The 53,624-nt window shown below is 41.8% G+C and carries 45 protein-coding genes and 1 pseudogene; 26 read left to right on the plus strand and 20 right to left on the minus strand.

Going from position 1 to position 53,624, the window contains the following annotated elements:
* Positions 1 to 934: 934 nt before the first annotated feature.
* From ACEW80_RS21200 to ACEW80_RS21210, 3 genes are all read right to left on the minus strand, one after another.
* Entirely contained in the window at positions 935 to 1,594 is a 660-nt protein-coding gene (locus tag ACEW80_RS21200) for a class I SAM-dependent methyltransferase (RefSeq protein WP_373528485.1), read from the minus strand.
* Between the two features lie 213 nt (positions 1,595 to 1,807).
* The gene (locus ACEW80_RS21205; protein WP_373528486.1) at positions 1,808 to 2,200 is read right to left on the minus strand and encodes a VanZ family protein; all 393 of its coding nucleotides are present in this window, start codon (positions 2,198 to 2,200) and stop codon (positions 1,808 to 1,810) included.
* A gap of 133 nt (positions 2,201 to 2,333) precedes the next feature.
* Positions 2,334 to 2,594 carry a hypothetical protein gene (locus tag ACEW80_RS21210; RefSeq protein ID WP_373528487.1) on the minus strand — a complete coding sequence of 87 codons (261 nt, stop codon included), beginning with the start codon at positions 2,592 to 2,594 and terminating at the stop codon, positions 2,334 to 2,336.
* Positions 2,595 to 2,908: 314 nt separating this feature from the next.
* On the opposite strand from ACEW80_RS21210, the gene ACEW80_RS21215 reads away from it, so the two are divergent.
* On the plus strand, positions 2,909 to 4,978 hold the full coding sequence (locus ACEW80_RS21215; RefSeq protein WP_373528488.1) for a tetratricopeptide repeat protein: 2,070 nt from the start codon (positions 2,909 to 2,911) through the stop codon (positions 4,976 to 4,978).
* A 24-nt stretch (positions 4,979 to 5,002) separates the two neighbouring features.
* Here the strand turns inward: ACEW80_RS21215 and ACEW80_RS21220 are convergent, their stop codons facing one another.
* Together ACEW80_RS21220 and ACEW80_RS21225 are read right to left on the minus strand one after the other, a co-directional pair.
* A complete protein-coding gene (locus ACEW80_RS21220) occupies positions 5,003 to 5,764 on the minus strand; it encodes a hypothetical protein (RefSeq protein ID WP_373528489.1) in 762 nt (253 codons plus the stop codon).
* Positions 5,765 to 5,899: 135 nt separating this feature from the next.
* The gene (locus ACEW80_RS21225; RefSeq protein ID WP_373528490.1) at positions 5,900 to 7,450 is read right to left on the minus strand and encodes a DUF1565 domain-containing protein; all 1,551 of its coding nucleotides are present in this window, start codon (positions 7,448 to 7,450) and stop codon (positions 5,900 to 5,902) included.
* A gap of 504 nt (positions 7,451 to 7,954) precedes the next feature.
* Here ACEW80_RS21225 and ACEW80_RS21230 point away from each other — a divergent pair.
* Entirely contained in the window at positions 7,955 to 10,900 is a 2,946-nt protein-coding gene (locus tag ACEW80_RS21230; RefSeq protein ID WP_373528491.1) for a GAF domain-containing protein, read from the plus strand.
* A gap of 266 nt (positions 10,901 to 11,166) precedes the next feature.
* Here ACEW80_RS21230 and ACEW80_RS21235 read toward each other — a convergent pair whose 3' ends face one another.
* Positions 11,167 to 13,242, minus strand: coding sequence for an SUMF1/EgtB/PvdO family nonheme iron enzyme (locus tag ACEW80_RS21235; RefSeq protein WP_373528492.1), 2,076 nt, complete (start codon positions 13,240 to 13,242; stop codon positions 11,167 to 11,169).
* A gap of 425 nt (positions 13,243 to 13,667) precedes the next feature.
* On the opposite strand from ACEW80_RS21235, the gene ACEW80_RS21240 reads away from it, so the two are divergent.
* The 6 genes and pseudogenes from ACEW80_RS21240 to ACEW80_RS21265 all read left to right on the plus strand — a co-directional run.
* A complete protein-coding gene (locus ACEW80_RS21240) occupies positions 13,668 to 14,660 on the plus strand; it encodes an ABC transporter ATP-binding protein (RefSeq protein ID WP_373528493.1) in 993 nt (330 codons plus the stop codon).
* Positions 14,661 to 15,473 (plus strand): ABC transporter permease, encoded by an 813-nt coding sequence (locus ACEW80_RS21245; protein ID WP_373528494.1) that lies wholly within the window; start codon positions 14,661 to 14,663, stop codon positions 15,471 to 15,473.
* Between the two features lie 101 nt (positions 15,474 to 15,574).
* Positions 15,575 to 15,949: a four helix bundle protein gene (locus ACEW80_RS21250; protein WP_373528495.1), complete on the plus strand. Its 375-nt coding sequence runs from the start codon at positions 15,575 to 15,577 to the stop codon at positions 15,947 to 15,949.
* Between the two features lie 8 nt (positions 15,950 to 15,957).
* Positions 15,958 to 17,634: a GldG family protein gene (locus tag ACEW80_RS21255; protein WP_373528496.1), complete on the plus strand. Its 1,677-nt coding sequence runs from the start codon at positions 15,958 to 15,960 to the stop codon at positions 17,632 to 17,634.
* Positions 17,635 to 17,685: 51 nt separating this feature from the next.
* The gene (locus ACEW80_RS21260) at positions 17,686 to 18,312 is read left to right on the plus strand and encodes a DUF4340 domain-containing protein (protein WP_373528497.1); all 627 of its coding nucleotides are present in this window, start codon (positions 17,686 to 17,688) and stop codon (positions 18,310 to 18,312) included.
* Positions 18,313 to 18,339: 27 nt separating this feature from the next.
* A pseudogene (locus tag ACEW80_RS21265) lies at positions 18,340 to 18,534 on the plus strand (hypothetical protein); the annotation flags it as partial.
* A gap of 594 nt (positions 18,535 to 19,128) precedes the next feature.
* Here ACEW80_RS21265 and ACEW80_RS21270 read toward each other — a convergent pair.
* Together ACEW80_RS21270 and ACEW80_RS21275 are read right to left on the minus strand one after the other, a co-directional pair.
* The gene (locus tag ACEW80_RS21270; protein WP_373528498.1) at positions 19,129 to 19,779 is read right to left on the minus strand and encodes a hypothetical protein; all 651 of its coding nucleotides are present in this window, start codon (positions 19,777 to 19,779) and stop codon (positions 19,129 to 19,131) included.
* Between the two features lie 203 nt (positions 19,780 to 19,982).
* Entirely contained in the window at positions 19,983 to 21,077 is a 1,095-nt protein-coding gene (locus tag ACEW80_RS21275; protein WP_373528499.1) for a D-alanine--D-alanine ligase family protein, read from the minus strand.
* Between the two features lie 143 nt (positions 21,078 to 21,220).
* On the opposite strand from ACEW80_RS21275, the gene ACEW80_RS21280 reads away from it, so the two are divergent.
* Complete coding sequence (locus tag ACEW80_RS21280) at positions 21,221 to 22,069, plus strand: lysophospholipid acyltransferase family protein (protein WP_373528500.1); 849 nt, start codon at positions 21,221 to 21,223, stop codon at positions 22,067 to 22,069.
* Between the two features lie 176 nt (positions 22,070 to 22,245).
* Here ACEW80_RS21280 and ACEW80_RS21285 read toward each other — a convergent pair whose 3' ends face one another.
* Complete coding sequence (locus ACEW80_RS21285; protein ID WP_373528501.1) at positions 22,246 to 22,506, minus strand: MoaD/ThiS family protein; 261 nt, start codon at positions 22,504 to 22,506, stop codon at positions 22,246 to 22,248.
* Positions 22,507 to 22,959: 453 nt separating this feature from the next.
* Between ACEW80_RS21285 and ACEW80_RS21290 the strand changes: the two genes are divergently transcribed.
* Positions 22,960 to 23,547: a Uma2 family endonuclease gene (locus tag ACEW80_RS21290; protein WP_373528502.1), complete on the plus strand. Its 588-nt coding sequence runs from the start codon at positions 22,960 to 22,962 to the stop codon at positions 23,545 to 23,547.
* A 228-nt stretch (positions 23,548 to 23,775) separates the two neighbouring features.
* On the opposite strand, the gene ebsA is transcribed toward ACEW80_RS21290, so the two are convergent.
* Positions 23,776 to 24,150, minus strand: a complete 375-nt coding sequence (gene ebsA, locus ACEW80_RS21295; protein WP_373528503.1) for a type IV pilus biogenesis protein EbsA — start codon at positions 24,148 to 24,150, stop codon at positions 23,776 to 23,778.
* 498 nt (positions 24,151 to 24,648) lie between these two features.
* Here ebsA and ACEW80_RS21300 point away from each other — a divergent pair, with 498 nt between their 5' ends.
* Complete coding sequence (locus tag ACEW80_RS21300; protein WP_373528504.1) at positions 24,649 to 26,079, plus strand: glycosyltransferase family 2 protein; 1,431 nt, start codon at positions 24,649 to 24,651, stop codon at positions 26,077 to 26,079.
* Between the two features lie 60 nt (positions 26,080 to 26,139).
* Here the strand turns inward: ACEW80_RS21300 and ACEW80_RS21305 are convergent, their stop codons facing one another.
* Positions 26,140 to 28,224, minus strand: a complete 2,085-nt coding sequence (locus ACEW80_RS21305; RefSeq protein ID WP_373528505.1) for a DNA polymerase III subunit gamma/tau — start codon at positions 28,222 to 28,224, stop codon at positions 26,140 to 26,142.
* 382 nt (positions 28,225 to 28,606) lie between these two features.
* Here ACEW80_RS21305 and ACEW80_RS21310 point away from each other — a divergent pair, with 382 nt between their 5' ends.
* A complete protein-coding gene (locus ACEW80_RS21310; RefSeq protein WP_373528529.1) occupies positions 28,607 to 29,293 on the plus strand; it encodes a hypothetical protein in 687 nt (228 codons plus the stop codon).
* 172 nt (positions 29,294 to 29,465) lie between these two features.
* Positions 29,466 to 33,317 carry a tetratricopeptide repeat protein gene (locus tag ACEW80_RS21315; protein WP_373528506.1) on the plus strand — a complete coding sequence of 1,284 codons (3,852 nt, stop codon included), beginning with the start codon at positions 29,466 to 29,468 and terminating at the stop codon, positions 33,315 to 33,317.
* A 252-nt stretch (positions 33,318 to 33,569) separates the two neighbouring features.
* Here the strand turns inward: ACEW80_RS21315 and ACEW80_RS21320 are convergent, their stop codons facing one another.
* Together ACEW80_RS21320 and ACEW80_RS21325 are read right to left on the minus strand one after the other, a co-directional pair.
* Positions 33,570 to 34,469: an Rpn family recombination-promoting nuclease/putative transposase gene (locus ACEW80_RS21320; RefSeq protein WP_373528507.1), complete on the minus strand. Its 900-nt coding sequence runs from the start codon at positions 34,467 to 34,469 to the stop codon at positions 33,570 to 33,572.
* Between the two features lie 58 nt (positions 34,470 to 34,527).
* Positions 34,528 to 34,680, minus strand: a complete 153-nt coding sequence (locus ACEW80_RS21325) for a hypothetical protein (protein WP_373528508.1) — start codon at positions 34,678 to 34,680, stop codon at positions 34,528 to 34,530.
* Between the two features lie 153 nt (positions 34,681 to 34,833).
* Between ACEW80_RS21325 and ACEW80_RS21330 the strand changes: the two genes are divergently transcribed.
* Entirely contained in the window at positions 34,834 to 35,079 is a 246-nt protein-coding gene (locus tag ACEW80_RS21330) for a hypothetical protein (RefSeq protein WP_373528509.1), read from the plus strand.
* 418 nt (positions 35,080 to 35,497) lie between these two features.
* Here the strand turns inward: ACEW80_RS21330 and ACEW80_RS21335 are convergent, their stop codons facing one another.
* The 3 genes from ACEW80_RS21335 to nfi form a co-directional block, all read right to left on the minus strand.
* Complete coding sequence (locus ACEW80_RS21335) at positions 35,498 to 37,456, minus strand: FHA domain-containing protein (RefSeq protein WP_373528510.1); 1,959 nt, start codon at positions 37,454 to 37,456, stop codon at positions 35,498 to 35,500.
* A 32-nt stretch (positions 37,457 to 37,488) separates the two neighbouring features.
* On the minus strand, positions 37,489 to 38,028 hold the full coding sequence (locus ACEW80_RS21340; protein WP_373528511.1) for an FHA domain-containing protein: 540 nt from the start codon (positions 38,026 to 38,028) through the stop codon (positions 37,489 to 37,491).
* A 107-nt stretch (positions 38,029 to 38,135) separates the two neighbouring features.
* A complete protein-coding gene (nfi, locus tag ACEW80_RS21345) occupies positions 38,136 to 38,801 on the minus strand; it encodes a deoxyribonuclease V (RefSeq protein ID WP_373528512.1) in 666 nt (221 codons plus the stop codon).
* 193 nt (positions 38,802 to 38,994) lie between these two features.
* Between nfi and ACEW80_RS21350 the strand changes: the two genes are divergently transcribed.
* From ACEW80_RS21350 to ACEW80_RS21380, 7 genes are all read left to right on the plus strand, one after another.
* Positions 38,995 to 39,516, plus strand: a complete 522-nt coding sequence (locus ACEW80_RS21350; protein WP_373528513.1) for a hypothetical protein — start codon at positions 38,995 to 38,997, stop codon at positions 39,514 to 39,516.
* Between the two features lie 350 nt (positions 39,517 to 39,866).
* Positions 39,867 to 40,934: a hypothetical protein gene (locus ACEW80_RS21355; RefSeq protein WP_373528514.1), complete on the plus strand. Its 1,068-nt coding sequence runs from the start codon at positions 39,867 to 39,869 to the stop codon at positions 40,932 to 40,934.
* A 64-nt stretch (positions 40,935 to 40,998) separates the two neighbouring features.
* Positions 40,999 to 41,193 carry a type II toxin-antitoxin system HicB family antitoxin gene (locus ACEW80_RS21360; RefSeq protein WP_373528515.1) on the plus strand — a complete coding sequence of 65 codons (195 nt, stop codon included), beginning with the start codon at positions 40,999 to 41,001 and terminating at the stop codon, positions 41,191 to 41,193.
* On the plus strand, positions 41,186 to 41,419 hold the full coding sequence (locus ACEW80_RS21365) for a hypothetical protein (protein WP_373528516.1): 234 nt from the start codon (positions 41,186 to 41,188) through the stop codon (positions 41,417 to 41,419). The genes ACEW80_RS21360 and ACEW80_RS21365 overlap by 8 nt, the downstream gene beginning before the upstream one ends.
* Entirely contained in the window at positions 41,407 to 41,853 is a 447-nt protein-coding gene (locus tag ACEW80_RS21370) for a type II toxin-antitoxin system VapC family toxin (RefSeq protein ID WP_373528517.1), read from the plus strand. The genes ACEW80_RS21365 and ACEW80_RS21370 overlap by 13 nt, the downstream gene beginning before the upstream one ends.
* Before the next feature lie 228 nt (positions 41,854 to 42,081).
* The gene (locus ACEW80_RS21375) at positions 42,082 to 42,987 is read left to right on the plus strand and encodes a DUF2382 domain-containing protein (RefSeq protein WP_373528518.1); all 906 of its coding nucleotides are present in this window, start codon (positions 42,082 to 42,084) and stop codon (positions 42,985 to 42,987) included.
* Positions 42,988 to 43,141: 154 nt separating this feature from the next.
* A complete protein-coding gene (locus ACEW80_RS21380) occupies positions 43,142 to 44,032 on the plus strand; it encodes a YsnF/AvaK domain-containing protein (protein ID WP_373528519.1) in 891 nt (296 codons plus the stop codon).
* Positions 44,033 to 44,174: 142 nt separating this feature from the next.
* Here the strand turns inward: ACEW80_RS21380 and ACEW80_RS21385 are convergent, their stop codons facing one another.
* Positions 44,175 to 45,359, minus strand: coding sequence for an MFS transporter (locus ACEW80_RS21385; RefSeq protein WP_373528520.1), 1,185 nt, complete (start codon positions 45,357 to 45,359; stop codon positions 44,175 to 44,177).
* 91 nt (positions 45,360 to 45,450) lie between these two features.
* On the opposite strand from ACEW80_RS21385, the gene ACEW80_RS21390 reads away from it, so the two are divergent.
* A complete protein-coding gene (locus tag ACEW80_RS21390; RefSeq protein ID WP_373528521.1) occupies positions 45,451 to 46,374 on the plus strand; it encodes an ion channel in 924 nt (307 codons plus the stop codon).
* 11 nt (positions 46,375 to 46,385) lie between these two features.
* Here the strand turns inward: ACEW80_RS21390 and ACEW80_RS21395 are convergent, their stop codons facing one another.
* A complete protein-coding gene (locus ACEW80_RS21395) occupies positions 46,386 to 46,580 on the minus strand; it encodes a hypothetical protein (protein WP_373528522.1) in 195 nt (64 codons plus the stop codon).
* A gap of 118 nt (positions 46,581 to 46,698) precedes the next feature.
* Here ACEW80_RS21395 and ACEW80_RS21400 point away from each other — a divergent pair, with 118 nt between their 5' ends.
* Positions 46,699 to 48,396, plus strand: a complete 1,698-nt coding sequence (locus ACEW80_RS21400; protein WP_373528523.1) for an alpha/beta hydrolase — start codon at positions 46,699 to 46,701, stop codon at positions 48,394 to 48,396.
* 1,085 nt (positions 48,397 to 49,481) lie between these two features.
* Positions 49,482 to 50,357, plus strand: a complete 876-nt coding sequence (locus tag ACEW80_RS21405) for an SDR family NAD(P)-dependent oxidoreductase (protein WP_373528524.1) — start codon at positions 49,482 to 49,484, stop codon at positions 50,355 to 50,357.
* Positions 50,358 to 50,531: 174 nt separating this feature from the next.
* Here ACEW80_RS21405 and ACEW80_RS21410 read toward each other — a convergent pair whose 3' ends face one another.
* A complete protein-coding gene (locus ACEW80_RS21410; RefSeq protein WP_373528525.1) occupies positions 50,532 to 51,005 on the minus strand; it encodes a ScyD/ScyE family protein in 474 nt (157 codons plus the stop codon).
* Between ACEW80_RS21410 and ACEW80_RS21415 the strand changes: the two genes are divergently transcribed.
* Complete coding sequence (locus ACEW80_RS21415; RefSeq protein WP_373528526.1) at positions 50,996 to 52,495, plus strand: glycosyl hydrolase family 57; 1,500 nt, start codon at positions 50,996 to 50,998, stop codon at positions 52,493 to 52,495. The genes ACEW80_RS21410 and ACEW80_RS21415 overlap by 10 nt on opposite strands.
* A 91-nt stretch (positions 52,496 to 52,586) precedes the next feature.
* Positions 52,587 to 52,862, plus strand: a complete 276-nt coding sequence (locus tag ACEW80_RS21420) for a transposase (protein WP_373528527.1) — start codon at positions 52,587 to 52,589, stop codon at positions 52,860 to 52,862.
* On the opposite strand, the gene ACEW80_RS21425 is transcribed toward ACEW80_RS21420, so the two are convergent.
* Positions 52,848 to 53,624 (minus strand): alpha/beta fold hydrolase (locus ACEW80_RS21425; protein ID WP_373528528.1); only part of this gene is annotated, 777 nt, incomplete at its 5' end. The genes ACEW80_RS21420 and ACEW80_RS21425 overlap by 15 nt on opposite strands.

Raw genomic sequence — 53,624 nt, forward strand, 5'->3', positions numbered from 1 at the left:
TCAGTTACCACACTCAAAAACTCAATCATTATTCAAATTACTACAAAAGGGGGATGAAGGGACTGCCGACGGCAGCCCCTTCATCCCCCCCTTTGAAATGATTATCATTATTGTTGATGGAATAGTTTATTTTCTGGAAGTTCCTTAAAGCGTTAGAAACAGCTAGATTTTCTAAAATCTGATTTGCCACTTAAATAAATATCAGTTAGCTTGGTATGGAATTTTACTAAAATAAGTTAAATTCACACGCCAATCTTGATATTTACTCAAAGTTAGGTAACGTCAAATTAATGACTACATACACTGATCGCATTCAGCCAACTGATTCTGGCATTGCTACCTATTTGGAAAATCTCCTAGCTAGGTAGATTTAACTATTGATTTTACCGAGGCTACTGATGACGTAAGTTATAAAAAAAGATTTTTATTTTGGGATGAGATTGATGATAGAGATGGTCAATTAAAAATAAATGTAGAGAAATATAAGCTTTATAACAAAGGATTAATTGTCAAATTAAAAGATATCAAGTCTGATTACGATACTATAGAAGATCGTCTTTTGGAGAGTGAAAATAATGATTATAAAACTTTATACAGAAAACAGCTAAAAAGAGTTCGACAAATTTTTGATAATTACAGAATTTCCTTTATTGAGTTAAGAGGTATTGAAGTTGCGCCCTTGCGGTTTCCCGACTTGTACCCCTTCGGGGAAGCAAGCTACGCGCAGCGTCTCCGGCAAGGAGAAGCACGTGGCGTGGATTTAGGGGGATCTCAAAGTATTTGCTACCAAGAAGAAGACTTGTTCATTCATCCTCTAAATAAGCGATTGTCCAGAAAAGATACATTGCTGGATGAAAATATGCATTTGCCTCACGCACTCGCTCGTCTGTGTGAGATATTCATACTTTTATTCAGCAACGTCCAAAAAGTTCTTTCACTTTGTCGCTACGCCGATAATATGAGGACTAACAATCGGCAATTGTGCATCAAATCGCTCATAATTTACACTAGTAAAACCAGCATTTTCTAAGGCTCTCCCAGTTTCTCTATCTGGATGACAACCATCACCTATCACTTTCCAAATCGGACTCATTGTGCTTTGTACTTGTCGCAATAAAGTTCCTTGCGGTGCGGCAACGTGTTCAATAAATAAGAAGCGTCCACCTGGTTTAAGTACTCTCAAAATTGCCTGTAATGTATAATCTATATTCGGCACTGAACACAAAACTAAGGTACTAACAACAGTATCTATGCTGTTATCTTCAGCGTCTAGCCATTCAGCATTACCAATGCGGAGGTCGATGTTTAAACCCAGCTTTTCTGCTTGTTTTTGTAGATAGGAATGCATATGTGGGTTTGGCTCGATTCCTATCCAGTGGATATCTTTAGGGTAGTAGGGTAGATTAGGGCCTGTTCCTGGACCGATTTCTAAAACTTTACCTTGGAGATTAGCAAAAAGAGAACGTTTGCGATCGCCTACGATATTATCATACGTGCTGCTACTTTGAACCATTATCCAGGCAAAGAAACGTTTACCAAAGTTGGCAAAAACCTGATTTGGTGAATCTCCAATAATTTGGTTTACAGTCATCATCCACTTCCTAATTTTCGGGCTATAAATTGGTGTGCCAAGTAACCATTTACAACCTTAAGGTACGATACTTTGTATTTCTTTTACCTCACCCATTAGACTCACCTGATTGGGTGATTTTGGATTAACGTACACGTCTAACGACTTACTGCAAGCTACTACAGAAAGATCAAAAGCGCAGAGGCAGAAGTAGGAGTTGCCTATTATATAGTCTTTTCAAGGTTGAGTTTTTTCAGATTTTTTGAGGTTTTGTCTTTCTGCCAACCAGGTAAATAACACAATACCGCACAGGTCAGCGGCTAAGTCAACTAAATCAAAGCTACGGTATGGTATAAATAATTGAATTATTTCGTCAACTATACAAAAAAATATCACAATCAATGGTGCTAGCGGCAAAGAAATCTTGAATATTTCAATTTTACGTTTGTTTAATGCTAGATGACCTAAGTAAGCAGCGATTCCTAGCAATAGGAAATGCAAAATTGTATCGTAATATGGAATTTGTGATATTTCCGTTGGGATAATTCTCAGGTAGGCTGACATAGAGATGGACATCAAAATTGCAAAGTAAACCCAAAATGCAAAAACCCAGCGCTGATTAGATTTCATTTTGATGATTTCAAAAGGTATTTATGATCAATACTAAAGATAACAAAGAGCGTTCCGCAATTGGGAACGCTATATTTTAGTAAATTCTGTTAAGATAATATGAATTTAAATTCAAAATTGCTAGCTGCTAAAATCAGGCATGGAGATTTGCTTGCTCCTGCAACCAAGGATCTACAGGTTGTCCATTTTTGCGGCGTAATTCAATTTCTACTACCATCACTTCTTTTGAACCAGGAGGCGCGGGTTTTTTATGGAAAATAATGTCATAATCTTCAGGATTGTGTTTGTGTTCTTTCAACCATTCCTGTACTTTGGTTATGGCAAAGAATGATTGCCCCTGCTCAAACATTCGGGTAATCTGCAATTGCAGTGTATAAGGATTTAAGCGACCCATTTTTTATTGCCTTTGTTAAGTTAATTTTAGAATAAGTAATCTGCTTACCCTAAATAATCTAATGTTAGTCCGAAGTACGCACATCTGAATGTTATAATAGTGGCTCACCAAAAAAATGTCAAAAACTTGACTACACTTTACAGTGAGCTTATTTAGGTCGTGAACAGAGATTTGGAAAAAGAATTTCACGCAGAGTCGCAGAGCCACAGAGAGGAGAGATAAGAGAAATTTTGAGTGTTCGTAAACAATTTTTGTTATAGATTGGAGAGAGGCGCGCCGCTTCAAAAAGTAACCAACAGACTGAGATGGTTGTTATGAAGAGCAAAAATAAACCTGTTTTCGCTTTAATTGTAAAAAGCACTATTGTCTTTTTACCCTTACTGTTATTCGTTGGAATTGCCAGTGGACAATCTGCACCCTCACCCTCCCCAGCACTAACTCCTACTCCGGTGTTATCGAATCAGGAACGGGAAGAATTAGCGCGACTACGAGCCGAAAAGCGAATTCAACAGCAAGTCCAATCTGATTTTAAGAGTGCTTTTACCCGTACAACTGTCTTACTCGATATCTGGCTAGTTATATTAAGTCTATTTCCAGTGGCAATCATTGCTTTATTATGGCTCCTGCGACGGGTGGTAATCCGTGAAATTGTTGATAGAGCAATGCAACAACTACAGGGAATGGAAAAATTACAAAATCAGCTTACTACCGTTAAGCAAGAGGCTGAAAATGTTATTCAAGAAGCTAAAAAAATAAATTATGAATTAGAACAGGAAACGGCTGTTTTACAAAAAGAAATTAAAAATGAACGAGAAAATTTATCTATCCTCACATCTGAGCTAGATTTAGCTAAATCCCAGGTATTAAGTAGATTAGAAACTGAACTCAAAAAATCTCAAGAAAATATAGAAAATTTAGAGTCAAAATTTGCTTCTGGATTGTCTAAGTTAGAGTTTGATGCTCAACAACAAAGAGATATAGCACTGGAAAATCTCGGAAAATTAGCATCTGTCTTGCCAGAGGAACTGTCTAATTTAAAGTTAGATGTACAACAACTGCAAGAACTAGCTGCTGCTGATTTAGAAGTGTCAAAATCTAATTTTACATCTCAACTTTCTGGATGGCAGTCTGATACTCAAAAACAAAAGGAAATAGCTATTGAAAGTTTAACAAAATTACAGTCAGAATTTGCTGAGAAATTATCAGAATTACAGGTAGATGCTCAAAATAAAAAGGAAATTACATTTGAAAATTTAGGAATATTAGATAAAGAATTGAAATTTCAATTATCTGAACTACAGGTAGATGCTCAAGAGCAAAAAAATAAAATCGTTGAGAGTTTAGCAGCATTGCAGTCAGAGTTTGCTTCTCAACTATCCGAATTGCAAGGAGATGCTCAAAAACGCAAAGAGTTAATCGTTGAGAATTTAGAAAAATCTGGTTCTGAATTTACTTCGCAATTCTCAGAATTGCAATGGAATGCTCAACAACAAAAAATTATCATTTTGGAGAAGTTAGAAAGATTAGAAACTGAGTTTGTCTCTCAACTCTCTGAGTTACAATTGGATGCCCAAGAAAGAAAGGATCTCATCCTTCAAGAACTAACTGAAATTACATCCGAATCGATCCCAGAGGTTGTAAATTTTGAAGTTGAGGAAGAAATACAGGAACAGCAAAAACAACCAGAATTCACTGCTGATGAGTATATAAAAGAGGGAGATGCACTGTTTTCTGAAAAGCGTTATGAAGATGCGATCGCAGCTTACAACCAAGCAGTTAAAATCCCAGGGGATGAACCTGTGGCTTGGTTAAAACGAGGTCTAACTCTTGGAAGGTTAAAACGCTATAAAGATGCGATCGCATCCTATGATAAGGCGATTCAGATTCAACCAGATTATCATCAAGCTTGGTGCGATCGCGGCGTTGCTTTTGGGAACTTACAACAGCATCAGCAAGCCTTTTCCTCATTTGATAAAGCTACACAAATCAAGCCTGATGATGCAGTCGCTTGGTTAAATCGCGGTCTTTCCCTAGTAACATTAGAACAATATGAAGAAGCAATAGCATCCTTTGATCAAGCGCTGGAACTTCAACCAAACTCTCCTAAAATCTGGGATAAACGCGGTTATACTTTAGTGATATTGGGACGCGATGATGAAGCGATCGCTAGTTTTGATAAAGCATTAGAAATTAAGCCCGATTATGCCAGTGCCTATTACAACAAAGCAGCCTGTTACGCACTACAAAGAGAAGTTGAACTAGCTCTACTAACTCTACAACAAGCAATTGAACTCAATACTAAATATAAAGAAGAAGCAGCAACTGATCTGGATTTTGATGATATTGCAGACGATGAACGCTTTAAGCAGTTAGTCGCAGCCTAAAAACATTAATTACTCCTCCACTCCCTATTCCCCACTCCTCACACTTGGATTCTGTTCGCCCAACATCGCTTTGAGTTTGGATGTAAAAGACTCAGAGCGATCGCTTTTTTCGGGAGTAAATTGATCGATTGGGGCATGAATAGCCGCAGGGGGGAGCAGTTTTCGCTGTCGTTGATGAGGGCTTGGTGATGGGGAGGGCGGTGGACTTTCTTGTGAAGTTAGCTTTTGGCTGACAGGAGGCGATAGCTGAAGCGTCGCCGAAGAGGCTAATTTCCCAGATAGGGAAGACTTCAAGACGGTTTGATTGGCTGTATTTTCCGGCTTACCCTCTTCTTCACTCAAAGAAGTCTTTGGTTCGGAACTTATCAGGTGTAGAGTTGCAGTACTGTTGTATTGATTGCTATTGCGAATCTTAGCTGGTGGTAATTGCGGACTCGTCACTTTCTCGACAGTCGGGTTTCTCTCGGTTGGCGGTAGGGCTACTCTAGCCAATGAGCTTAAGCTTTGAGGAAATTTGCTACAAATCATCCGTTCAAATTCCATATTGAAATGATATGCAGCCTCATCCCGGCGCTGCCAAAATACTAAGATTTGCTGCACCGAAATCGCTTTATAACGACCTTGGTATAGTGCTTCAATTACTGCCAGGTGTAGCCAATTAAGTGGGTATTGCGTTTGCCAACGCTCAACTAGCTCATTGGCACTATACCCATTAAGATCGAAACTATAGTTAATTAATAAGGCGATCGCTAAGTTGGCGGAGGTATCTGGAAGTGTTGTTAACATGGGGCTATTAGCTCTAAGCAATAGGTCTAAAATTTGTCACCCATCGCATATTAGCCTAGTGTGCTTTTAACTACATGGTTTTTTGCCACGAGTTACTAAGCCGATCGGCAATGTTCCTTATTCTACTTGTCAACTTCAAGAATGCAACCCTACATAGATTGATTTAATCATAAGTGTTCGCCCAATGGCTACTAATGCCTGATAAACCATCGCTGCGACTTCGGCGTGTGTTGCCGAACGTGAAGGTGCAAGTAGTTTGGGATCTGGATAGTTGACAACTATTCCCCGTTGTGTTGCAGTGGCAACGGCTGTCCGAGCATAGTCAGGAATAATCTGACGATCGCTGTAAACTTCTAAAGCATGGCTATCAGCCACAGCTAGTCCCAGTCCGTTAACTAGAGAGACAATCACCTGTAGCCGCTGCACATTTTGATCGGGGCGGAAAGTGCGATCGCTAAATCCGCCAACAAAGCCACCGCTAGCAGCAATTTGGATAGCGTTATAAGCCCAAAAATCCTTGGGTACGTCTGTAAAATCAGGCGCTAGGAGTTTGGGAGTAGGGTTAAAGGCAACGGACACCAAAGCTGCATATTCAGCGCGAGTCATGGGTTTATTTGGCTGGTAGCTGCCATCAGTAAAACCGTGAGTTAAACCCATCTTCACTAATGCCTCAATAAATGGTTTTGCCCAATGCCCATCTAATTGAAGAGACGTGGAAAGGAAGGAAGGGGGAGATAAGGGGAATTGTTGATAGGGGGATTGTGTTGGGGCATCAGAGGAACTGGTGCTAACTGCTACTCGATTGGTTGGGATCAATTCAACCAAGCCTTTTACTAGAGAAGGATTTAATTGATTACCTACAGAAACCAGCTTTTGTGGAGTGGTGTTGTGTAAATCAAATTCACTATTCTCCCGAAAAATATTATCACCGGGATTTTGGATACTACCTAAGTCCGGGGCTGCGTTGCCATTGACTAACAGACCACCTTGGGTATTTTTGGCAATGAGATTTTGACGTAGCACAGGTTGGGCGTGGCGAGAAAGTGCGATCGCTGTGCGATTTTCTGATAGTTTGTTATTGGCAATCAAAGGAGTGGCAAAGTCACTAATTACTATGCCCAATGTGTTTTGTTGAAATATATTGCGTAGAACTTCTCCCTGGCTATGACCTGCCATCACTAATCCACTAGCATTATTTTGCACAAATATGTTATCTAAGATTGCGGGTTTGGCAGTGCCACTGGTAAATACACCTTCCCGCCCACAGCTGCTTAAAGCGTTGTTGGCTAAAGTCGGTGCAGCCGATTCAATCCAAATAGCAGTACCTTTTGCTGAGGGATTGGTGACAGTTACACCGAAAATACTGGCATTATCTGCCAACAGCAGCGTAATATTTTGCATCCCAAAGCTAGAACTTTGATATTCCCCGCTTCCGGTAATTACAATCTCTGCTCCTTTGTTAGCTTCGTTACCCACTATCGTCACCTTTCCAGAAATGACCAGTGGAAACACTTCACCACTAATAGCGCTGTAAGTCCCCGGCTCCAGATGAATGAGCGTGTGGATTTTGGTTATTTTTAAGGCACGAGTGAGGCTTTTAAACGGACTCAACCGTGAACCAGTGTTAGTATCATTCCCTGTCATAGGGTTGACATAGAGTGTGACAACGAGGGTAGAGTTCACCATTGATAGTTGAGAGTCAATTGTTTTAATTATGACAATACTGTGTACATACAAGTTATAGACCCTTACGCACCCAATACGGTTCGGTTAGATGCATAGTCCTTAAAGATCCCCCTTAGTCCCCCTTAAAAAGGGGGAAATAGAGCTATCTATTCTGAGCAAGCCTTTTTAAGGGGGAAATAGAGCTATCTATTCTTAGCCCCCTTAAAAAGGGGGGTTGGGGGGATCAAGTCTTATCCGAACCGTATTGCTTACGTAACATTCTGAGTTCGCAGTTTGGTGTTCTGAGTTCGCAGTTTGGTGTTCTAAGTTCACAGTTTGGTGTTCTAAGTTCACAGTTCGGCGCCCCGAATTTTCATCTCAATGTTTTAGGCTTAATAATACGTAATACTTAAATAGTGCTTAGAGAATGTTTAAAAAGTATTTTGGGTAACATCAAAGCCTCGGAAATTTAACCCCCCTAGCCCTCTTCCCTACAAAGGATACAATCTTGACGAAGTTTTATCTATGACTCAGCGTTCTCCCAATAAATCTAATGGCAACAGAGCTAACACTGACTCTCAAGCTAACTTAGCTCAAGTTGCCCCAAAGCGTAACAGTTCATCAAAGCGTTCACTCTGGCAGCAAGGGCGGCAGCAATGGAGTCTGAAGTCTAAAGCAACCGCTTGCGCTATTGCCCTGACTATGCTCCCAGTGCTGACAATTGGGATAACTAGCTACTTTAGTAGTCAGTCCATAAATCGGCAGTTTACCCAAGCTCAACAAGGAAGTGCCGCAGACCTGACAGAAGTTAAACTTGCACTTGAAAAACATCACTCATCCCTGTTGCTTGAGGCTGGGGTGATGGCTGTAATAGCAGGGGCGATCGCTGCTTTTGTGATCAATCGTGTCACTGGTCGAGTTCTGTCTGCTGCCAAGACTTCTAACGCTTTAGTAAATAGACTACGTGGAGAAGAAGTTAGAACTCTGGTTCGCGTTGTTGGCGAAGATGAACTAGTTGCTTTAGAGGCAAACATTAACCTACTACAAAATTTGTTGCCAGAGCAAATTTGGCAACAAGAAGCTGAAGCCGAGCTATCGCAGTTATTAATGGACATTACTCGTCGTATTCAAGAAGCACTCTCTGAAGAAGATGTCCTTAGAACTACTGTAGAAGAAGTTCGCCAAGCTTTTAGGATGGATCGCGTGGTGATCTTTCGCTTTAACTCCGATGGCAGTGGTACCTTTGTAGAAGAATCAGCAGCATCCGGTTTACCAAAGACCCTGTGGGCGACCATCTCAGACCCGTGTTTTGAGGGATGGTATGTCGAACAGTACCGAAACGGTCGCGTTCGAGCGATCAATGATATTTATCAAGCCAACCTCAAAGATTGTCACATCGGGTTATTAGAGCGATTTGCAGTCAAAGCAAATCTGGTTGCGCCCATTTTCAAAAACAACCAGCTATTCAGCTTGCTAATTGGGCATCAGTGTTCTGCACCTCGTGTTTGGCAAGAGTCTGAGACAGATTTGTTTGCCAAAATAGCAGCGCAAGTAGGATTTGCTCTTGACCATGCCAAGCTTGTAGAACAGATAACTACCAGAGCCGACCAAGCCCAATTAGTAATAGATATTACCCGCAGCATTCGCCGATCGCTCAACGAAGAAGATGTACTCAAAACCACCGTTAACGAAATTCGCAAAGCGATCGCTACTGACCGAGTAATTATATATGGTTTTGATCGTGATTGGTATGGAACTGTCCTAGCGGAAGCAGTACTCCCAGGTTTTCCCAAGGCATTGCGAGCCAACATCAAAGACCCTTGTTTTGCTGAAGGCTATGTTGAGCAGTATCGAGCAGGTCGAGTCCGAGCGACCAACAACATTTATGAAGCGGGGCTAAGTGCTTGTCACATCGGCCAACTCGAACCTTTCGGCGTGAAGGCGAATTTAGTTGCACCCATTCTCAAAGACGATCAATTATTTGGTTTACTAATTGCCCATAACTGCTCTGCACCTCGTGAGTGGCAGCAGCTTGAAATTGATTTATTTGCTCAGTTGGCCATGCAGGTGGGATTTGCTCTGGATCATGCTCGGCTGCTTCAGCGCATTGATGCTGAAGGGATGCAAACTCAGCTAATTGTAGATATTACCCGCAGCATTCGGCGATCGCTCAACGAAGAAGATGTACTTAAAACCACCGTTAACGAAATTCGCAAAGCGATCGCTACTGACCGAGTAATGATTTTTGGCTTTGATAGTAACTGGTATGGAACTGTCCTAGCGGAAGCAGTACTACCAGGTTTTCCGAAAGCATTGCGAGCCAACATCAAAGACCCTTGTTTTGCTGAAGGTTATGTTGAGCAGTATCAAGCAGGTCGAGTCCGAGCGACCAATAATATTTATGAAGCGGGATTGAGTGCTTGTCACATCGGCCAACTCGAACCTTTCGGCGTGAAGGCGAATTTAGTTGCACCCATTCTCAAAGACGATCAGTTGTTTGGCTTACTAATTGCCCATAACTGCTCTGCACCTCGTGAGTGGCAGCAGTTTGAAATTGATTTATTTGCTCAGTTAGCTATGCAGGTGGGATTTGCTCTCGATCATGCTCGGCTGCTAAACCAGGTAGAGCAATCATATCAATCTGTTGAATCTGCCTTTCAAGACCAGAACCAACAAAAAGCAGCACTTCAGTATCAAGTATCAGAACTTTTGCGGGATAGCGAAATTGTTGTAGAAACTCTCACCTCTAAGACATTCAGTCAAATGGAGTCGGTGACATCTGTCTACAATCAAATTCAAGTATTAGCTAGTTCGGCTCAACAAATGCTCCTCCGTGCCGAACAAGCTGAACGCCAAAAGCAGCAGTTCAGCAACACAGTCCAAGATGGGCAGGAGAGGATGAACCAAGTTGTAGACAGGATTGGGACGATCCGCGCCACAGCGACAGAAGCTACCGCCAGAGTGAAACGCTTAGATCAGCCTTCTCAAAAGCTCTCGCAAGGAGTCAGACAAATCGTTGGAGTTGCGTCACAGATAAAATTCCATGCCATGAAGATCGCTCTAGAAGCAGCCCGGACTGGTTCTGCGGGTGAAGAGTTTGCGGCGATCGCTCAGATACTTTTGTCACAGGCGCAGCAGTTGGATACCGACATTGCCCAAATCCCATCCTTGGTTGCAGAAATTTATACGGCTAATAATGCGATCGTTACCTTAATGGAAGCAGGACAGGAACAAGCGATCGCACTTACTCAAGGGGTAGAAGAAATTCAGCAAACACTCAATCAAATTAATGCCATCAGTACTCAAGTGAATACATTAGTTGAGGAACTCACCCAAGGAGCTGCAAACCAATTAGAAACTTCAACCACAGCCAACCAATCTATTTTAGAAGTTGCGAGTATTGCTAACCAGATATCAGAGCAAGCTGTGACAGTAGCTAATTCTTTAGCCAAGTTGACAGTAATGGCTTAAAAGCCACAGGAGGCTAAATTGCAATCACCTGTGTCAACTGAACGTGAGTTCGACGAACCTCTCCCTGCCTTGCTACGTAAGTTGGGTTGAGGAACGAAACCCAACATTTCCGCGGCTTTGTTGGGTTGCGCTTTGCTTAACCCAACCTACAAATATTCTTAACTGCGTAACTTAGGGTAAGTTAATTTTTGCAGATCGATACATCTAAGTTGCGAGTCGATACATCTCAATACGGTTCGGATAAGACTTGATCCCCCCAACCCCCCTTAAAAAGAAAGTGCCACCCGAAAACCGATGAGGTTGCCCCGGCCATCTTGAGGATTCCAACTACGATATGCAGAACGGCATAACTTAGCAGAGCTTTTCCAAGAACCACCTCGAATCAACCGAGACTGACTTCCATCTTTAGACAACCAGGCACTACCATCAATGGGCGCGCCTTCATAATTGTCGTGCCAGTTATCCCCGCACCATTCCCACACATTGCCATGCATATCATATAATCCAAAAGCATTTGGCTTAAAACAGTCTACAGGGCTTGTTTGCCAGTGATTTGTTCCTTGGATGCCACTGCCGTAGATAGAGTTGCTATAGTTTGCCAAACTCAAAGTGAGAGTGTCACCAAAATGATAAGGAGTAGTAGTTTTAGCACGACAGGCATATTCCCATTCCGCTTCGCTAGGAAGCCGATAATTTCGCCCGATCTTCTCACCCAATCGTGTACAAAACTCCACTGCATCGTCCCAGGAAACTTGCTCTACCGGACGGTTTGCTCCTTTAACATTAGTCGGCTCCGGATCAAGATTACGGTTGATTGAGGGCAACACTGCCACTGCCCGCCATTGTGCCTGGGTAACAGGAAACTTACCCATAAAAAAGGGTTTGATTGTCACAGGATGCTGTGGGCTTTCAGAATCAAATCGTTCTGGCTCATCCTCTGGAGAACCCATTAAGAACTGTCCACCAGTAATAGATACCATCTCCAAGGTGATGCCATCGCCTAGTTCTTCAATTAAACATTGCGCCCATCCCTGACGACGAGTGATTTCATCGGTAGCTGTAGAGGCAAGCGAGCTTTTTTCGGCAACAGTAGCGATCTCAAACTCAAATTCTTGCAAGGGTAAGATTGCCGTATCAAACTCACTTTGATCAATTTCCCGCAGATGGGGATCAAATTGGGAGCCATCCCTTGAGTTGAGGTTTGACAAGAGAACTGAAGAGTTAGTGTCTGGTAAAATCAACGCTGTAGGAGGGGAGACACTGCTTTGCTCAGAGTTGTTGGAGCGTCGCCTTCTTCCGTTCCAAACTCCGGCAAATTCCCAATCTTGAAACAAGTGGCGTTTTCTCTGTGGAGCCACTTCTACTTCTTTGCCCAGCCAAGTCGGAGTGTCGGCTGACGGCAACTGCCCTTGGGGTTCTTGCGGCAGTTCGTCTAAATTGGCAAAGTTACCTAACAATGGACTGCCATCCCATTGTTCCTCTGAAGATGAAAGTAGTAACGAAGATGATCGCAACGCTGTGGTTGAAGTCAGGGCTTGCAATGCTTCCACTGCTGATGGATAGCGCTCAGTGTACTCATCGCACACCATCATATTGAGAATATCAGCAAGGCGATCGCTTACCAGTGGTGCATAAGTCCGCCAGAGAGTTTGCCCAGTCCGCGAATCTTCTTGCAAAAGACTGGGGGCAATTCCTGTCAAAGCCTCTATACACATCATTCCTAGAGCGTAAACATCACTACACAGGCGAGGCTTACCCCTAGCTTGCTCTGTGGGTATATAGCCTGGAGTGCCAATGAACACACTGGTAGGATTCCTTAGTTGATTCATTGAGAGAACGTTAAGCGCTTTTACAGAGCCAAAGTCAATCACGAAGAGTTTGCCATCCTGTTTGCACCGCATCACATTTTCGGGTTTGATATCTCGGTGAATGACGTTGTGTTGATGAACAAAGACCAGCACCTCTAAAATGTCCTGCAACAGCTTGGTAACATCGTCTTCACTCAGTTGGTTTCCCCGGACAATTTCTTTTCTGAGGGTGTGTCCCTCCACGTATTCTTGGATAATGTACAGTTCATTGCGGACAGCAAAGTGAGCCAGCAGCCGGGGAATCTGCGGATGTTCGCCTAACTTCTCTAGGATTACCGCTTCCTGCTCAAAGAGGTCTAACACTTTGGGATTGCTGTGTTTTGGCTTGAGTCGCTTAACTACACATAGAGGTTTGCTTGGACGTTTTTGATCGATAGCCAAGTAAGTTTCACCAAAGTTTCCTTCACTTAGTTTTTTAAAGATTTTGTAGCGTCCGTCTAGTGTTTTCTGATAAAACCCAAATTCAAGTGCCATCCCTGTTGCAACCTCCTATCCGTTCAACTTATCAGTAAGTAATTAATTACCGTCACAACAACTTGTTTATCAATCTTTGTGCCTAGCCAGAGCAAAACAGCGCATTCAACAGGACTAGGACTAACGCATCTAGATGGCGATCGCTTCAGCATCCAATTCTTTGTTACATATCACCGATGTAAGTAAGTAGGCCAGAATAAATTAAACTATATTACGCAACGTAACATTAATCAAATTAGCTTGCAGTAAGGACTTTAGCCATATTTTAAGGACTAAAGTCCTGACTACAAACGTTTAATTATTCACGCCTACTTAATTACAGTTTACAACTATGCTAAGGCAAGCAGTACTTGGTATCACCACTCAACAAGTGTTGGTGATCTAAGATTATTGGGTATCTCATAATTTGCGATCGCTTAATACCGATGATTGAAGTTGAACATCTAAGTAAAATATACGGTTCTACCCCAGCGATTACTGATGTCACTTTTAGCGTCGAGCCAGGGGAGATTTTAGGATTGTTGGGGCCGAATGGCGCTGGCAAAACTACAACCATGCGAATTCTGGCTGGTTATTTACCGGCGACAAATGGCAATGCGCGGATTGCTGGCTATGATGTCCATGAAAATTCTCTCGCTGTCCGCCAACGAATCGGTTATTTACCGGAAACACCGCCGTTATATCCAGACATGACGGTGGAGGGATTTTTGCATTTTGTAGCGCGAATTAAGGGAGTATCAGCAGGCGATCGCTCTAATAAGGTAGTAGCAGCCATCAAACGCTGCAACTTAGAAGATAAGCAACGGGTAATTATTCGCAAACTTTCTAAAGGATACCGCCAAAGGGTAGGAATTGCTCAAGCGATCGTCCACGATCCCCCAGCGATCATTCTGGATGAACCCACCGTCGGACTCGATCCCCGCCAAATAATTGAGGTGCGGAATTTAATTAAAAGCCTCGCTGGGACTCATACAGTTATTCTTTCCACACATATTTTGCCAGAAGTGAGCATGACCTGTAGCCGAGTTGCCATCATCAATCGCGGTAAAGTAGTGGCAACTAATACACCAGAAAACCTGATGACCCAGTTGACAGGCGGATCAGGATATGAAATAGAAATAGAAGGAGAAGCCGCCCTAGCGAAACAGGTATTGCAAAATATCGCAGGTGTGAGTTTGGTAGAATCAATTCCCACAGCCGGAATGCACACTCATCAACCCCAGGCAAATCGCGCTTACCTGCGGGTGATATCGCAGCCAGGAAAAGAACCAGGACGGGATATTGCCACAACATTAGTGCGTGCAGGATTTGGTTTACATGAACTGCGGCGAGTAAACGCTACCTTAGAAGATGTATTCTTGCAACTGACCACAGAAGAAAAGCATTTAGAAGCAGTCACAGAAGGAGAAGCCGCGTAAATGGGTATAGTACTGAGTAATATTATTGCCATTTATCGCCGAGAATTACAGAGTTATTTTGTATCGCCCTTAGCTTATGCGATCGCTGGCATATTTTGGTTCATCACGGGGTTATTCTTCGTAATGATTTTGCTAGGGCCAGATGGCATTTTACCAGGGGTCGCCGCCCTAGATTTACAAGGGCAACAATTAGGAGTGCCAATACCACCAATAGATGTCCCCTACGAATTTATCCGGGCATTTTTGGATCGTATGGGGTGGCTATTGTTGTTTATCCTGCCAATTCTCTCAATGGGACTTTATGCCGAAGAACGTAAGCGGGGCACCTTAGAGCTATTAGCTACATCACCGATTACCAATTGGGCGGTAGCTTTAGGTAAGTTGTTAGGCGTACTAACATTTTTTACCACAATGGTCTTACCCATGCTAGTGTTTGAAGCGATCGCTATCAGTGGATCAAATCCACCAATGTCGCCCTCAATTCCCTTACTAGCTCATTTAGGATTAATCTTGCTAGCAGCCGCAATTTTATCCATAGGAATGTTTATTTCCTCATTAACAGACAGTACAATTCTCTCTGCCGTTCTCACCTTTGCAGTCATCTTATTATTGTTATTGATTGATTTAATCGCCAAAATTGTCCCTGCTCCCATAGGCGAAGCATTAGGTTATCTGTCGTTGCTAAAACATTACAACACCTTAATTCAAGGCATTTTCGATACCAGCAGCTTAATTTTATTCGCCAGTTACATTTTTTTAGGCATCTTTCTCACCGCTCAATCAATTGATGCACTGCGCTTTCAAAGGCAATAGTTATTTGTCATTGGTCATTTGGCATTTGGCAAAAAATAGTGACAAGTAAAAATATATGGACGAAAATTGAGTGACTAAAAGTCAGCAAGACAACTGAATAAATGGCAACAAAGCGTTTCCAAGAATTACAGGTTTATCAATTATCAGAACAATTAGCAGATGACATTTGGAAAATTGTTGGAGGATGGATTTTTTTTGCAAAAGATCCGATTGGTAAACAGATTGTACGTTCAGCCGATAGTATCAATGCCAATATAGCGGAAGGTCTAGGAAGAGGTAGTTTTCAAGACAATAGACGTTTCATAAAAATAGCGAGAGGCTCTTTGAATGAAACTCAACATTGGTTAAGACGGGCTTACACTCGTAACCTTTTAACCACCGAACAGATAAATGCAATCAAAACAATCAATAACGAATTAGCGCCAAAATTCAACTCCTACCTAAACTCAATTGGCAATGTACCAAATGACAAATGACAAATTATATGAAGATAGTTGCAAAAAAGAAACTGTGGAAATATCTGTTTTGGCTCGGCCCGTTCCTAATTACTGTCGGCTTAACAGTTGGATTGATCTCTGAACAGTGGGGATTAATTCCATTAGCATTCCTGATTACAGGAATTGCCATCAGTGCATTGTGGATAATCTGGCAAAGCTACCAAACTAACTGGTGGAAGCGTCGTTCTACCCAAGCTGGTACTAACGCCTTGGTAGCAACTCTAGCAGTATTGGCAATTTTGGGATTGATTAACTTTTTAGGAACTCGCTACCATTTGCGGGCAGACTTAACAGAAACTCAATTGTTTACCCTTGCGCCCCAGTCGCGGGAACTGGTAAGGGTTTTACCACAGCTAGTTAAAGTATGGGTGTTTGATATTAACCAGAATCCCCAAGACCGAGAACTGTTAGAAAACTATCAACGGCAAAGCTCAAAATTTAAATTTGAGTACATTGACCCCCAAACTAGACCAGGAATTGCCGAAAAGTTTGGCGTTAAAGATTATGGGGAAGTTTACCTAGAATCTGGCGATAAACGGCAATTAGTACAAACAGTAAATCAAAATGAGCGCTTGTCAGAAGTTAGATTAACCAGTCGCCTGCAACAATTAACAAATTCAACCACAGTCAAAGTTTACCTACTGCAAGGTCATGGCGAACACCAACTTTCAGCAGGTAAAAGTTCAATATCACAAGCAGTTCAGGGATTAGGCGACAAAAATTACACAACAGCACCGCTAAATCTAGCAGAAACCTCCAAAGTTCCTCAAGATGCGGCTGTTGTAATAGTAGCTGGCCCCAAGCGAGAGTTATTTGAGGGCGAAGTCAAAGCTTTGCAAGAGTTTTTGAATCAAGGCGGTAACTTACTGCTGATGATTGATCCCAATACTGATCCCAAACTTGACAGCTTGCTACAAGAGTGGGGTGTTCGTCTAGATAATCGTTTAGCAGTAGATGTTTCAGGTGAAAGCGTCGTGGGACTTGGCCCTGCTGCGCCCTTGGTGACAGAATACGGACAACATCCGATTACCAAAGATTTCGGTAACGGTAATTCTTTTTATCCGGTTGCACGACCACTGGAAATTACCTCTGTACCGGGTGTCGAAGCTACTCCTCTGCTACTAACCAAACCCTATCCCAGCAGCTGGGCAGAAAGCGACCTCCAAAGCGAAAAATTGGAGTTTAACGCAGATAAAGATATCAAAGGGCCTCTGACCTTGGGTGTAGCTTTAACCAGAAAACAAGCGGCAAAATCTGCTTCCACTCCCCAAGTTTCACCTACACCATCACCAACCACCCAAAGTAAAGTTTCCCCTACTCCCGTAGCCTCCCCTGCCTCTCCCACTCCCCCTGCCTCCCCTTCCCCTGCCCCCACTCCTTCATCTCAAACAGCCACCGAGTCCCGGTTAGTAGTTTTAGGAAATTCTAATTTCGCCACTGATGGCTTGTTTCAAAAGCAACTAAATGGAGATGTATTCCTGAACTCAGTCACCTGGCTGAATCAACAGGATCAGCAACCCCTTTCCATTCGCCCCAAAGAACCGAAAAACCGTCGAATAACCATAACAACCACCCAAGCTAATCTTTTAATATTGTCGTCTCTGTTAGTTTTACCTTTAATTGGGTTTGCGGCGGCAATTATTATCTGGTGGAAACGACGGTAGAGACGCGATTAATCGCGTCTCTACAAGTGCCCAATGCCCAATTATTAAAAAATGAAATTGCCACGAACAACTTTAATTTTGATCCTACTAGCGCTAGGTTTAGGTGGTTTTGTTTACTTCTATGAAATTCGAGGTGCAACTGTGCGAGAAGAAACCAAGGAGCAAAAGCAGCAAATTTTCTCTTTTGCCGCAGATGATGTGCAGTCCTTAAGAGTGAAGACAAAAAAACTCACCCTGAATCTGGAACGTAACCCTAAATCTAGCAACCCCAAGTGGTTAATCAAATCTCCGGTATCTGGTCTAGCAAATGATGCTATTGTTTCTTATTTGATGGATTTATTAGTCAAAGGTAAGAGTGATAGCACTTTATCAACTCCCGCAAAAGACCTTGGAGAGTTTGCCTTAGATGAACCCCAAGCAACTATCAATATTACCCTAAAAAATCAACAAAGCCATCAGTTGACTTTGGGTAGACTTAACTTTAACGGGCGTTTCTTGTATGCTCAAGCTGACTCTCCTGCTAATCTAGATGGAAATACAGATGTGCTGTTGGTATCTCCAGATTTTGCAAATGCCGTGAACCGGGAATTATCAGAATGGAAACAACCTGTAGATAATATTAACGCAACACCTCTGCCAAGTATTCTTCCTCTACCGACTCCGACTAATAGTAAGTAATTCGTAATTAAGTAACTTAAAAAATCCGATGCTGGTTCGATTATTCAACAGGATGTGGTGCGAGTTAGTCACCGTGATGAAGTTGATGATTTGATTAGAAAAGGCAAAGATTTAGAGCGAGTTGTATTAGCAAGAACGGTGCGATGCCTACGGCGGGCTACGCCTACACATTTGCAAAATCGTGTATTAGTCTATGGTAACAGGACAGTAGTATTTGAGTAAGTTAGGATCGGGGCGAATGCAGTTCATAAATAAAAAGAGAGTGGGAGGAAGCATATCAGTCAGCTTTCATACTCCCACTCTGCCATTTGCTGCTGAAGTGAACAGGAGTGTATACAGATGTTGCCCGTTATTTGGGGGCTAATGCGTACTTTAACAACAACGCCTATATATATTTAATATTCCTGTTGCAGCAAATGCCAAACCTAATTATTAATATTTATCTGCTAATAAAAATACGCCGCAGATAATTGATAAAGATAGTTTTTTGTTTTTAAAAATCATTTAGTAGATAGTGCTTTACAAAAGGAATTTGCTTAGGTGGTAGTCTCTGATAACAATACCCTTGAAGTCGTTTATCTTCTACAATTTAACTTGGTTCATCAAAATCTAGTTGCCATTTTGGCAGATTTTTAAATTTCTTTATTGCTCATATCTAACTTTTAAAAAGCAGTTATAGCGGTTCTCGGTTGAGTGAGATACCTATAAAACATTCCTACATAACAAGATTCCCGACTTCTTTAAGAAGTCGGGAATCTAAGATCAGCTAATTGCCAAAAAGTAGTTAATTTAACCGGGTTTTACTTGACAGTACTATTAATACTGGCGCAAAATTGCCGACAATGAACTATCTTTACGAAGATCCAGCAAGTCTGCCAAAGATTCTGTCCGCGTATCTAGGTGATGCTTGTGTTCTGCTGGCAGAACAGTGACCAAATGCTTTGTTTTAGGTGGCATCTGCATCACAGGGGTTAGTTGTGGCTGTGGCACAAAAATTGGCTGGTTCTTGGGAAGACGTGGTTCCAATCTTGTGTAATGACTGTGTGCTAAACGTGCCTGATGACGGTTAATATATTTTTGGACTTTTGGCGGTTGCGTCGGACGGTTGAGCATTCGGAAAATGATCAAGCAACCACTACTACAGCTGAGAACGATCGCAGCCACCATCCATAAAGGTGTAGGATTACTATTCTCGGAGGGCGCATTGATTGGTTGTTCAACTATGACTGGGATTTTTTCTGGTTCTTCTTGTGTCACCTGCCCAGCATTACCTAAGCTATACAAGGCAAAAGCACCTCCTCCGATAAACATGGCTAAAAACCCAGTTAATAATAGCCAAGGATGATGTGCAACCAGATACATCAGAACGTTCGAGCTTTTTCTTAATCTCGATTTTCTGTTTTTCAGTTCTGGAGTGTTCCCTATTGGTTGGGTTGTCTCATACTGTACACTCTGACTTTTTTCCATGATTATTTTCAGATTTGTACCCCTCTAGTCAATAAATTGTACCGGAGGAGTTAAGCATCAGGTATCCGTAACAAAGTTTTAGATTCAAGTAGCTTTTTTTGTACAGCTAATGATACCAAATCTGGCTAACTTTTGCCAAAATTCTGTATTTATTGTGTCTTTTCACCAGAATCATCTGGAAATAGGTTCGCTTGTTTTCTTCGTCAGCTAGGAGAATGTCTTTCAAGAGCAAGTTGAATTAACCGATCAACTAATTCTGGAAAGGAAACTCCACTATAAGACCAAAGTTGCGGATACATACTCGTTGCAGTGAAGCCTGGTAAGGTATTGATTTCATTAATTAAAACTTCTTTTGTCGCTTCCACATAGAAAAAATCTACCCTTGCCAACCCCGCAGCATCAACAGCTGCAAAAGCTTGCAAAGCCATATCCTGAATTTGACGGGCGATCGCATCTGGAATCAATGCAGGTATCAGTAAATCTGCCCGACCCTCAGTATATTTGGTTTCATAATCATAAAAATCACTGTCATATGTAATCTCTCCAATGACAGAGGCTTGGGGTTGCTCGTTACCTAAAACGGCACACTCTACTTCTCTGGCTACAACACCAGCTTCCACAACTAACCGTCGATCATAGCTGGCAGCATTATCTAATGCGGCTTCTAATTCTTGGCGCGATCGCACTTTGGCAATGCCCACTGATGAACCCAAATTAGCAGGTTTGACAAAAGCAGGATAACCTAATGCTGCCTCAATTTCATCACACAGTTTCGGAAATATGCAAGGATTCGACCAAACTTGCGCTCTAGTTATTGCCTTGTATTTCACCTGCGCTAGTCCCGCTTGCTCAAACGCCATTTTCATCGCAACTTTATCCATCCCCATTGCGGAACCTAAGACCCCAGAACCGACAAAAGGGACTTGCATTAAGGTGAGTAACCCTTGAATTGTCCCGTCTTCACCGTTGGGGCCGTGAAGAATGGGAAACCAAACATCCACTTGGGCAACTTCAGAGGGAGATTGCCACTTGCTCAGGGTTTCGGGGTTAGATGTCAAATGTCCTTCAGGAGTTGATTGTTCAGACTCTAGTATCGGGATGCCAGTTTCTAAAACCTTTTGAGGTACTTCTCCTCCTAGCCAGCGTCCATCTTTTTGGATGTAAAACGGCAGTATTTCGTACTTATTAGTATTTTGCTCTGCACTTAAGGCTTTAGCGATCGCCCGTGCTGAGTTGATCGAAACTTCATGCTCTCCCGAACGACCGCCAAACAGTAACCCCACGCGCAGTTTAGTCATTTTCAGTACCTCAAAACTCCTCAAGCAGATAGCGTATCACAACCTACAAAAGTTGCCATATTTTTTCAGATTTTTGCAATTACCTATTTGTCACACAATAGAAGGGATTGTTTAATCTTTACAAATCCTGCTAAAATGCCTCGATGTTAAAAAAGCAACATCTCTTAAATAACAAACCTGGTTGGTCTTTGGATGAGCGAGATCCAAAGTTCCTCGAATCTCTAATGCCCTGGTTTAGCTTTTTGTATCACTACTATTTCCGAGTTAAAACTAGTGGCTGGGATCATATTCCACCCCAGGAAAAAGTTCTCCTTGTCGGTTCGCACAATGGGGGACTCCCGGCTCCCGACATGACGATGATGATGTACGACTGGTTCCGACGATTTGGTGTAGAACGACCAGTTTATGGTTTGATGCATCCTAAAGCCTGGCAGGTTAGTCCATCATTAGCACAATTGATTGCCAACGCTGGAGCAATCATGGCTCATCCAAAAATGGCTTATGCAGCCTTGCGCTCTGGAGCTAGCGTGCTGGTTTATCCAGGTGGAGCGGAAGACCTCTTCCGACCGCATTATTTACGTGACAAAATCTACTTTGCGGGGCGGCAAGGATTTATCAAGTTAGCATTGCGGGGAAATGTGCCAATTGTGCCTGTGATTTCTTGGGGTGCCCACGATACGCTAATTGTGCTCGCTGACTGCTACAAAATTCTACAGCAACTTCACGAGTGGGGGATGCCTTGGCTGTTTGATATTGATCCAGAAGTTTTTCCGATCTATCTCGGATTGCCTTGGGGATTAGCATTTGGCCCGCTGCCCAATATTCCATTACCTGTGCCGATATACACACAAGTTTGCCCGCCAATTGTGTTTGAACGCTACGGTCGGGAAGCAGCCAGCGATCGCCAATATGTCAATGAATGCTATGAATTAGTTGTTAGTCAGATGCAGCAAGAGTTAGACAACTTAGTGAAGCTAAGTGCTAATTCGTAAGCTCTTGGCATAAACGAGCTGGCGATCGTCAATATTATAGTTCAATACAGTTCAAATCAGCCCAAAACCCTCACGTAGAGACGCGATTTATCGCGTCTTCAAAGACCAATTATTTACACTAATTTAGTTAAAGATTTTTATGGCTTTGTTCGCTTCGGCGCTAAGGTGAAATAGGTTTAGCCGCCGCTAACTGGTGGAATTAACACAACTTCATCGCCATCTTGCAAAAGGGTATCTGGTTGGACAAATATCAGATTAATCCCAAAGCGGGTGATGTCACGCCATTGGGAGAGTTCAGGGTGTTCAGCTATGAGGCGATCGCATACTGTTTTGACTGGCATACTATTGGGAAATTCCAGCACCAGTTCTGAAACCTTAAAGGCTTCTTGATAAGCAGCGAATAATTTGACAGTCACTGTGATTGCAGATTTAGACATACAACATACTTTGGCAGCACCAGCAAGTAGTTTAATACTTTGACAAGCACCCTGAACTTTTGAAATTTATTATACATTACTAAGCAGGTGGGCACAAATAAAACATAGCAGCCGATTATGACAGTTAGTGGTAAGTTGTGCGTACCTAGCAACTGCTTTTGACTCCTCACTAATAACCAAATCCCCGCAGGGGTACAAGTCGGGAAACCGCAAGGGCAAAGTGGCTCCCCAACCTACACATTTTATTTTTTAGGCTTAACAGAACCGTATTGCTATCAAATTCTAGGTTCTTCACAACTGTAGATACATACAGTAAAAATTGCAGGTTTAAACCGCCGAGACTTTTCTAAAAAAAGACCTGATACGATTAGGTTGTAGATTACTAGTGAAGATTGAACCTCATCACTTTTCTGCCCAAAAAATTTTAGTCGCCGAGAAATAGGTGGTATTTTTATGAAATTAGAAACACAAAAACGCCATTACACACCTGAAGAATATTTAGAACTTGAAGAAAAGGCAGAATTTAGAAGTGAATACCGCGATGGAGAAATAATTCCGATGACAGGTGGTACTACCAATCATAATAAAATAGCAGGCAACTTTTATGCATATTTGAGGTTTGCTTTAAAGGGCAAAAAATATGATGTTTATATCAGTGATGTGCGTTTGTGGACACCTCGTTATCGGCAGCATACTTATCCAGACGTAATGGTAATTCAGGGACAACCTGTTTATACGGGAACGAATACGACTACCGTCATGAATCCCTTAATAATTGCCGAAGTTTTATCTAAATCGACTAAAAATTACGACCAAGGAGATAAATTTTCGTATTATCGCTCAATTCCTGAATTTAAGGAATATATTTTAATCGACCAATATTACTATCATGTTATGCAATATGTAAAAACTGCGGAAGGTCAATGGTTATTTATTGAACTTGAAGGCGAATCTGCAATTTTATTGCTGCAAACAATTGATTTTAAAATTCAGCTTGGTGACCTTTACGAGCAAGTAAATTTTGCGGAAAGCGATGATTGATTCTGAATTCAGAAGCCAGGATTCAGTATTCAGAATCAATACTTCGGCAAGCTCAGTAACCATCGCACAAAATATATTCTGTTAGCGGATAGCTAAGGTTTAGCCCATTCTGGCTCCTGACTCCTGAATTCTTTCTTAATAAAATTAATATTTTTTAAATTATTTGTTGCTCTCACATAGCTTAGTTTTGAAGATTAGCCGAACTAGCAAAAGTCCGGCTTAATTTCATCAATCGTCTATACGCAGTAGCTTGCGGTAAAAGGTTTGTGAAAAATCGGTTAGGCGATGACGTTTATAGTTGTCCATAAGTTCAATTAAAAAATTAATAAACTCGAAACTGGCCATCATCAGTTCGTAACTCAGTTCAGCGTTGCCATCAAACTGGATTCGGCAACGTGTTAAGTCTGAAGGTAGGGTAGCAACATTCCAGGAGGCGACAAAGGGGACGTGCTCACTGGCTTCTATCTTCCGATGTCCTTCCAAGACCCCTTTTTGATAAAGACTGATGGCATAGGGTAAGAAACTGCGCCTAGCGCCTTGAACGTAAGGTAAGTAAACACTGGCTTGTTGTTGAGTGGCAGGTTGGAGTTGCTCAATAGACATTGTTAAATATTCCTCAAGTTAGTTGGTAACTGGGGATATTAGTGGCTTTTAATAGGATTCCCAAAAAATGTGTCTAAAGCACACGGTAGGGCAGTAGAGAGTGGAGCAAAATAACTAATCACTAAATACCCAATGCCCCATGCTCAATATATGAAGTTACTGCTAAGAAATATTAAAACTTCGGTTACAATGATGCTGCATTAACTTTTATCGAAGCTGGGGGCAATAAAGCTAAAAATCCTCACTGTAAAGTGATGGATAGTGTTATTGCTGTTTTTGCCAAATACAAGCTGCTGCTACCTTTGTATCACTTTGCCCAAACCAGAGTTCCCATTGATGTGTGACTCTACTAGTTCTATCGTAAGTTGAAAGAGGTAGACGATTACTGTCAATCTCAGGATTGGCTGAAGGTGTGTAGAGGTTGTACAGTTTGGTGTTATGTGATTGCCAGCTTCTTTATAGGTGTAGACAAATACTGGTTTTGGAATCAAGTAACCTATGCCAGCGAATTCCTGGCCCGAAAAAGATTCTTATCAAGAGCTTGATCCGCTCAACTCCTTGTTGTCTGACCTATCAGGAGATGAGGAGTCAGTGTTAGAGACAGATCCCGTGTTTCTAACATCCCGGTTTCAAGGTCGTAGACGTAAAGCGGCTCTAGTCTTGACTGTTGTCTGGAGTGGCACGATCGCTCTACATTTAGTTTCTTGGGCTTCCATATTTATTCTAGGACTGACTACCATTCTAGGATTTCATGCTTTGGTGGTAGTGTTTACTAAATCCCGTCGCTATCCAAAGGAAATCCAGGGAGATTTGCCCTTTGTATCTGTGCTAGTGGCTGCGAAAAATGAAGAAGCGGTAATTGCTAAATTAGTCAAAAATCTTTGTAATCTGGAATATCCAGATGGACAATACGAAGTATGGATAATTGACGATCATAGTAGCGATCGCACCCCACATTTATTAGCAGAACTAGAGCAGAAATACGAGCAACTGAAAGTACTAAGGCGTTCAGTAGAAGCTAGTGGTGGCAAATCGGGGGCATTGAATCAGGTCTTGCCGCTGACAAAAGGTGGCATTATAGCAGTATTTGATGCTGATGCTCAAGTGACACCAGACTTGTTACTACAGGTAATACCTTTATTTCAAAGAGAAAAGGTAGGGGCGGTGCAGCTGCGAAAAGCGATTCTGCAAGCAGACGCTAACGCGAACGCCAACGCCAAAGCAAACTTTTGGACTAAGGGGCAAATGGCCGAAATGGCACTTGATACCTGGTTTCAGCAACAGCGGACTGCCCTTGGTGGCATTGGCGAACTGCGGGGCAATGGTCAATTTGTCCGGCGTTCAGCCTTGGAAAGCTGCGGTGGCTGGAACGAGGAAACCATTACCGATGATTTGGATTTGACAATCCGCTTACATTTGGAGAAATGGGATATTGAGTGTGTTTTCCATCCAGCAGTGCAAGAAGAAGGAGTGACAAGTGCAGTTGCACTCTGGCATCAGCGCAATCGTTGGGCAGAAGGCGGATATCAACGCTATCTGGATTATTGGGATTTAATTCTCAAAAACCGTATGGGATGGCGCAAAAGCTGGGATTTGCTGATATTTATGCTGATTATGTATATCTTACCGACAGCAACAGTCCCAGATTTATTAATGGCGATCGCCCGTCATCGTCTACCAATGTTAAGTCCCATAACAGGCTTGTCCGCTACTATGTCAATGGTAGGGATGTTTACAGGTCTAAGGCGGATACGTCAAGATCAAAAATTCCCACTTTCTACATATTTTGTGTTGCTGCTGCAAACCCTGCATGGCAGTTTATATATGTTGCACTGGTTAGTGGTTATGAGCAGTACTACTACCCGAATGTCGGTAAGACCGAAGCGTTTGAAATGGGTGAAAACCTTGCATACTGGGAATCGGGAATAGTCCCTAAAGAGAAATTCAAAATTTAAAATGCAAAATTACCAAAAATAATTTTGCATTTTTTTATTCATCATCAACTTCTGATTCTTCTACCCAATCAGGTGTGGTCATAGAGTCGGAGAATTCTGTGGAATCATCTGCAAAGCGGATAATTTGTCCATTGAAAAATTCTGCTACACGTTGAGCTGCGATCGCTACTTCGTCAACTTCCCAATTAGCTGCGGGTGTTGGCTTTGGCGATGGAGGCAAACTTTGCCCCCCCTTTCCATTTACTCCATTTGCATTTACTCCTTTTCCATTTGCCCCATTTCCATTCACTCCATTTCCGTTCCTTGCAGCCGACTCACTTTGTGCTGGTGCTGGTGTCGCTGCTGATGGTGGAGTTGCTGGCTGTGATACTGGTGCTGGAGGCGGTATTTGCTGGCTGTAACTGGGAGTAGGCGGTTGCTGAACGCGAGTCGAGTTTTGTGGGGGAAGATTTTTTTTGGCTGAGGTAGAGTTTAAAGAAGTTCCTTTTTCTATACTTATTTGGATTTCACGCTGGAAAGTCTGCTGGAAAGCTGCCCTAATCATTGGTAAATAAGATTTCCCCTTGTCATACCATGCTTGTTTAATAGCAATTCGAGCCACAACATCGTCGAACTCTATGAGATAGCTCATTTGACGCAGCATTTCTTGCGTTGATTTTGGCTGGAGGTTAGCAAGTACCTGTTGCCAAACCTGAGTTAAGTCATATTGCGCTTCCCCAACAACTTCTGAAGTTACTGGTTCAACGTTCGCAGGTGGGGGAGGTACAGATACAGGTTCTGGCGTTGGTGGTGAAACTGAGTTAGCAGCAAAATTGTGATTTGTTTGCCGATCATCTGGGGGAGATGAAGTGACGGGCTGATTTTGGGCAGCTGCTAGATGATTGGGAGATGCAGAATTATCATTTGTTTGCGAACTAGCTAAAGGTAAAGAAGAGACTGCGTGATTTTGGGCAGCTAGAGGATAATTTGGAGATACAGCAGGTGGGTTAACTCGCGGCGCGACACTTGGAGCTTGTGGCTGAATATTCGTCGCACTGGGTAACAACCCTAGTAACGTTACCTCCAACCACAAACGCGGCTGGGTAGTATTTTTAATTTGTACTTCAGCTTCTCGCAAGTGTTTCTGTCCCGCTAAAATCGCGCTCATATCCAAGTATTTGGAAAACTCAATCAGCGCTGTCCAGGTTTGCTGAGTACAAGCAATCAAATCGTGGCGATTAGGTGCAGTTTTGGCAACGAGTAAATCGCGGTAGAAACCGGCGAGATTTTGTAGAAGAGTTAGCGGTTCTCGACCACGATCTAGAATGTTGTGGGTACAGTCTAAAACTGCTTCTGGGCTATCTTGAGCGATCGCATTTAAAAGCCCCAGCAAGTCCTGTTCGCTCACCGTCCCCACTAAATCCCAAACTCGCTCCGGTGTTACTTCACCCGCTAATAAACTCAGTTGGTCAAGTAGACTTTCGGCATCTCGCAACCCTCCCTGAGCAAGTTGAGCTACTAGGGTTACAGCGTCGGGTGAAATATGAATATTTTCTTTAAAAGCGATCGCACTTAAATGTTTGACCATCGCCTCTAAGTGAATGCGTCTAAAATCAAACCTTTGACAGCGCGAAATAATCGTTGGTAACACCCGTTGCGGGTCTGTTGTCGCCAACACAAAAACCACGTTTCTAGGTGGTTCTTCTAGGGTCTTTAGTAGCGCATTGAATGCCTGAGTACTGAGCATATGGCATTCATCGATGACATAAACCTTGTAGCGACATTGCACAGGAGCAAACTGGGCTTTTTCAATCAACTCACGGATATTATCGACACCAGTGTTACTAGCAGCGTCAATTTCAATTACATCTAAGGTGTAGCCCTTGGTGATTCCCTGACAAACCTCACACACGCCGCAGGGTTCAGCGGTGGGCTTGTCACTTTTGAGACAATTCAGGGATTTGGCCAGAATCCGGGCGCTAGAAGTTTTCCCCGTACCTCTGGGGCCAGTGAATAAATAGGCGGGGGCGATTTTGGATGTGCCGATCGCGTTTGTGAGGGTGGTAGCGATCGCTTCTTGACCCACCAGTTCAGCAAAACTCTTAGGGCGATATTTATGGTGCAGGGGTTCGTAAGACATAGAAATATAGACTTCAATGCCTTTCAACGTTAATTAGTAGCACCGAGTCGAGTTTGGGATTCAATTATTTTAAACTCTCAAACCTGCTTTGCTTGTCGATGTTGCTATAGCGCTTGCACGCAATTAATGCCGTAAATTTTGGCACTCAGCAAAGCAAACAACCAGAGCATATCTTTTACTATGATTTCAATATCAATGTATTCGGAATTATAGCATATCATTTAGTACGTTTGTTCTAGTAGAGGGAGCGGGGAAAGTGGGGTTCCCTCTGGGGATAAGGGGTAGTGGGGAGCAGGAGAGAATATCTCTTGACAAATGACTATACGTTAGTCCAGTGCGATCGCTACAATTTTAGGATAAGCAATATTCAATGGTGCAGCAGATGCTCAAGCGGCTATTTCAAGGGCTCAAAAAGCTTTTTCAGAGCTTGTTTGGTGGAAAACAGACTGCCTCAAAATCTCGGGGGAATGTGCAGAAAGAACCAGCACCACCCCTAAGCGATACGGATCTGGAATTTCTCTTCACCGAGCTATTGCAAGGAGTACATCAAGCACGAGGGGAAGCATGGGCACGGAAGTGGCTGCATAATATTGAACATCGCATCCCAACTGAACGCTGGGTTGAGTGGTTAGGACGATTTGGCGACAGATTACTCGCATCAGCTTCACCCAATAATGAAATGGCTGCGCGGTTGGTGCAGCTGGGTGAGTTGGGCATCGGGGAAGTCGGAGATGTTGCCTATAGTATCGGGATGCAGTTATTGACACGCAATCAAAGCGAACCAATTTGGGAATATCAAGGGCCAGATGCTGTCAGCAAAACTTTGCTCTTTGAGCCAATCGCCCCAGTATCTGAGTCAGCAGATGCGCCAGAGAACCCCCCGGAGGGAGAATACCAAACTGTCACCATAGAAGAGTTGTTTGTGATGTTGCAGGAAGATGAAAACTTACGCCAGCAGATTGCTCAACAACTTGCCGTTGAGACAGATGATCCACAAGTGCTTGTCCAGGCATTGATCAATCAACTATATCCTGCTGGTGAATCGACCACAGAGCAAATAGAAAATTAATTGAATCTGGAAATTGTAACGTTGTAATGCTATGCTCTTGAGGTTTGGTATATTTTTTGCTAACCTGCGACGAAAGCGCTATCCGAATCTAAATTGGTTTTTAAGTAATTGATGATTTTTTTAAGACAACGATGGCTACAATCTAGAAAAATAAAATCCAAGAGTGTGGCAGATGCTCAGGCGGATATCGCAGTCGCTTAGAAGATTTTTAAAGCGCCTCATTGAAAGTAAACAAACTAGTTCTCTCAAGGGTGCGAGAAGACACAATCTAGTAGAGGTACTACCAGAACTAACCAATGCAGATCTGGAACAATTGTTTATCCAATTGTTAGAAGGCGTGCATCAAGCACGAGGACGACAATGGGCATTGAGGTATCTGCAACGGATCGAAAATCGAATTCCGGCTGAACGCTGGATAGATTGGTTGGTGATGTTTGGCGATCGCTTGCTAGCTTCACCCGCACCGAATCCTCTTTTAGCAACACAGATGGTGCAATTGGGGGAACTTGGTGTCGGCAGAATTGGAAACGTTGCATATAACATTGGCATTCGGCTGATGCAAAACTTACCCACAGAGATAGAGTTTGAGGACAATCAGGCGCAAGATGTAGTGGAAACCACTCCTGGGCAAGAATTGATCCGCAATTTGGGCGAACAATTATGGGAGTATGACGAGCCTAATGTGGTAGAAACTACTCCTGGGCAAGAGCTGATCCGCAATTTAGGCGAACAGTTATGGGAGTATGACGAGCCAGATGTCCGAGAAACCAGAACCGATGAAGAAGTTCTTTCAACTTCCCCTGGGCAAGAGCTAATCCGCAGCTTAGGAGAACAGTTATGGGAATATGATGTCCAAGATGCCGAACTAATCACGCCAACTCCCCAAAATACCTCTTCTGAGGAAAGATTTACCGAGAATTTAGAGGAATCGGTATTGGAATATGAACGAGAAGATGCTCAAACTACAATAAGAGCAAATTTCCCTCTCCCCGCCGCAGAAGATTCAATCACTTCATTAGCCCAACTGAGGTTCGGCGATGAAGAGGAAATTACTACAACTAAAACATCAACAAATCTCCTTTCTACTAGACAAAGGACTGAATTAACAACGTCTTCCTCAGTGGAAAACTGGGATAATACGTTGACAAATTTAGAGCCAAATGTGGCTTATACCCTAGATGAGTTGTGGGTAAGGTTGGATGAAAGTACTAATTTAGTTCAGCAACTTGCTTCTAACTTGGCAGTTCAAAGCAGCAATTCCCCCGGTATTATTGAGCGACATAGCGATAATCCTGTTACCCAGGCTCAAGGGTGGTTTTATCAAGGTCTAAGCCAAGCGAAAACGGGTGATTTGTTAGGCGCGATCGCATCCTATGACCAAGCGATTGAACTTCAACCCGAATTCTCAGAATATTGGTTTAATCGAGGCTTAACGCTGTTTCATTTAGAACGTTTTGATGAAGCGATCGCAGCTTACGAAACCGCTACACAACTCAAACCCGACTACTACAAAGCTTGGTACAACCGAGGTGGAACTCTCGGAGAATTAGGATATTTTGAAGAAGCGATCGCTTCTTTTGACAAAGCCATAGAAATTAAACCAGACTACCAAGAAGCTTGGTCTAGCCGGGGTTTGGCGCTGCTAAAGTTAGGTTGGCTACCCGAAGCTATTGCTAGTTATGACCAAGCGCTGCATCTGCAACCAGAAGACCAGGAAAACTGGTATCACCGAGGCATAGCCCTAGCTGTCAGCGAACAATTTGCCGAGGCGATTATATCTTACGACAGAGCGCTAGAAATTGACCCAGAGTATCACGAGGTTTGGATAGACCGGGGTGTAGTGCTGTTTAATTTAGGAAAGTGGTCAGAAGCGATCGCCTCCTGGGACAAAGCCCTTTCAGTTCAAGCCGACTTCTACTTAGCTTGGTACAACCGGGGTATAGCATTAGACAACTTAGGTCGCCGCACGGAAGCGATCACCTCCTATCGGCAAGCGATCGCCATTAAATCTGACTTCCACTTAGCTTGGTATAATCAGGCGCTAGCGTTGTTTTATTTAGAAGAATTTGTGGAAGCGATCGCTTGTTATGACAACGCTTTGCAAATTAAACAAGATTATTGGGAAGCTTGGATTGGTCGGGGAACTGCGATCGGTAATTTAGTGAATGTTGACGCATTGCTGAATTTGTCGAGTAATATCACAGCGACAAATCCTGCCTTAGAACAGGGTGGCTACGAAGGAAAATTAGCCAGCTATGAGGAAGGGTTAAAGCATCTGCGGACAGATACCCATCCAGAAGGTTGGGGTAGATTGCATCTAGCGATCGCTAATACTTACTACGAGCGAGGCAAAAAACATCCTAACTCCCGCGATTATTGGCGCAAAGCTGCATCTGAGTATCATCAAGCACTATTAACCCTCACACTAGAACATTTTCCGCAATTGCATCTAGAGGTTTTGCAATCTCTGAGCAAAGTGCTGATGGGTTTGGGACAAACAACCCAAGTTCAAGAATTGCAGCAACGCGGCACAGATTTATTGCAACAATTGTTGAGTGAAGAAACTCGCTCTGACGAAAGTAAAAAACAGCTATCTCTAAAATTTGCAGGCTTTGATCAATTAGCAGTTGATTTAGCTGTAGAGTCAGGTGATTTGGTAGAAGCTTGGGAAATTGCCGAACAAGGCAAAAATGCTTGTTTAAACAGATTGCTTTATGGCTGGAATGATCATATTTATTCACCTAATTATGGCGCAATTCAACAACTATTTAATCCCACAACAGCAATTATTTATTGGCATATTAGTCCAGTCGCTCTACACACCTTCATCCTCAAAGACCAAGCGCCATCACCGATTCTTCTCTTTACACCTATGCAAGATACGGGGGTAATACCTTTAGGAGAAGATGCCATCCGTCTAAATGAATTGCCTTTACCCGAAGCAGTGCAACGCTTAATTGAATTTGAAAATTGGCTAGAAGATTGGCATCAACAATACCAAGAATATCGCAACAGGGACAAAGAAGGTAAAAGTCAGCATTCTTGGCGAGTTGATATGGAAAAAAAGTTGTTGCAACTGTATGAAATCCTGAATATTTCTACAATTGCACAAGAACTTGAAGGGATCACTCAACTGATTTTAATTCCTCACCGTGATTTGTCCAGATTGCCACTTCATGCCCTTTTCCATCTTTCTTCTCCATCTCAGGAAGAGTTGCCAAATGTAGAGTCAAATTTCACCGCAACCTATCTGCCTAGTGTTCAAGTAGGTTTATCAATAAAAACTGAAGATATTTGGCAATGGCAAAATCAGTCAGTACTCAGTGTTGAATATCCCGAAAGTGCAAGTTATCCTGCACTGAAATTTGCCAAACTTGAGTCTGAAATTGTCAGCCAAATGTTCGGTAATATCCAGCGAATTCAAGGGTCGCAAGCTACAAAAAATCTTGTAGAAAATGCTTTATTTGATAATTACAACATATTTCATTTTACTGGTCATACGATTAATAACTTGGGTGAACCCAAAAAGTCAGAGTTAGCATTAGCAGGTGAAGACAAAATAACTTTAGAAGAAATCTGTCAACAAAATTTAGCAAGTTACAATCTCGTTACTCTGTCTGCTTGTGAAAATTTAAGTACTAGCAACTACACTATCAGCACCGAATATGTGAGTTTAGTCAATGGTTTTTTGAGTCAGGGCGTTCCTCATGTAGTGAATACTCTTTGGAGTGTAGAATCTTCGGCTAGTGCTTTGGTGATGATAGAGTTTTACCGACGATTACAACCAAATAAATCAGCAGTTATTGCCTTAGCTGAAGCAACACTATGGCTGAAAGAACTAACTGCTGGAGAACTGACAAAATGGTATGAAGATTTACTAAATAATCTGCATCCTGAAGAATTACGAATTAAAGCTTATTTAGCAACACAATTATATAGGAATAGTAAAATGGCATCAGATAAAAATCTTTATAGTCATCCTTATTACTGGGCAGCATTTACGATTACGGGCAAGCCAAATTAAAGTTTTGGAAGATTGTTAGATTAAATTTGCGATAATTACCTCTTTAAAATCTTGGGTAAGTACTCACAATATCAGAAAGCAAGAGTTCTGCGTATTATTGACTTTAATATTAGGTGTGTGAAGGCGATCGCTGCTAAAGTTTCAACTACAACTGTTGTGTAGCATCAATTTAGTTGTGGGGATGGAGTTCGAGAAATCGGGCGATCGCTTCGCTGATTCGATACCATCTTTTGAAAAACATTAAAGATTAGATTAATTTTGTTGATCTAACCACTTAATTAAGTCTTCTAAAGATTGAAGGTCAAAAATTACAGATGCTAAGTTTTCTATTTGTTTTGAAGATAAGCCATCAATTCTGCTTTCTAAGGTAGGATCAATATAATTAAATCGCTGTTTTAGCAGTATTTTAATAACTTTTTGTTCTCCTTGTTCAATTCCTTGTTCCATCCAACTGGTGACAATTTTCATGATTTGTTCCTCTTCAAATAAATTAGCTTGGTGTAATTCAGTATTAAACTCTTGCTCTTCAGTTGTGTTTAATCTTAGGTAGGTGTCAATAAAGCCGGAAATTAATTCTATTTTAGCAGGATTTAATTTTAGGGTGACTAGCATTCTTAAACATTCGAGCTTAACTTTAATTTTTTCCTCTGGCTTAAAGTCCATTTTTGCCATTAATGCGGCAGCTACAGGGTTTGGTTGATTTAAAAAATTTCGCCAGTTGAGGTTATTTAGCTGGATGGCAAAGTAATTAAATTCTAGAATTCTTCTGTGAGGGAAGTGAACTGCATATTGGCTTTTTTGAGGTCTTCTGGGTTCATCGTAAGAGAAGATAACTATAGGAAAGATTGGCATTAAATATTTAGCATCTAAACGGGCGAAGTAATGAAACATCCGCCGTTCAAATTCTTTTTGACTGTATGCCTGATTTTCTAAATGTATGAGGAAATAACTGTTTTCTTCTCTCCATTTTACTTGTGCTAATAAATCTATTCTTCTTTTGTCTCCAGTGGTGACATCGGTGAATATTTCTTCGGTTAAAAAAGTTAGTTTGTCTTGTGCAACATACTCTAAAACCTCTGGTAAAAAGAGTTCTATAAATTCCCAAAAGAAGGTTTGGATTAATTCTTTAAAGAGTCTATCGTGATCTATCACCTGTTTTTTGCTCTTGGTTAATTAGGTTTTGCAGAGTTCGGAGAAGTTCTGCAAAGGTTCATAGTCCATTCTCCATGTCGGGAAAGTCTTCGTCCAGTGGTTCAAGGGTGGAAAGGGTTTCCAAGATGGATTTTTTCTTAATGGGGGAAATGATGGCGATCGCAACACCACTTTGTATGATCGTCAGGGGTTCGCCGATGATTTGTGTCATGGTGGTTTCTGGGCTTAGGGAATAGGGCAACCTACGCAGCTTAAGGTTTTTGGACTTAACTAAACCGTATTGGTTTTTAACCGCCAATTTAACTCACCAAGAGTTCTACGGCAGCTACGCCCGTCGTAGACATCGCTAATTGAGCCTTTTAACTTGAACGTTGAGCCTTTTAACTTGAACGTTGCACCTTTTAACCTGAACGTTGCACCTTTTAACCTGAACGTTGAGCCTTTGAGCCTCAACGTTGAGCCTTTGAACCTCGAAATTGCACCTTTTAGCCTCGAAGTTACACCTTTTAACCTCGGCATTGCATCTTTTAGCCTCGAAGTTGCACCTTTTAACTTCAAATTCCTCAGCTTAGAGTCAAAAGCGCTAATTTGGATGGGCGATCGCTGCTAAAATTTGAACTAATAGTGTGATTTTGTGAGAAGGGTGCGATCGTTAGCGATATGCTTCTCTTAAAAAGATTGCATAATTTTTCTTTACTGTCATTGCGAACGAAGTGAAGCAATCTCAAAGTCTTGCGATTGCTTCGTTTCGCTACGCTCCACTCGCAATGACAATGTATGTATATTTAATCTTGCACAACTACTTAGCTTGTCAATCTTTTCGCTTTATGGAGAATCTAAACTTGTGGGTAAAATCAAGCAGCTTGAGAATGCTAGAGATGCTGGAATCATTACTGGTGAAGAGTTTGAGAACAAAAAGCTATCTCTGGTTCTCTAAAATGTGTTGGGTGGGGTAAAAGTAATACAGCCTGACTGAGGTCATTAATACTAATATTGCGATCGCCTGTAACTTTTTTATTCGCACCCAACTAAGGTGACTGATTAAACACCCACTTTAACCACTGCCCAGAGGAACTTATAACATTCAACCTTTGAACTCCAGGTGCACGGATGGCGGCGAGTCCATCAAGGGCGACTAATGCGGCGTACTGCAAGCCCAAAAAACTATCAACTGCGGCATAAGGGCCACCTAATGTAATAGCTCCAGCAGCATACATTTGACCTCTACCACTACGCATTTCTACCAATTCAAAATTGTTCGCTACAGCCAATCGCCCCAGGTGATTCACTGGGAGGTTGTAATGTTTCACCAAATCTTCTAGTAGGGGACTAGCATCTACCTTGGCATCCAGTCCGGTAGCATCAACAATAAAGTCAGCTAACAACTTCATTTCCCCAAAGCTTTGTTCTCGGATATGGGTAATAGTGCGGTTTTGGGCATTTCGTTCCACATCCAGCACTTCACCGAAGGTAATTTGATACCAGCCTTCGCTTAACCCTTGGGCGGTAATTTTCTGCCAGTCGCGGCGGTCGGCGGTGGTAGTTCCACCCCAGTCTGCTAGTAAACGCTGGCGTTCATCGGGGCTGGCTTTTTCTAACATTGCCCGGAGTTCGCCGCCCCAACAAGCTTTAGGCCAGTTAAAGGGTTGAAATTCGTAATGATTTTTGACTAGGCGTTGGGCATTTTGAAATTTGTTGCCTTGGGGTTTAGGCGATCGCATTAAGTGCAAAACTGAAATATTCTGATTTCGTTTTCTGGCTTCATAAATGCGCTGAAAAATCCGCGAGGCAACAATTCCTCGCCCACGAATCAACACCGTACCACCTTGTTGCTCTAGTTGCTGATAAACATGATCGTGTGCTTCATAAGCATTGACGACAGAGTTAAAGTCTTGATATTTTTCTCTATAAGCTTGCAAATCTGGAAGAAACTGAATTGCTGGATACCCAGTAGCTAAATGTAAATAACGACTAACTAAAAAAGCATAATTTCCTGGGGCGCGAGAATAGGCCACGCAATATCTGCCATCATCAGTTTTGCGAATTACCCTAACTCGCCCATAGCGATAAATTTGATTCCAGCCGATGCGCTTCGCCTCCCTATCTATGGAATCAAAGACATTACCTGCACGGGGTGTATAAGTTTCCGCAAATGTTGGTTCAGCAAACACTTGCCACAAATACTTAAACGCTGATTTCATCTGTCCCTTGGTGAAATCGTGCCAAGCCTCACGCAAGGCATAACTAGGCCAACCCCAAATATTATCAGGACAAGAGTCAGAATTAGAACGCAGCCTTTCATGTAAGGGAATTTGCGAATTCAGACAAAGGCGCTTGTAACGAGCATAAGGTTCTCCCTCCAATCCCAAAGCCACAATTTTGTCAGCAGGCACCCCACTAACTCGCAGCAAATCAGCCCAGAAAAAGCTACCCAATCCCGCCCCGATCGCTAGATAATCAGATTCATCTACTGGCAGTCCCGTAGCATGAAGTGCTTGCACAGCGACTTTTTCCGACTGAAACGCTAGTGGCGGGAAATTACTTCCCAAGGGCGTTAGCGGCTGGGCTAAAGGCAATCTGGGGTCTGGAAGATTGGTATTTGCGTTGAAGTGAATCGTTGAAGGAGGGCTGGTATCTGGTGCAGGTACGTTAGCGGCAAATGTCACTGTGATCAGATATGGGCCAATTTGCAACGTATCGCCATTAGCCAGAACACTGCGCGTTTGTGGTTGACCATTGACATAGACACCGTTAACGCTATTTTGGTCAATCACCACCAAATGGTCTTGTTCCCAGTCAATTAGGGCATGGTAGCGAGAAACTTCGTTACTGTTAAGCAGCATCCTAGAAACCCGCTCTCCCTTGAGTTCAGCAGGTAAGCGAGCAAATTCTCGACCAAAAGCGATCGGCATACTCAACATTGGTTCTCGGCGTTCACCCGTCGCTGGTTCTTCCCAACTCAATTGGATTTGTAAGTCATTTGTCATTAGTTATTACCCTCTGCTCCCCTGCCCTCTTCTCAACTACCCGGTGCGACCAATACACTCACAGCCGCAGCCAAAGATGTCCCACACCAACGACAGCCTATGTGTAGATTCTCTCCTGGGGAAACTTTATGACATTTGGGGCATTCTAAGCCATAAACTCCTGGCAGTGGTGCTGGATTATAGTGATGTGCGATATGGACTGGTGGATGTGGTGGCAGCAAAATTGTTGCTGGAATGCTGCCTGTAGAAATGCTGGTAACATTGAGTTTTATTTGTCCCAAAGAGATAGTAGTGCCTTCAGTTAAAAGCATTTCACCTTGGATTAATTGCCGTCCATCGACAATAGGGGGATTTTGCGATCGCAAATTCCTGATATAAAAGCGCTGTTGCTGGTGATGAAAAAAGATTTCAATGTGCAGACCAGATACAGTGGGATGACTCAGAATAATGTCGCACCGCAGGGGATCGCGACCGATGCGGACAGTTCCAGGATTTTGACTTTGCTGTTGTTCGTAAATGTTTTGAGTTTTATCTTCACCTGCATCGTGCCACTGTAAAGTTAGTGCGTTCATGGTTCTAACTTTGTAACTCGTATTTAGCTACTTCAACTTCCTTCTGTGCGATTTCTAACACGATTGAGTCGGTGCAAGCAAGTATTTAGAAAAAACTTCAACAAGCTTTATTTCGCCGACGCTAATTTATCAGCGATGCGTGTAGTTTCTGGGAGCCGATATTTTGGTGTACAGCGTAATACATAGTTAATCGCTGTCGGTAGACTAATTCGATGACCATTAGAAATGTACAGAGGTTTTACTCCTGTGCGCGATCGTAAAACTGCCCCAATGGTTTCACCTTTATATATCAATGGTTGCTGGCTGCCTTTAGTTTCTGCCAATTCCTCATGTTTACCTACCAACAACGACTTAGCTACACCAATTGTCGGCATATCTATAAGTAACCCTAAATGGCTAGCTATACCTAATCTACGGGGATGAGCAATTCCTTGACCATCACACAGGATGATATCTGGTGTAATTTTAATCTTTTCCAGGGCATCGAGGACGGCTGGAATTTCCCGAAATGAGAGGAACCCAGGAATATAAGGAAAGGTTGTAGGACGGTGTGCTAGGCTTGTCTCGATTACTTGCAAATCAGGAAAACTCAGTACTGCGACAGCTGCACGGCTAATGGTTCCATCAGCTTCAAAACCCATATCCACTCCAGCAACATACTGGACAGGTTCTTGCAGTTTATCCTCAGTAATTACCTGATATCGCAGCTTTTCTTGGATAATTATGGCTTCTTCCAGAGTTGAAGGCCAAGCATGATCTCGATAAAACTTCATATTTAAAATTGAAATCAAACTGATTAATATTAATTCTGTTAATTTGGCAAGCACATTAACAATTCAAAATTCAAAATTCAAGACATTTTAGCCCAGGTTAGCTGATATTTTACATCATAATGTTACTTAAGGCTGTCAAGAGGGAATGCTGAGAATATAAGTTTATTTTCCTAGATTTTCTCTTTTAGTAGTTATGACACAGCCGAATATTCTAAAACTTGCAAAACAGGGAGATTCCCAGGCGATCGCATTTCTGATGAACCGCCACCTACACCCTAAAGGAATCACTGCAAAAGTTGCCTTCAAAGATACTTCCTTAGAGGTAATACTAGAATCTGCCCAAGTACTAAATCAGCAAATTTTAGTTGCATTTGTCCGCAAAGGCTTAACTCGTTTAGGATCTACATCTGTTGAAAGAGTGAAAGTTGATGGACAACAAACGGGTGAGGATTTTCCAGCTTGGAGTAAAGAGTTTAATCTAGGCATAGCAGAAGGTGAACTAGAAGCAGTAGATAATGAACAGTCTTCCAGCAATCCTCAGAGTTTAACTATTTCTATTAACTTAAGTGGCGATACCGCACGGGAATTAACAAACCAAGATTTTGAATTTATTGCTAATCAAATAGGTACTGATATTTTATCATCTTGTACTGACGTTTTTATTCAAAAAGTAAGTATTAGTAATGGTAGTTCTGTGATTACAAAGGAACGTTAATTTTTTTCACGCAGAGGAGCCAGTGCGTTGGGCGGTTCTGCCGACTTGTTCGCGCAGCGTCTCCGGTAAGGAGAAGCACCTGGCGTCGCGCAGAGTCGCAGAGAAATAGTCTAAAATCGGGGTTTTTGTAAAATCTATCTAAATTTTAAATACATGGCTTTAAAATGTTGCTTTTCTCTGTAAATAGGGAATTCTAGGATAGACGATAATTTCTCATTTTTTTGGATTTATTGGTTATTATGACACAGCCGAATATTCAGGAAGTTACTAAGCAAAAGCAAAAGTTTTATTGGCCTTTATGGTTTCCTTATCCTAGTTCTTGGTTAAAAGCACTGATTTTAACTCTATTTTTGAGAGTTATTATATTTCTAGTCACTAATACTGGAAAGTTAGGCTACCGCATCGCATATTTTGTAAACAGTCCAGAATTATTTGCTATATTTATAATACTGTTACTCTTGTCTCCAATTCCTATAATTTCTTTGACTCATCACTGCTTACATTTACTCATTAGTCGATTTATATCAGAAATTCAGGCACCCGAAATAGGTAAAACACAAGGATTATTACCAGGAATAATGAGTTGGTGGGAAGGATTGTACGCTTGGCTTGTAATTGCAATTTCTACACTGATAGCAGTTTGTTTTTCTATAATCCTCCTACCATTCTTTAATCTTAGCTACGCCAGACCAATTGAATATTACACACAAATGCAAAATATTAATAATAATGTAATAGGAATAATTGGGCTTTTCTATATTTCTGCTGGCGCACTAACGTATCAAATTGAATATTTGGTGAGATGCCGAATAATATATGCTTATTCTAGCAATAAAGAAACAGATGCAAGTAAATCCAATGCTGATTTAAAGACAGATAAAGAACTTAATAGATTGCGTGGGGAAATGGGCGTACACAAAATGAAATCAAATATTTCATCGACTGAAGAAGAAACTACAATCATCAATACTCAACGGAAGTATCGTAATTTAAATAAAAATTGGTTGCTTAGTTTTTTGATATTTTCAATTGCTGTAGGAATATACTTTTCTTCAAAATTCATAGAAATACTTCCCATAACCTCTAAAATTGCAACACAAATACCATCAAAGTCTGTATTAGTTACACCCTCACCAGTGATTTCAGAATTGCCGGCAGTGTTACTTCAAACTGATACATTTCGAGAGGCAGTAAATAAAGCAATCAATGCTGCCAAACTAACCCAATCAGCAAAGTCTCCAGATGATTGGAAGATAGTTATGAGTGAGTGGGAAGCTGCGATCGCACTTATGAAAACTGTGCCATCTTCTAGCCCCAATTATGTAGTAGCTCAACAAAAAATCAGAGAATATCAGAGAAATTTAAACTACGCTGAGAAAAATTCCATTGGTAGCGATCGCACCTCAAAGCTAAACTAGAAAAAGCAGTGCGTTGCTTGCCGCCGTAGGCATCGCTCGACTATCCGTATCAAAAGAAAACCCTATGAAGACCAAAACCTTAACTGCCATTCTTCACAAAGAAGAAGATATGTATATTGCTGAATGTCCTGAAGTCGGCACAGTTGACCAAGGTGAGACAATTGAAGAAGCCCTTACTAATCTTAAAGAAGCTACAAGACTATACTTAGAAGAATGTCCTTTACTCGACACTGATCGGAAAATAAATTGTCATGCTTAATGGACTCAGGCAACAGGCGATCGTTAAACTTGGTGGTGTAGTAGAAATTTGTTCTCCAGAACTTCCAGTAGGTGCAACTGTCGAAGTTATAGTACTTCTGGAGTCACCCCCAAAGGATTCTGAAAAGCCTCTAACTAGCTTTATCGGATCTGCTAGAGGTAGTTTTAACACACCGGAAGAAGTGGATAAGTTTATTCGCCAAGAAAGAGATGCATGGGAATTCTAGATGCTATTCAAGGCACACGGGTCTACCTCGATACCAACATTTGGATTTATACTTTAGAGGGATATCCAGCATTCGTCCAAGATTTAACTCAGCTATTCCAAAGTATTGACCAAGGCAACTTGAGTGTAGTAACTAGCGAATTATCACTTGCTGAAGTATTGGTAAAACCTTTCCAAAATCAGGACTTACCTCAACAGACAACTTACAAAAAACTGATTAGCAATTCACAGAATTTAACAGTGATTCCTGTCAGCCGTCAGGTTTTAATTGAAGCTGCTCAACTCCGTGCCAGTATTAACATCAAATTACCAGATGCTATCCATGCAGCAACAGCACTGTTGACTCAATGCTCTACTTTTATAACCAATGATCAACGCTTTCGGAGTGTTCCTGATCTATCAGTAATTTTGCTTTCTCAGATTAATTTTCCATAGCAGTGTATTCTTAACCGATCGCGCTGATAATGTTGTGTCGCTTGCGACGTATTATACAGAGAAAAAAAAGGAAAGGTTGCTCAATTATTTTATCTACTATAGAAAATATCTATAACTTTTGATTATTTCACTCTTTAAATAATTCACTCGCCAGAAAGATGTAGACAAGTATACCAAATGTATATCTTATTAGGTACGAGATGGAAATAATTTTTGAGGTAACTTATAATGGTTCTTTACAAACTAGAAGATTTTGAGCCTAGCTACCGTGATGCCTTTGAAGGTCACGACATTAAAGGGCTTGGCGTTTATACACAAGGAACTGATGAAAAAGTTGGTACTGTCAACGATGTTTTAGTTGATGAAGAAGGTCATTTCCGTTATCTAGTCGTTGATTTAGGCTTCTGGATTTTTGGTAAAAAAGTGTTGCTACCGATTGGCCGTTCACGTATAGATTATAACGTTGATCGCGTCTACACCGTTGGTTTGACTAGAGAGCAAGCAGAAGATTTACCTGAGTTCAATGAACGCCAAACCCTTGATTACGACTATGAAGAACGGGTGCGTGGGGTATATCGCCAACCTACAGACTCCACCCTACCAGTAGCTCCATTAGCGTCATCGGCATTAGATCCATTAGCACCATTAGATACAAGCTATCACCAGGCGGTTGCACCCGCGCCCGCTTACGATCGCAATAACTATACTTACGAAAATGAGCCTGCTTTATTTGGGTTAAATGAGCAAGATAATCAAACCCTGAAATTATATGAAGAAAGGTTGGTTGCTGGCAAACGACGCCAAAAAACTGGAGAAGTATCGATTGGTAAACATACTGAGACTGACACTGCACGAGTTGCAGTACCAATTGAAAGAGAACGAGTTGTAATTGAGCGCATAACTCCAGCAGATGCAGGTACGGTTGTTTCAGGGCGTGAAGCAGATTTCCGTGAAGGCGAAGTTGCTCGGATCGAACTCCACGAAGAAGTTGCTGATGTTCGCAAAGAAGCAGTTTTGCGTGAAGAAGTCAGAGTTAGAAAAGTAGTGGATCAAGAAACAGTCGAAACTCAAGAAACCGTGCGTCGTGAAGAGTTAGACGTAAATACCTCTGGACTTCCAGTTGAAGAGCGCTAACCAACGTAGTCATTAGCTAATAACTGGAACTAATGACTAATAAATAATTCTACATAGTGCAGGTGAGGCTGTTTAATTAGCTTTACCTGTGCTTGTTATAATTCAAAACGATCAATACATTTAATCTAAGTAAAAAGAAGTTCATAAATTTCCGATGACAAAAAACATTGGACAGTCAAACTGGAACTCTCGCACTAGCACCTCATTAGCAGATTTGAAAAAGAAGGTGAAGGATTTTGCTGTAATCGATAGGCAAGGTCAGCTAGTAGGAATGGTTTATGATTTAATTGTGGATACTAATCGTCGGCTAAACCTAGTTATATCTAACCAAGTAAATCAACAAACTGTAGAATATAGTCAGCAGTTAGCCGATAAACATCCTGCTTTATTTCGATTGCAGAGCCAGAGAATAAAAAAAATCGACAAGCCGACTAAATCTGTTTTCATAGACTTAAACAAATCAGAAATAGAGTATATGCCTGAACATTTAGAAACAGAAACACCAGGCGAGCGCAAACTCTCAGAAAATTCAATTGAACAACTAGACTATAGTCAAACTACAAGTAGCCCAGTTGAACCAGAAAATTTAGAATATGTTAACGAAGAGAAGATTATTCGTTTATTAGAAGAACGATTAGTTGTTGAAAGCAGCAAGCGGAAAGTTGGTGAGGTAATTGTTCGCAAAGTAATCGAAACTCGGATGGTACAAGTTCCTGTCCGACGGGAGAAACTAATTGTTGAACAACTCAGCCCAGAATATAAGCAACTTGCAGAAATTGATTTATCACAAGAGGAAATTTCTGGAGTTGATTTGACTGAAGTAGAAAGACCTGAAACTACACCTTTTCATGGTAGTTTAACGGTAAGTGGCGACTTTAGTTCACCTAAAATTGCCAGTTTATTGTTGAATGCGATCGCACTAGAGCGAAATCATGGATGCAAACAGGTAAGAGTCACAATTGCTGTTGAAAATGAGTCACACCAGAAAAAATACCAAGACTGGTTTGATCGCTGTTCTAAAGGTGAATCACTAAAGCCTGAATAATAAGTTTCTAGGAGATAAATTAGTAGGGTGGGCATTGCACACTCTATTTTTTTGCTATCAGTTAAGACTTGATCCCCCCAATCCTTCTTTTTAACTAATTCCTAATTTTCGGTTTAATTTACGAGTTTTTCCTCCTGCATCCTCATGAATTAGGCTGAGGTGTGTAGCTTTTGCGAGTAACTATTGCCAAAAATAATACTAGAAAAGTGAATGTTCCGGCTAAATATAATGGATAGCCATAAGTTTTGGGGTTTGATTGATGAATTATCATTCCTGCAATCACAGGCCCAATACCATTGGAGATGCTTAAATAAGATGCGTTCAATCCCATTGCAGTTCCCTGCTCCTGTGCTTTAGCATTGATAGAAATTAGCGTAGTGATCATGGGTTGAACTAGAGAATTGAAGATTGAGAAGAGTATACTGACTGCCACAAAATAAATGGTGTTAGGAAAAACTGGCATTAAGACAAATGAGAAACTTCGGATAAATAAAGCTAAAAATAATATATTAACTACATTAAATTTTTGCATAAGAACCGAAACTCCCCAAGTCTGCATCATCACACCTAGCACTCCAAATAGTATAAACATTAGCGTTAAAGATTGGTTATTTTGACGCAACACATTAATAAAATAGGGTTGAAAAGCATAAGTAAAGATCGTGAAAGTTGTGCCAAGAAAAAAGTTTATAACTAGAAGTACACCAATTTTAGGCATAGTCAGACCTCTAATTAAATTCCCTAAACCTAAATCAAAGATATTTCGCCCTTTACCAGCCTTGTTTTGCAGAGTTTCTGGTAAGAAGAAGATTGTAATTAACAGGGCTACGAATGCGACTGCACCTGAAATGATAAATGCGAATCCCAAAGAAATCTGCTGTGCCAGCAAGCTGGTAACTGGGCCTAGTACAAAGCCTAACCCCAATGCTGCTCCATAAATCCCAAACCCCTGAACACGCTTTTCAGGAGTGGTGATATCTGAAATAATCGCCTGAGCTACAGAAGCATTCCCGCCGGTGATTCCATCCAAGAATCGAGCCAGAAAAAGTATCACTGCTGTTGTCGCAGTTCCAGCGATCAAATTAGCGATCGCAGTTCCAGCTAAACTGATGATCAGTAAAGGCTTGCGTCCAAAGCGATCAGATAGTTTACCAATGACGGGAGTTGCAAAAAACTGAGCTATAGAGTAAGTCGAAAACAACAAACTGGTCTGAAAATCGCTAAGACCAAATTGTTTGCCATAAAGATAGATAATGGGAATTAAAACTGTAAAACTGAGGGAGTTAACAAAGGCAACTAAAGCGGTAATCCAGAAATTTCGATTCATCAGTAATATATAGCTATCAGATTGTTACCTGAAAACAGGATTTTTCAGCCCTAGTCATACTAACTACTTGTCGTTCTTTTGGCTACCCCCGATGAGATTTCCATTGAAGAGACTTTTAAGGAAGCAACGACAGCGCTTGATCCCACTTATTCACATTCAAGTTCGAGATGGAAAGTTTGAAATTATGGGTATGGGTGCATGGCATTCCTATTGGCGCGATCCCTACCATCTGCTGCTGACGATTCCTTGGACTGCTTTTCTAATATTAACTTGTGTTTTCTATGTAACTATTAATGCTCTTTTTGCCTTAGCTTACTGGGTAGGAGGAGATTGTATTGCCAACGCTCGACCTGGCTCTTTTTTAGATGTCTTTTTCTTTAGTGTGCAAACCCTAGCATCCATCGGCTATGGGGCGATGTATCCTAAAACGACTTACGCCAACATTATTGTCACCATTGAAGCGATGATTGGCTTGGTAGGAATTGCTGTAATGACAGGACTAGCATTTGCCCGTTTCTCCCGACCAACTGCCCGTGTGATGTTTAGCCGTGTAGCGGTGATTACACCTCATGATGCAAAGCCTACTCTGATGTTTCGCACTGCTAATCAGCGCCGCAACACAATTCTGGAGGCGCAGATGCGAGTATACTTGATGCGTGACGAAGTGACAGTAGAAGGGCAGTTCATGCGTCGGATCTACGATCTCAAACTGCTAAGAAACCAAACACCTAACTTTTCCTTAACTTGGTCAGTTGTACATATTATTGATGAATTTAGTCCTTTGTATGGGATGACATCAGAATCGTTAACCCAGACAAATACTATGTTGATTATTTCTCTAAGTGGCATTGATGAAACGGTTGCACAGGTCGTCCATGCGCGTCATAGCTATGGTGCTAATGAGATTTTGTGGAACAATCGATTTGTCGATATTATCAATCACACACCAGATGGACATCGCTACATTGACTACAACCAGTTCCATGATGTCTTGCCTGAAGATGAAAGGCGTTGAATGCCCAAAAATTACTCGGAAGCCTTATTAATTGCTGCTTGTAAGGGTTTAACGACAACCCGACCATTTTCAACTACAGTGCAATTTTTAACCGGATTCTTGCTGTGGTTAAGTGGCACATCCTGGCACTGATTTTGGTGGGAGACATTTTGCTCCTGTTGTTGATTGAGGACGACAACACAAGAGGGGCAAGAAGGGAAGGACATATAAGGCACTTTGATCTATATCTATATATAATTATCGCGCTCCTGATGCTGTTTGGCTAAAAAATTTGCTATCTATATGTTGTGCTAATTTAGCAGGGTTAAACAGTGGGTTTTTCTGATGAAAAAATTTTTGAGATACCTGGGTTTAGGTTTGCTATCTACTTTTTTGACTGCTACTCCCGGATTGGGAGCTGAACGCATTAGCTTTTTTTATCCTCCCTTTGGCGAATTTTATTTACCAGTGGACTCGCTGGAACTTTTTGCTAAAGAAGGCAAAATTGATGAAGACTTTTCTTTTTATGCCAGCCGTGCTACTCCCCAACAACTCGCTCAACTGCGGGAGTTGCTCCAGCAGCGCTTCAATCTCACACCTACGTTGGTATCTCAGGTTACTTACTCACCTATAGGCGAGAAGGTGGTGCGACGGTTAGGAGAATTACTCCTCACTGAGTCTCGAAATAACGGCTTTTATGCTATACGTGCCTCTTTGATTTTGGCTGCTGCCGATCAAGAGGGCTTAACGGTTGTGAATTTGCTGCGTAAATTTCCTAGCAATACTATCCGGGTGAATTTCACAGAGGGGTTAAGGATAGTCGAAGATTTGTCGCAATTGCTTAAACAAAAGGATGAAGTTGTTGCTTTTATTCAAAAGGAAGCGATCGCTCAAGCAGCCAACTCAACAATTGATTTCTCACAACAGCCAGATTTGCGATCGCCTGGAAAATTCCGTTGGCAGAAAACCAGCCTAGAGTTAAATGATATTCGTCGCAATCGCCGTTTACCGATAGATATTTATCTGCCTGCAACTCAAAACTCAGAACTCAAAACTCCGCCCTTTCCCCTAATTGTAATTTCTCATGGACTGGCCTCAGATCGTTCTACCTTTGTCTACCTGGCTGAACATCTAGCATCCTATGGTTTTGCCGTTGCTGTACTGGAACACCCTGGTAGTAATGCCGAACGCATTCAGCTATACTTTGCAGGTTTGGCAGGACCACCAGATGCAGCGGAATTTATCAACAGACCTTTGGATATCAAATATCTACTCAATGAACTCCAGCGTCTGGAAAAATCTGATCCCACCCTCCAGGGAAAACTTAATTTTCAGCAAGTTGGGGCGATCGGTCAGTCCTTTGGAGGTTACACTGTTTTGACTCTAGCAGGAGCAAAGATTAACTTTCAGCAACTGAGGCAAGACTGTAATCCCAATAATTCCCTTTTTAATTTGTCGCTCTTTTTGCAGTGTCAAGCAACTGAGTTACCCCTAAGGAATTACGAACTCCAAGACGATCGCATCAAGGTGATCATTGCGATTAATCCTATTGACAGCTCCATTTTGGGTGAGGGGGGAGTCAGTCAAATAAAAGTTCCTGTAATGCTGGTGGCGGGTAGTCAAGATATTTTCGCCCCACCCGTATTTGAGCAAATTCGCCCCTTTACCTGGCTTTCTGACTCCAATAAGTACCTAGCTCTAATCGAAAACGCCACTCATTTTTCGGCGATCGGAGAATCTAGTTCTCAGAATAGTGTGTTACCTGTGCCACCTGCCTTGCTAGGCCCCGATCGCACTGCTGCTTATTCCTATCTCAAAGCCCTGAGTGTAGCTTTTTTGGAAACCCATCTTCTCAACCGCCCTGAATATCGCTCCTATTTGCAGCCATCCTACGCCACATTCATCAGTAAAGAGCCGCTTAATCTTAGTATTTTACAGTCGTTGTCGGCAGTTCAGTTAAATCAAGTTTGGAATGGGTCAAATCCTCAGTCAACAAAACCACCAAATCCTCAACCTACCGCTACCAGGGCTATTTCATTTTAGGCATAAACCGCCCAGAACTAAAGTTCCAGGCTCATAGCTAAAGTCCGTTTTAACGGACTTTAATCTTTTCTCAGTCGTCTTTAGACGAATGAGTGCTATTAGCCTCAGAATTCATTCTGAGGCGGGCTAGATGAGAATGAAATAGCCCTGCTACACTTACCTCTCCTTAGTGATACCAAGCAGGCGTAACAATTATGAGTTAAGTAAATACACGTAGGATAGTTTCAGGTAGAATATTAAACTATAAACTATATTGACTTACGGGTAAGATCTCCGACTTCTTTAGGAAGTTGGGTATTTTGTTGTTCACGAATGATTTAAGTTTGCTATAGATTAGGCAAGTCTCAAGCATTTCTTTGATGAACTCAAAGCTAAACCCAAACAGATTACAATTTGTACTAAAGTTTTGGCAGATAAATATGCCGTTGTAATTTGCATTCAAGACAATAATTTAGCTCTCTTAGCTTATTTTAAAAAAATAAAAATCAGAAACATTTATTTTCAATATAAAAGTAAATATACTGACATTAATCTCCAAGTTAATCAGAAAATCGAACTATTACAACCATAAATTCAAACTCTATATGTCTTTTTTATATCTAAGTGATAGCTTAGATATAAAAATTTCACCAAATTGTCAAGAAAGTCAGATATTTGTACTGAGGTATTCATGAAAACTTATTTAATAAAATCTTTTGTATATATATACTTGTCGTTAAGAAGTATTAAGAAATCCTTATTAAAGAATATTGCAATACCTTGATTTAATTGCTAACGTGTGTTTAACAACGATGCTGATGAAGCTCGGATATAGGAGAAATAAAATCTATGAGCTATAGGCATTCGGGTCAATATGTTGGGCATTGACGAGTTAAAAACGATAAATTTCTGCCTCGTATAGACAATTATGAGGGATTGCAGATTAACCAGGAAATATCTCGTTGCTAAAGCCTCATTTTAAGTTTGATTTCAATTGAGATTAATTATTTGTCTTACCTTGTGTCGACAAGGGAGTAACTGAAGATTTGTGTTTGTCGGCAATAACAAAGAGTTTGGTAAGACTTAAATTTTGGAGGATAAAACCAATGGAGATTCAAGGTAAAGTAGCCCTAATTACAGGGGCTTCCCGTGGTATTGGACGAGCGATCGCCCTAGAATTAGCACAACTTGGTATACAGCGGCTAATATTGGTAGCACGTGATCGCCAAAAGTTAGTTGAGGTAGCCAACGAAATCGAGGCGATGGGCACAAAAACTGCGATCGTCCCATTAGATTTGACGCAGACAATTGAAGTGAATATCGCTGTTGCCCAACTGTGGCGTAATTACGGGCAGATTCACCTGTTGGTTAATTGTGCGGGAGTCGCATACCAAAGCTCGTTTTTGCAATCTAAAATGCCCCAAGTTCAAGAAGAACTCTCTGTGAACTTGTTAGGAATGTACAACCTCACTAGTTTGATAGCTCGACGCATGGCCAGCCAAAGACAAGGGACAATTGTCAATGTATCGAGTCTGATGGGGAAAGTGGCTGCGCCGACGATGGCGACTTACTCAGCTACCAAGTTTGCAATTTTGGGATTTACCCAAGCTTTGCGCCGGGAACTAGCTGAATACAATATCCGAGTGATTGCATTATTGCCTTCCCTCACCGACACAGACATGGTGCGCGACTTCAAATTATTTCGCTGGGTGATCCCCATGACTCCCCAGCAAGTCGCTAAAGCACTCGTCACCGGAATGCAAAATGATTCACCAGAAATTTTAGTCGGATGGCAAAGTCATTTAGCTGTGTTGTGTCAACGCCTCGCCCCTTGGTTGCTAGAGTTAATGTTACGAATAGCAGCTCCCCCAGCGCTAAGAAGACAACAGCCTGAAGAAAAACTGAGTTTTTTGGCTAAAATTCAGCGTGCTGGCGATTTGTTATTTTTCAGAAAAAATCAATGTGAGGCCAAGTCGCTTTAATTATTATCTCAGCGTTAACACCTTGGATAGTATATTTACTACCAACTGCTGATTTTTTAGCTACTAGTGATAAAGTAATACTTCTGAGAGTTCCTGTCCCATATGGACAGGAATATCAAAGTCTTCTCCACCAACTCGTATTTTTCCTAAATAGACATCAAATTCAGATCATTTTTATTTAGGGAATAATTTATTTTCTGGAAGTCCCTTAAGTCGTTTGGCTTTACCCTTGTGCAATAAAGTAACGCTCACAGTGCCAAGAAATGCTAACAAGCTGAAAGTAGAAGTAGATTCAGGAACAGACTTGGGATTCTCAATTTTGATAACTTGTCCCTGTCCTGGGCGATCGCCTCGGTTTGTTACGTAAATAGCACCATCAGCACCTATAGTCAAAGCAGTAGGAGACTCTAATCCATTGCCACTAAGAATAGTTGTGCGAGTCCCATCGCTCGCTATTTTAATCACAGAACCATCTAGATTACCTTTCCAGAGTGACTGATTAGCGTACTGCAAAGCATACAAATTACCCTCAGTATCAAAAGCTAAGTCAGTAAGTTGGGTAAAGCCACCAAAGTTGCAGCTCAGAAATTGCTGTGCGATCGCATAATTAGACATACCTTGTTTCGGAGCAACCAGAAATGCTTTCACTGCCTACTACTCTCCCCACTTTGCCCGAAATCATTGATGGTTTACCGAATATTTCTGGTTGGGAAGCAGAGGTTCTCTCTGTGGTTAACCATGATACGCCTGTATTTTTACCAACAACAAATATCCGCTTAGAAGATATAAATGCAGTATTTGCGATCGCCTTACATATGCACCAGCCAACTATACCTGCTGGACATGATGGTACACTGATCAGCAATCTGCAATATATGTTTGAACATCCCAACCAAGGGGATAATCACAATGCAGATCCTTTTGCATATTGTTACAGCCGCATGGGAGACTTGATCCCCGAACTCGTAAGTCAAGGTTGCAATCCCCGTGTGATGTTGGATTACTCAGGTAATCTTTTGTGGGGACTACGGCAAATGGGACGCAACGATATTATTGATAATCTTAAACGGATCACTTGCGATCGCACCTATCAACCTTATGTAGAGTGGCTGGGTACAATGTGGAGCCATGCAGTTATTCCTTCCACACCCATACCAGATATTAAATTACATATTGTCGCATGGCAACATCACTTTGCGGCAATTTTTGGCTGGGAAGCACTAGCACGAGTCAAAGGATTTTCGCCCCCAGAAATGCATCTCCCAAATCACCCTGATGCTCTGTTTGAATTTGTGAAAGCGCTGAAAGAATGTGGATATCGCTGGTTACTTGTTCAAGAACATTCTGTAGAAACAATTAGCGGTCAATCTCTGACTTATAAACATTTACCACATCGTCTGATTGCTCGCAATTCCCAAGGTGAAACAATTAGCATTACAGCCTTAATTAAAACCCAAGGTTCTGATACTAAATTAGTCGCACAAATGCAGCCTTATTACGAAGCTAAAATCTTATCAAAACAACAAGTCGGGAGTGTATTTATACCACCAATAGTTAGCCAAATTGGAGATGGTGAAAATGGCGGCGTGATGATGAATGAATTTCCTAGTGCTTTCAAACAAGCTTGGTGGGATATGGTCAATAATGGAGGAGGAAAATCAGGTGTTGTCGGGATATGTGGTACAGAATATTTAGAATTAATAGAAGCTGCTGGATGCAAACCTGAAGACTATCCAACTTGCCAGCCAGTCGGACAGCATCAGATTTGGGAGCGAGTTTCAGCAGAAAATTGCCAACCGGAAGCTGTAGAGAATGCTATTCAAGAATTAAAGCAAATAAACTCTAATTTTCACATGGATGGAGCTTCGTGGACAAATCATATTAGTTGGGTAAAAGGATACGAAAATGTGATTTCTCCCATGTATCAATTAAGTAGTTTATTCCATCAAAAGGTTGATCCATTACTGGAAATTGACTCAACAGAACCTATTACTAGACAACCTCATTATCGTAACGCTCTCCTACATAACCTTTTGCTGCAAACCAGTTGTTTTCGTTATTGGGGACAAGGCGCTTGGACTGACCATGCGCGGGAAATTTACCAACGTGGCGAAAGCTTGTTGCAAAATACATTTTAAGTAAGAGGGTGTTTGAAAAGTCGGTTAGGAGGTAAAAAAGCTCTCTTAGTATAAGCTGTAAATAGATAGTAGACAGCACCGAGAGAGTGACATGAGTAAAGCATACCCTAGCAACCTGAGCCACGCCCAATATGAATTTCTGAGTGAGATGATTCCAGAACCAAAACCAGGTGGTCGTAAGCGTGAAGCCGATATGTTGTCAGTCTTGAACGCAATTTTTTATGTTTTGGTAGAAGGAGTGAGATGGCGCTCGCTACCAGGAGATTTTCCAGCGTGGCAGACGGTCTATAGGCACAAAGTTATTCTTGGTAACGGACATTTTGCCCTCGTTTTGGGTCTAGGCGGGAAATTGTTAACTTTGCGCTAGCCAATCAACAATCTGGGCATTGACAACATCTGGAACCTCATCGTGGGGACAATGACCGGCTTTGGAAATGGCAACAATTTTGATTTCTTTGCCATTCTCACGCGCCTCTTCGTAAATCTTTGCCCCAGTAATTGGTGTCCAGGGATCATCAGCACCCCAAATTATTAATAAAGGACGTTCTACTTTGGGCAATAGTTCCTCTGGACTTGGGCCAGGAGGTGCTGTGAGAATGGAGGCAAAAACTTGTTGCGCTCCGGGATCGCAAGAGGGAGTATAAAGTAAATCTACTAATTCATCGGTGACGGCTTGCCGATCGCGGTAAACTTGGTAAAGAGTACGACGAATTTGGGCTTTTTGACGGATACGGTTAAAGACGAATTTGCCTGTAATTGGCGATCGCACAAACCGATTAAAAGCTGCCATCACCATCCGTAATGGCGGATTCAATTCGTGGGAACGATGACTCAAACCACCCGCAGAGTTAATTAAAATACCGCCAGCAGCAATTTCTGGATGTTCTACCAGTACTATTAAGCTCAAAAGTGCGCCAATAGAGTTGCCAATAAATACAGCAGGTTCTTGGATGTGTGCTGTGCAGAAATCTTTCAGCAGTTCCACCCAAACTTCCACACTGTAATCAATGGGCGCTTTATCGGAACCACCAAAACCTAAAAGGTCTATGGCAAATACTTGGTACCCAGCATTAGCTAAAACTGGGATATTTTTGCGCCAGTGTCCAATGGAAGCACCAAAGCCGTGAAC

Source organism: Nostoc sp., assembly GCF_041747015.1.
Taxonomy (GTDB): domain Bacteria; phylum Cyanobacteriota; class Cyanobacteriia; order Cyanobacteriales; family Nostocaceae; genus Nostoc.

What these genes read in the sequence shown, in the direction of transcription:
- ACEW80_RS21240 (WP_373528493.1), top strand. Translation starts at nt 13,668, where the DNA reads ATGATTGAAGTTGAACATCTAAGTAAAATATACGGTTCTACCCCAGCG.
- ACEW80_RS21250 (WP_373528495.1), top strand. Translation starts at nt 15,575, where the DNA reads ATGGCAACAAAGCGTTTCCAAGAATTACAGGTTTATCAATTATCAGAA.
- ACEW80_RS21405 (WP_373528524.1), top strand. Translation starts at nt 49,482, where the DNA reads ATGGAGATTCAAGGTAAAGTAGCCCTAATTACAGGGGCTTCCCGTGGT.
- ACEW80_RS21380 (WP_373528519.1), top strand. Translation starts at nt 43,142, where the DNA reads ATGACAAAAAACATTGGACAGTCAAACTGGAACTCTCGCACTAGCACC.
- ACEW80_RS21340 (WP_373528511.1), bottom strand. Translation starts at nt 38,028, where the DNA reads ATGAACGCACTAACTTTACAGTGGCACGATGCAGGTGAAGATAAAACT.
- ACEW80_RS21235 (WP_373528492.1), bottom strand. Translation starts at nt 13,242, where the DNA reads ATGGCACTTGAATTTGGGTTTTATCAGAAAACACTAGACGGACGCTAC.
- ACEW80_RS21315 (WP_373528506.1), top strand. Translation starts at nt 29,466, where the DNA reads ATGCTCAGGCGGATATCGCAGTCGCTTAGAAGATTTTTAAAGCGCCTC.
- ACEW80_RS21415 (WP_373528526.1), top strand. Translation starts at nt 50,996, where the DNA reads ATGCTTTCACTGCCTACTACTCTCCCCACTTTGCCCGAAATCATTGAT.
- ebsA (WP_373528503.1), bottom strand. Translation starts at nt 24,150, where the DNA reads ATGTCTATTGAGCAACTCCAACCTGCCACTCAACAACAAGCCAGTGTT.
- ACEW80_RS21375 (WP_373528518.1), top strand. Translation starts at nt 42,082, where the DNA reads ATGGTTCTTTACAAACTAGAAGATTTTGAGCCTAGCTACCGTGATGCC.
- ACEW80_RS21260 (WP_373528497.1), top strand. Translation starts at nt 17,686, where the DNA reads ATGAAATTGCCACGAACAACTTTAATTTTGATCCTACTAGCGCTAGGT.
- ACEW80_RS21420 (WP_373528527.1), top strand. Translation starts at nt 52,587, where the DNA reads ATGAGTAAAGCATACCCTAGCAACCTGAGCCACGCCCAATATGAATTT.
- ACEW80_RS21350 (WP_373528513.1), top strand. Translation starts at nt 38,995, where the DNA reads ATGACACAGCCGAATATTCTAAAACTTGCAAAACAGGGAGATTCCCAG.
- nfi (WP_373528512.1), bottom strand. Translation starts at nt 38,801, where the DNA reads ATGAAGTTTTATCGAGATCATGCTTGGCCTTCAACTCTGGAAGAAGCC.
- ACEW80_RS21390 (WP_373528521.1), top strand. Translation starts at nt 45,451, where the DNA reads ATGAGATTTCCATTGAAGAGACTTTTAAGGAAGCAACGACAGCGCTTG.
- ACEW80_RS21205 (WP_373528486.1), bottom strand. Translation starts at nt 2,200, where the DNA reads ATGAAATCTAATCAGCGCTGGGTTTTTGCATTTTGGGTTTACTTTGCA.
- ACEW80_RS21245 (WP_373528494.1), top strand. Translation starts at nt 14,661, where the DNA reads ATGGGTATAGTACTGAGTAATATTATTGCCATTTATCGCCGAGAATTA.
- ACEW80_RS21200 (WP_373528485.1), bottom strand. Translation starts at nt 1,594, where the DNA reads ATGATGACTGTAAACCAAATTATTGGAGATTCACCAAATCAGGTTTTT.
- ACEW80_RS21230 (WP_373528491.1), top strand. Translation starts at nt 7,955, where the DNA reads ATGACTCAGCGTTCTCCCAATAAATCTAATGGCAACAGAGCTAACACT.
- ACEW80_RS21360 (WP_373528515.1), top strand. Translation starts at nt 40,999, where the DNA reads ATGAAGACCAAAACCTTAACTGCCATTCTTCACAAAGAAGAAGATATG.
- ACEW80_RS21365 (WP_373528516.1), top strand. Translation starts at nt 41,186, where the DNA reads ATGCTTAATGGACTCAGGCAACAGGCGATCGTTAAACTTGGTGGTGTA.
- ACEW80_RS21385 (WP_373528520.1), bottom strand. Translation starts at nt 45,359, where the DNA reads ATGAATCGAAATTTCTGGATTACCGCTTTAGTTGCCTTTGTTAACTCC.
- ACEW80_RS21305 (WP_373528505.1), bottom strand. Translation starts at nt 28,224, where the DNA reads ATGTCTTACGAACCCCTGCACCATAAATATCGCCCTAAGAGTTTTGCT.
- ACEW80_RS21225 (WP_373528490.1), bottom strand. Translation starts at nt 7,450, where the DNA reads ATGGTGAACTCTACCCTCGTTGTCACACTCTATGTCAACCCTATGACA.
- ACEW80_RS21280 (WP_373528500.1), top strand. Translation starts at nt 21,221, where the DNA reads ATGTTAAAAAAGCAACATCTCTTAAATAACAAACCTGGTTGGTCTTTG.
- ACEW80_RS21300 (WP_373528504.1), top strand. Translation starts at nt 24,649, where the DNA reads ATGCCAGCGAATTCCTGGCCCGAAAAAGATTCTTATCAAGAGCTTGAT.
- ACEW80_RS21310 (WP_373528529.1), top strand. Translation starts at nt 28,607, where the DNA reads ATGCTCAAGCGGCTATTTCAAGGGCTCAAAAAGCTTTTTCAGAGCTTG.
- ACEW80_RS21285 (WP_373528501.1), bottom strand. Translation starts at nt 22,506, where the DNA reads ATGTCTAAATCTGCAATCACAGTGACTGTCAAATTATTCGCTGCTTAT.
- ACEW80_RS21275 (WP_373528499.1), bottom strand. Translation starts at nt 21,077, where the DNA reads ATGACTAAACTGCGCGTGGGGTTACTGTTTGGCGGTCGTTCGGGAGAG.
- ACEW80_RS21400 (WP_373528523.1), top strand. Translation starts at nt 46,699, where the DNA reads ATGAAAAAATTTTTGAGATACCTGGGTTTAGGTTTGCTATCTACTTTT.
- ACEW80_RS21220 (WP_373528489.1), bottom strand. Translation starts at nt 5,764, where the DNA reads ATGTTAACAACACTTCCAGATACCTCCGCCAACTTAGCGATCGCCTTA.
- ACEW80_RS21335 (WP_373528510.1), bottom strand. Translation starts at nt 37,456, where the DNA reads ATGACAAATGACTTACAAATCCAATTGAGTTGGGAAGAACCAGCGACG.
- ACEW80_RS21395 (WP_373528522.1), bottom strand. Translation starts at nt 46,580, where the DNA reads ATGTCCTTCCCTTCTTGCCCCTCTTGTGTTGTCGTCCTCAATCAACAA.
- ACEW80_RS21255 (WP_373528496.1), top strand. Translation starts at nt 15,958, where the DNA reads ATGAAGATAGTTGCAAAAAAGAAACTGTGGAAATATCTGTTTTGGCTC.
- ACEW80_RS21215 (WP_373528488.1), top strand. Translation starts at nt 2,909, where the DNA reads ATGAAGAGCAAAAATAAACCTGTTTTCGCTTTAATTGTAAAAAGCACT.
- ACEW80_RS21290 (WP_373528502.1), top strand. Translation starts at nt 22,960, where the DNA reads ATGAAATTAGAAACACAAAAACGCCATTACACACCTGAAGAATATTTA.
- ACEW80_RS21270 (WP_373528498.1), bottom strand. Translation starts at nt 19,779, where the DNA reads ATGGAAAAAAGTCAGAGTGTACAGTATGAGACAACCCAACCAATAGGG.
- ACEW80_RS21210 (WP_373528487.1), bottom strand. Translation starts at nt 2,594, where the DNA reads ATGGGTCGCTTAAATCCTTATACACTGCAATTGCAGATTACCCGAATG.
- ACEW80_RS21370 (WP_373528517.1), top strand. Translation starts at nt 41,407, where the DNA reads ATGGGAATTCTAGATGCTATTCAAGGCACACGGGTCTACCTCGATACC.
- ACEW80_RS21325 (WP_373528508.1), bottom strand. Translation starts at nt 34,680, where the DNA reads ATGACACAAATCATCGGCGAACCCCTGACGATCATACAAAGTGGTGTT.